The sequence below is a fragment of the Brachymonas moutaii (nom. illeg.) genome, assembly GCF_049977365.1.
Taxonomy (GTDB): domain Bacteria; phylum Pseudomonadota; class Gammaproteobacteria; order Burkholderiales; family Burkholderiaceae_C; genus Brachymonas.
This window is the reverse complement of sequence record NZ_JBNGEN010000001.1, coordinates 341224-397674: the sequence shown is the minus strand read 5'-3', so window position 1 is coordinate 397674 and position 56451 is coordinate 341224. Positions and strand designations below refer to the sequence as shown.

Annotated in this window: 51 protein-coding genes and 1 riboswitch (1 of these 52 only partly in view); of the genes, 37 read left to right on the top strand and 14 right to left on the bottom strand. The window is 64.0% G+C overall.

Going from position 1 to position 56451, the window contains the following annotated elements; all coding sequences use genetic code 11:
* Nucleotides 1-136: 136 nt before the first annotated feature.
* The 3 genes from ACP2WS_RS01805 (at nt 137) to ACP2WS_RS01795 (ending at nt 4489) form a co-directional block, all read left to right on the top strand.
* Nucleotides 137-1594, top strand: coding sequence for a paraquat-inducible protein A (locus ACP2WS_RS01805; protein ID WP_426459231.1), 1458 nt, complete (start codon nt 137-139; stop codon nt 1592-1594).
* A 311-nt stretch (nt 1595-1905) separates the two neighbouring features.
* Nucleotides 1906-3771, top strand: a complete 1866-nt coding sequence (locus ACP2WS_RS01800) for a PqiB family protein (protein WP_426459230.1) — start codon at nt 1906-1908, stop codon at nt 3769-3771.
* A 145-nt stretch (nt 3772-3916) separates the two neighbouring features.
* Nucleotides 3917-4489, top strand: a complete 573-nt coding sequence (locus tag ACP2WS_RS01795) for a PqiC family protein (protein WP_426459229.1) — start codon at nt 3917-3919, stop codon at nt 4487-4489.
* Nucleotides 4490-4579: 90 nt separating this feature from the next.
* On the opposite strand, the gene ACP2WS_RS01790 is transcribed toward ACP2WS_RS01795, so the two are convergent.
* On the bottom strand, nt 4580-5404 hold the full coding sequence (locus ACP2WS_RS01790; RefSeq protein WP_426459228.1) for a YdcF family protein: 825 nt from the start codon (nt 5402-5404) through the stop codon (nt 4580-4582).
* Nucleotides 5405-5437: 33 nt separating this feature from the next.
* Nucleotides 5438-6547 (bottom strand): ferrochelatase, encoded by a 1110-nt coding sequence (gene hemH / locus ACP2WS_RS01785; protein WP_426459227.1) that lies wholly within the window; start codon nt 6545-6547, stop codon nt 5438-5440.
* A gap of 210 nt (nt 6548-6757) precedes the next feature.
* Here hemH and hfq point away from each other — a divergent pair, with 210 nt between their 5' ends.
* From hfq to ACP2WS_RS01735, 10 genes are all read left to right on the top strand, one after another.
* Complete coding sequence (gene hfq, locus ACP2WS_RS01780) at nt 6758-7018, top strand: RNA chaperone Hfq (RefSeq protein WP_426459225.1); 261 nt, start codon at nt 6758-6760, stop codon at nt 7016-7018.
* Nucleotides 7019-7154: 136 nt separating this feature from the next.
* Nucleotides 7155-8303, top strand: coding sequence for a GTPase HflX (gene hflX / locus ACP2WS_RS01775; protein ID WP_426459569.1), 1149 nt, complete (start codon nt 7155-7157; stop codon nt 8301-8303).
* A gap of 206 nt (nt 8304-8509) precedes the next feature.
* On the top strand, nt 8510-9931 hold the full coding sequence (hflK, locus tag ACP2WS_RS01770) for an FtsH protease activity modulator HflK (protein ID WP_426459224.1): 1422 nt from the start codon (nt 8510-8512) through the stop codon (nt 9929-9931).
* 60 nt (nt 9932-9991) lie between these two features.
* On the top strand, nt 9992-10888 hold the full coding sequence (gene hflC, locus ACP2WS_RS01765; RefSeq protein ID WP_374490898.1) for a protease modulator HflC: 897 nt from the start codon (nt 9992-9994) through the stop codon (nt 10886-10888).
* A gap of 8 nt (nt 10889-10896) precedes the next feature.
* Nucleotides 10897-11085 carry a DUF2065 domain-containing protein gene (locus ACP2WS_RS01760; protein WP_374490896.1) on the top strand — a complete coding sequence of 63 codons (189 nt, stop codon included), beginning with the start codon at nt 10897-10899 and terminating at the stop codon, nt 11083-11085.
* A gap of 113 nt (nt 11086-11198) precedes the next feature.
* On the top strand, nt 11199-12383 hold the full coding sequence (locus tag ACP2WS_RS01755) for an ATP phosphoribosyltransferase regulatory subunit (protein ID WP_426459223.1): 1185 nt from the start codon (nt 11199-11201) through the stop codon (nt 12381-12383).
* A 44-nt stretch (nt 12384-12427) separates the two neighbouring features.
* On the top strand, nt 12428-13828 hold the full coding sequence (locus ACP2WS_RS01750) for an adenylosuccinate synthase (RefSeq protein ID WP_374490892.1): 1401 nt from the start codon (nt 12428-12430) through the stop codon (nt 13826-13828).
* 26 nt (nt 13829-13854) lie between these two features.
* Nucleotides 13855-14391 (top strand): phosphoribosyltransferase, encoded by a 537-nt coding sequence (locus tag ACP2WS_RS01745; protein WP_426459222.1) that lies wholly within the window; start codon nt 13855-13857, stop codon nt 14389-14391.
* Between the two features lie 10 nt (nt 14392-14401).
* Nucleotides 14402-14962 carry a DUF2062 domain-containing protein gene (locus ACP2WS_RS01740; RefSeq protein WP_374490888.1) on the top strand — a complete coding sequence of 187 codons (561 nt, stop codon included), beginning with the start codon at nt 14402-14404 and terminating at the stop codon, nt 14960-14962.
* 66 nt (nt 14963-15028) lie between these two features.
* Nucleotides 15029-16258 (top strand): PLP-dependent transferase, encoded by a 1230-nt coding sequence (locus ACP2WS_RS01735; protein ID WP_426459221.1) that lies wholly within the window; start codon nt 15029-15031, stop codon nt 16256-16258.
* Between the two features lie 52 nt (nt 16259-16310).
* Here the strand turns inward: ACP2WS_RS01735 and ACP2WS_RS01730 are convergent, their stop codons facing one another.
* Complete coding sequence (locus tag ACP2WS_RS01730; RefSeq protein WP_426459219.1) at nt 16311-17021, bottom strand: arylesterase; 711 nt, start codon at nt 17019-17021, stop codon at nt 16311-16313.
* Between the two features lie 165 nt (nt 17022-17186).
* Between ACP2WS_RS01730 and ACP2WS_RS01725 the strand changes: the two genes are divergently transcribed.
* The 3 genes from ACP2WS_RS01725 (at nt 17187) to mepK (ending at nt 20503) form a co-directional block, all read left to right on the top strand.
* Nucleotides 17187-17912, top strand: coding sequence for an ABC transporter ATP-binding protein (locus ACP2WS_RS01725; RefSeq protein ID WP_374490882.1), 726 nt, complete (start codon nt 17187-17189; stop codon nt 17910-17912).
* Between the two features lie 183 nt (nt 17913-18095).
* Nucleotides 18096-19706 carry a L,D-transpeptidase family protein gene (locus ACP2WS_RS01720; protein WP_374490880.1) on the top strand — a complete coding sequence of 537 codons (1611 nt, stop codon included), beginning with the start codon at nt 18096-18098 and terminating at the stop codon, nt 19704-19706.
* A gap of 203 nt (nt 19707-19909) precedes the next feature.
* Nucleotides 19910-20503, top strand: coding sequence for a peptidoglycan L,D-endopeptidase MepK (gene mepK / locus ACP2WS_RS01715; protein ID WP_374490878.1), 594 nt, complete (start codon nt 19910-19912; stop codon nt 20501-20503).
* 86 nt (nt 20504-20589) lie between these two features.
* Here mepK and moaC read toward each other — a convergent pair whose 3' ends face one another.
* Nucleotides 20590-21081 carry a cyclic pyranopterin monophosphate synthase MoaC gene (moaC, locus tag ACP2WS_RS01710; RefSeq protein WP_426459216.1) on the bottom strand — a complete coding sequence of 164 codons (492 nt, stop codon included), beginning with the start codon at nt 21079-21081 and terminating at the stop codon, nt 20590-20592.
* 29 nt (nt 21082-21110) lie between these two features.
* Here moaC and mobB point away from each other — a divergent pair, with 29 nt between their 5' ends.
* From mobB to mog, 6 genes are read left to right on the top strand one after another with little or no spacing between them, the layout of a single operon-like run.
* Entirely contained in the window at nt 21111-21722 is a 612-nt protein-coding gene (gene mobB / locus ACP2WS_RS01705) for a molybdopterin-guanine dinucleotide biosynthesis protein B (RefSeq protein ID WP_426459214.1), read from the top strand.
* Nucleotides 21719-21970 carry a MoaD/ThiS family protein gene (locus ACP2WS_RS01700; protein ID WP_426459212.1) on the top strand — a complete coding sequence of 84 codons (252 nt, stop codon included), beginning with the start codon at nt 21719-21721 and terminating at the stop codon, nt 21968-21970. Before mobB ends, ACP2WS_RS01700 begins: the two co-directional genes overlap by 4 nt.
* A gap of 4 nt (nt 21971-21974) precedes the next feature.
* Nucleotides 21975-22439, top strand: coding sequence for a molybdenum cofactor biosynthesis protein MoaE (locus tag ACP2WS_RS01695; RefSeq protein WP_426459210.1), 465 nt, complete (start codon nt 21975-21977; stop codon nt 22437-22439).
* Nucleotides 22436-23077, top strand: coding sequence for a molybdenum cofactor guanylyltransferase MobA (mobA, locus tag ACP2WS_RS01690; protein ID WP_426459208.1), 642 nt, complete (start codon nt 22436-22438; stop codon nt 23075-23077). The genes ACP2WS_RS01695 and mobA overlap by 4 nt, the downstream gene beginning before the upstream one ends.
* Nucleotides 23070-24293 (top strand): molybdopterin molybdotransferase MoeA, encoded by a 1224-nt coding sequence (locus ACP2WS_RS01685; protein WP_426459206.1) that lies wholly within the window; start codon nt 23070-23072, stop codon nt 24291-24293. The genes mobA and ACP2WS_RS01685 overlap by 8 nt, the downstream gene beginning before the upstream one ends.
* Complete coding sequence (gene mog, locus ACP2WS_RS01680) at nt 24286-24882, top strand: molybdopterin adenylyltransferase (protein WP_426459204.1); 597 nt, start codon at nt 24286-24288, stop codon at nt 24880-24882. The genes ACP2WS_RS01685 and mog overlap by 8 nt, the downstream gene beginning before the upstream one ends.
* Nucleotides 24883-24924: 42 nt before the next feature.
* Here the strand turns inward: mog and moaA are convergent, their stop codons facing one another.
* Complete coding sequence (gene moaA / locus ACP2WS_RS01675; RefSeq protein WP_426459202.1) at nt 24925-25953, bottom strand: GTP 3',8-cyclase MoaA; 1029 nt, start codon at nt 25951-25953, stop codon at nt 24925-24927.
* Between the two features lie 36 nt (nt 25954-25989).
* Complete coding sequence (locus ACP2WS_RS01670; RefSeq protein ID WP_426459200.1) at nt 25990-26739, bottom strand: RluA family pseudouridine synthase; 750 nt, start codon at nt 26737-26739, stop codon at nt 25990-25992.
* A 223-nt stretch (nt 26740-26962) separates the two neighbouring features.
* On the opposite strand from ACP2WS_RS01670, the gene ACP2WS_RS01665 reads away from it, so the two are divergent.
* The 5 genes from ACP2WS_RS01665 to trmD all read left to right on the top strand — a co-directional run bounded on the left by ACP2WS_RS01665 (nt 26963) and on the right by trmD (nt 30789).
* A complete protein-coding gene (locus ACP2WS_RS01665) occupies nt 26963-27610 on the top strand; it encodes a DUF47 domain-containing protein (protein WP_374490857.1) in 648 nt (215 codons plus the stop codon).
* Between the two features lie 121 nt (nt 27611-27731).
* Nucleotides 27732-28751, top strand: a complete 1020-nt coding sequence (locus ACP2WS_RS01660; RefSeq protein ID WP_374490855.1) for an inorganic phosphate transporter — start codon at nt 27732-27734, stop codon at nt 28749-28751.
* Nucleotides 28752-28959: 208 nt separating this feature from the next.
* Nucleotides 28960-29217, top strand: a complete 258-nt coding sequence (gene rpsP, locus ACP2WS_RS01655) for a 30S ribosomal protein S16 (protein WP_426459197.1) — start codon at nt 28960-28962, stop codon at nt 29215-29217.
* A 168-nt stretch (nt 29218-29385) separates the two neighbouring features.
* Nucleotides 29386-29973, top strand: coding sequence for a ribosome maturation factor RimM (rimM, locus tag ACP2WS_RS01650; RefSeq protein WP_426459195.1), 588 nt, complete (start codon nt 29386-29388; stop codon nt 29971-29973).
* Between the two features lie 21 nt (nt 29974-29994).
* Complete coding sequence (trmD, locus tag ACP2WS_RS01645) at nt 29995-30789, top strand: tRNA (guanosine(37)-N1)-methyltransferase TrmD (protein WP_426459193.1); 795 nt, start codon at nt 29995-29997, stop codon at nt 30787-30789.
* 90 nt (nt 30790-30879) lie between these two features.
* Here trmD and ACP2WS_RS01640 read toward each other — a convergent pair whose 3' ends face one another.
* The 3 genes from ACP2WS_RS01640 to ACP2WS_RS01630 all read right to left on the bottom strand — a co-directional run bounded on the left by ACP2WS_RS01640 (nt 30880) and on the right by ACP2WS_RS01630 (nt 33161).
* Nucleotides 30880-31698, bottom strand: coding sequence for a BPSS1780 family membrane protein (locus ACP2WS_RS01640; protein WP_426459191.1), 819 nt, complete (start codon nt 31696-31698; stop codon nt 30880-30882).
* Complete coding sequence (locus tag ACP2WS_RS01635) at nt 31689-32666, bottom strand: homoserine kinase (RefSeq protein WP_426459189.1); 978 nt, start codon at nt 32664-32666, stop codon at nt 31689-31691. Before ACP2WS_RS01635 ends, ACP2WS_RS01640 begins: the two co-directional genes overlap by 10 nt.
* A gap of 117 nt (nt 32667-32783) precedes the next feature.
* A complete protein-coding gene (locus ACP2WS_RS01630) occupies nt 32784-33161 on the bottom strand; it encodes a hypothetical protein (RefSeq protein ID WP_426459187.1) in 378 nt (125 codons plus the stop codon).
* A 187-nt stretch (nt 33162-33348) separates the two neighbouring features.
* Between ACP2WS_RS01630 and polA the strand changes: the two genes are divergently transcribed.
* The gene (polA, locus tag ACP2WS_RS01625) at nt 33349-36201 is read left to right on the top strand and encodes a DNA polymerase I (protein ID WP_426459185.1); all 2853 of its coding nucleotides are present in this window, start codon (nt 33349-33351) and stop codon (nt 36199-36201) included.
* A 54-nt stretch (nt 36202-36255) separates the two neighbouring features.
* Here polA and ACP2WS_RS01620 read toward each other — a convergent pair whose 3' ends face one another.
* From ACP2WS_RS01620 to ACP2WS_RS01610, 3 genes are all read right to left on the bottom strand, one after another.
* Nucleotides 36256-37131, bottom strand: a complete 876-nt coding sequence (locus ACP2WS_RS01620) for a sulfurtransferase (RefSeq protein ID WP_426459183.1) — start codon at nt 37129-37131, stop codon at nt 36256-36258.
* A gap of 112 nt (nt 37132-37243) precedes the next feature.
* The gene (locus ACP2WS_RS01615) at nt 37244-38125 is read right to left on the bottom strand and encodes a DMT family transporter (protein WP_426459181.1); all 882 of its coding nucleotides are present in this window, start codon (nt 38123-38125) and stop codon (nt 37244-37246) included.
* An 87-nt stretch (nt 38126-38212) separates the two neighbouring features.
* On the bottom strand, nt 38213-39355 hold the full coding sequence (locus ACP2WS_RS01610; protein WP_426459179.1) for an aromatic ring-hydroxylating oxygenase subunit alpha: 1143 nt from the start codon (nt 39353-39355) through the stop codon (nt 38213-38215).
* 322 nt (nt 39356-39677) lie between these two features.
* Between ACP2WS_RS01610 and xseB the strand changes: the two genes are divergently transcribed.
* The 4 genes from xseB to ACP2WS_RS01590 all read left to right on the top strand — a co-directional run bounded on the left by xseB (nt 39678) and on the right by ACP2WS_RS01590 (nt 44166).
* Nucleotides 39678-39944, top strand: a complete 267-nt coding sequence (xseB, locus tag ACP2WS_RS01605) for an exodeoxyribonuclease VII small subunit (RefSeq protein ID WP_426459177.1) — start codon at nt 39678-39680, stop codon at nt 39942-39944.
* A complete protein-coding gene (locus tag ACP2WS_RS01600) occupies nt 39937-40881 on the top strand; it encodes a polyprenyl synthetase family protein (RefSeq protein ID WP_426459175.1) in 945 nt (314 codons plus the stop codon). Before xseB ends, ACP2WS_RS01600 begins: the two co-directional genes overlap by 8 nt.
* A 120-nt stretch (nt 40882-41001) precedes the next feature.
* Nucleotides 41002-42858, top strand: coding sequence for a 1-deoxy-D-xylulose-5-phosphate synthase (gene dxs, locus ACP2WS_RS01595; protein WP_426459173.1), 1857 nt, complete (start codon nt 41002-41004; stop codon nt 42856-42858).
* A 162-nt stretch (nt 42859-43020) separates the two neighbouring features.
* Nucleotides 43021-44166 (top strand): TRAP transporter substrate-binding protein, encoded by a 1146-nt coding sequence (locus ACP2WS_RS01590; RefSeq protein ID WP_426459171.1) that lies wholly within the window; start codon nt 43021-43023, stop codon nt 44164-44166.
* A 180-nt stretch (nt 44167-44346) separates the two neighbouring features.
* On the opposite strand, the gene glnD is transcribed toward ACP2WS_RS01590, so the two are convergent.
* Nucleotides 44347-47178 (bottom strand): [protein-PII] uridylyltransferase, encoded by a 2832-nt coding sequence (glnD, locus tag ACP2WS_RS01585; RefSeq protein WP_374490820.1) that lies wholly within the window; start codon nt 47176-47178, stop codon nt 44347-44349.
* A 168-nt stretch (nt 47179-47346) separates the two neighbouring features.
* A complete protein-coding gene (gene map, locus ACP2WS_RS01580) occupies nt 47347-48165 on the bottom strand; it encodes a type I methionyl aminopeptidase (protein ID WP_374490818.1) in 819 nt (272 codons plus the stop codon).
* A 137-nt stretch (nt 48166-48302) separates the two neighbouring features.
* Nucleotides 48303-48562: riboswitch (cobalamin riboswitch) on the top strand.
* A 235-nt stretch (nt 48563-48797) separates the two neighbouring features.
* On the opposite strand from map, the gene ACP2WS_RS01575 reads away from it, so the two are divergent.
* The 5 genes from ACP2WS_RS01575 to purL all read left to right on the top strand — a co-directional run.
* Nucleotides 48798-50837, top strand: coding sequence for a TonB-dependent receptor plug domain-containing protein (locus ACP2WS_RS01575; protein WP_426459169.1), 2040 nt, complete (start codon nt 48798-48800; stop codon nt 50835-50837).
* Between the two features lie 97 nt (nt 50838-50934).
* A complete protein-coding gene (locus tag ACP2WS_RS01570; protein WP_426459167.1) occupies nt 50935-51834 on the top strand; it encodes an ABC transporter substrate-binding protein in 900 nt (299 codons plus the stop codon).
* Nucleotides 51831-52871: a FecCD family ABC transporter permease gene (locus ACP2WS_RS01565; protein ID WP_426459165.1), complete on the top strand. Its 1041-nt coding sequence runs from the start codon at nt 51831-51833 to the stop codon at nt 52869-52871. Before ACP2WS_RS01570 ends, ACP2WS_RS01565 begins: the two co-directional genes overlap by 4 nt.
* Nucleotides 52868-53674 carry an ABC transporter ATP-binding protein gene (locus ACP2WS_RS01560; protein ID WP_426459163.1) on the top strand — a complete coding sequence of 269 codons (807 nt, stop codon included), beginning with the start codon at nt 52868-52870 and terminating at the stop codon, nt 53672-53674. The genes ACP2WS_RS01565 and ACP2WS_RS01560 overlap by 4 nt, the downstream gene beginning before the upstream one ends.
* Nucleotides 53675-53961: 287 nt before the next feature.
* Nucleotides 53962-56451, top strand: the 5' portion of a protein-coding gene (gene purL, locus ACP2WS_RS01555) for a phosphoribosylformylglycinamidine synthase (protein ID WP_374490808.1). It continues 1560 nt past the right edge of the window; 2490 of the gene's 4050 nt are visible here — the first part of the coding sequence; the start codon lies at nt 53962-53964; its stop codon lies beyond the right edge, outside the window.

The following is a 56451-nucleotide window of genomic DNA, read 5'->3' as shown; positions in this document are numbered from 1 at the left end:
CAGGCGTTCTGCGGGACAATGGTGCCATTGTAGAAGTCCGTACATGCCCCGGACACAGGGCCTCGTTCTGCCGCGTGTCCAGGAGAGCGGGTATGCGGATCCATCCCCCTTTCACCGCTTCGTTCCATCCCGCTGCATGTCGTCCAAGCTGTTTTCTTCCCTGCTGTGTGCCAATGGGGCACCGCAGGAAGCAGGTGCTCCGCTGTCGTGCCATACCCGGCTTGAGGTGTGCCCGCACTGTGACAGCGTGGTGGCTGTGGGCCCCCTCCGGCGCGGGGAGGTGGCCTCATGCAGCCGGTGCGGGCATGCGCTCGCGCGCTTCCAGGGCTGGACTCCACGGCAGCTGCTCGCCATCTGCCTCACCGCCTGGATCATGCTGGTGCATGTGCTGGTCTACCCATTGGTGACCCTGGATGTACAGGGCAACCTTCAGTCCACTTCCATCTGGGAGAGCATCCGTTTCGCCTGGCATGCAGGCAACTGGGTGGTGGGCTGGATGACTTTCTTCACTGCCGTGCTGCTGCCGGTGGCCGAGCTGGCAGTCCTCACCAGCGCCCTGTGGTGCCTTGCGGCCCGCGCCATGCCGCGCATGCTGGTGCGCATGCTGCGCGCAGTGGACATGACCCGGAACTGGAACATGCTGGCCGTGTTTCTGCTCGGGGTGCTGGTGGCGCTCATCAAGCTCGCCAGCATCGGACGCCTGCAGATTGACCTGGGCCTCGTGGCTCTTGGGCTGCTGGTCACGCTGCTGGCCGTGCTGGCACGGCTCGATACTCCCACCCTGTGGCGCATGGCCGAGGAGTCTGGGCTGGTGCCTGCAAGCCACCTCACGCCCCAGGCTCTGGCGCAGGCGGGGCCGGACTGGCGTCGTGCCTTTCTGGTCTGTCATCGCTGCGGCATGGTGCATCGTCGACTGCCGGAGGCGGGATCGTACCCAGCCGCAGGACAACGGAACGTGCAGCCCTGCTGCATGCGCTGTGGAGCGGCTCTGCACCATCGCCAGGAAGCCGGGCTCGCGCGGTGCACCGCCTACCTGCTTACCGCCCTGACGTTCTATGTACCGGCCAACCTCATGCCCATCATGTCGACCAGCACCCTGCACAACGTGCCGGCCGAGCACACCATCCTGTCCGGTGTGATCGATCTGTATCAGAACGGCTCGGTCGGCATTGCCATGGTGGTCTTCACGGCCAGTCTGGCCGTGCCGGTGCTCAAATTTGCGGTCATGGGCTGGCTCCTGCTGAGCCTGCGATGCAACTGGTTCGGTGAGGTCAGGAACAATACGCTGCTCTTCCGTGCCATGGAGTGGATAGGGCAATGGTCGATGCTGGATGTGTTTGTCGTGGTGCTGCTGGCTGCGCTGGTGCATTTCGACGGCCTCATGCAGGTCAAGATCGGACCGGCCGCCTGGTCGTTCGGCATGATGGTGGTGTTCACCATGCTGGCCGCACAGCATTTCGACCCCCGCCTGCTCTGGGATGCCTATTACCGTGCCCTGGAGCCGAACGCGGCACAGGAGCGCTCCTGGGCACGACGCAGCTGGGCAGCACGCCTCTGCCGGGGATTTTCCAAGGAGCGGTCTTCCCCGATCTGAGGAGATACCCCGTTCGACAACCCTGAGCAGGAGAGCAGCAAGGTCTGTCTCCGGGGCTCGGGCAGGAAATTTCCCGCAGAGGGGAGGGCGCACGGACGGCGGTTTCCCATGCGGCGAGCGCCAGGCTGCCGGAACATCCTTTTCCCATCCGACATGCCCGGGCCCCGGGAAGCCGCTAAGCTAGAGACCTTGCGCTTCGGCAGAGTGTGGATGGGACAGGTCTTGTCCCACGTTCTGCCGGTGTCAGCAGCTGCCATGCCTGTACCGGGTGTGGCGTGGCCCGCCTGTCCCTCTGCGATCTTCTTCATTCCATGCCGGAACCTATCTCCGAATCCGCTGCCAAGCCCCCCGAACGCGACGGAACTGCTTCTCCGTCCGCTTCTCCATTGGCCGAACAGCCCCGTGAGCCTGCCGCTGATCCCGGTACGGAGCCTGTGACCGATGATGCCCTTCCGCCATCGCCCGTGCTGCGCGCCACGGTGCGGCGGCCGCGCTTTTCTCTCATCTGGCTGCTGCCCATGGTGGCTGTACTCATCGCACTGTCCTTTGCCGTGCACAACTGGCTGCAGACAGGGCCCCGGCTGCAGCTGCATTTCAAGACCGCCGAAGGTCTCGTGGCCGGCAAGAGCCAGGTGCGCTACAAGGAAGTGGTGATTGGCACCGTGCAGCGCATCGAGCTGGAGGACAACGGCGAGGGCGTGGTCGTCTCGGTTCAACTCGAACGCTCTGCGGCCCGCATCGCCAATCGCGATTCCAAGTTCTGGATCGTGCGGCCGCAGCTGGGGCTGGGAGGGGTGTCGGGGCTCAATACCCTGCTCTCGGGGGCCTATGTGGGTGTGGATGCCGGGTCCTATGACAGTCCGAGTCAGCTCGAATTCGTCGGCCTGGAGCAGCCCCCTACCGTCATGCGCGACAGCAAGGGGCGACGCTTCCGACTGCTGGCACCGGCCATGGGATCGCTGGGCATCGGGTCTCCCGTGTATTACCGCCGCATGCAGGTAGGGCGCATGACATCGTTCACGCTCGATCCTTCCGGCAAGCAGGTCGCCATCGAGATCTTCGTCGATCATCCCTATGACGGTTTCGTCAATGGCCGAACCCGCTTCTGGAACGCATCGGGAGTGGATGTCTCCGTGAGTTCGGATGGATTCAAGGTCAACACCGAATCCCTGGCCTCCATCGTGGCAGGGGGCATCGCCTTCGGAGATCGTCCCCGCTCCGTGTCCTATGCGGCGGCCGCCGCCTCGGCACCTGCGCCGCAGGCAGCGCCCGAGAATGCGGTGTTCACCCTCTACGACAACCAGAAGCAGGCCTTCGCCACCCGCGAGGAGCCGCCTGTCATGATCCGCATGCGCTATGACCAGTCGATCCGTGGACTGGCGATCAATGCCCCCGTGGAGCTGCAGGGCAAGGCCATCGGCGAAGTGCTCGATACCTCCGTCGATTACGACGAGGCCCGCAAGAGCTTCTTCGTATGGGTCGATGCAGCGCTCTATCCGCGTCAGCTCGGAGCGGCCTACTGGCACTTCCAGCAGCAGGAAGGCGGCCGCCTGCGGACCGAGGCTGCCCGGCGCCAGCAGGACCTCGCCTTCGTCCGCTATCTGATCACCCATGGCTATCGCGCCCAACTCAAGAATGGCAACCTTCTGACCGGTCAGCTCTACGTGAGTCTGGAACATGGGGTCCGCACGGCGGCCTCTGCGGCGACCGTGGCCACCGCTGGCGGCGACACCCTGATCTTTCCCTCTCTTCCGGGCGGCATCGACCAGCTGCAGAACCAGCTGGCCAGCATTGCCAGTCGACTCGAAAAGGTGCGCTTCGACCAGATCGGCAGCGACCTGCAGCGCACCCTGCATTCGGCTACCGCCGCTCTGGATACGGCCAACCGCAGCCTGCAGACCCTGACGCCCGAAGCGCGCAAGGCCCTGGTCGACGCCCAGCATGCCCTGCAGTCAGCCGACGCCACCCTTCAGAAGACCCAGGGCACCCTGGCACCCGGCGGACTGACCGATCAGGCCAGCGATGCGCTGCAGGAGGTACGCAAGGCTGCCCGTTCGGTGCGCATGCTCAGCGACTCTCTGCAGGCCCAGCCCGATGCCCTGCTGCGCGGAAGAAGCGAGCAGATGTCTCCCATTCGCCCCGTGCCATCACCGTCCTCCCGTTCCCTCGGAGAATGAAGCCGTGTTCCAGTCGCATCTGCATCTGCCTTTTCCTCCGCGCTCCGCAATCCACCGCTGGACAGGTTTTTTCTGTATCTGCCTCGGCAGCGGGTTGCTGACGGCCTGCGGCTCCGGTCGGCTCCCGATGCTGCACACTCTGTCCATGCCCTCGCAGGCAGCGGGGAGGAGCAGCGATACCCACCGCGCCCAGGTTCTGATCACCACCGGAGAAGTCCATCTCCCGGATGGGCTGGACCGTCCCGAACTGCAGGTGCTCAGTGGCGGCGACGAGGTCGTGCCCCTGCCGCAGGACCAGTGGCGGGGCGGTCTGCCCGACGAAATCCGCAGTGCCGTCCTTGCCGGGGTGCTCGAACGACCCGAGTACGCGCAGATTCCTGCACCCGGAGCCGTGCGCTATGGGCTGCCTGTGTATGCGCTGCAACTGTCCGTGCAGCGCATGGACATGGCCCTGGGGCAATACGTGGACCTCGATGCCACCTGGTCCCTGCAGGCCCTTGCCCCCGTCTCTGCATCGGGAGAAGCGTCCAGGGCGCTCGTATGCCGGAGCAGCTGGCGCAGAGTGCCTGCCGGTCCTGCGGTGTCCGATGCCGTACAGGCCCAGCAGATCCTCATGCGGCAGTGGGGGAAACAGATCGGTCGCACGCTTGCCCGTCTGCGCAGCGGTTCTGCAGCCACGGCTGGCCGAAGCGCCACAGACGTGCTGTGTGTTCCCTGATCGCACGGGGCTCTTTGCGCTCCAGGTCATGCCATCTCGGCGATCTCTCGCCCACCCAGAGGGCGCAGGTATCGGGCATGACTGGCCCATTCATCCCTTGGTAAGCATCAGGCCCAGCCATTCACGCAGGATCTGCCGGGAGGCCATCATGCCGTGTCCGCTGGGCAGCGCATCGAGCCATCCTCTTTCATACGGGCCCGTGAAGCCCATCGGGGCCGGCACCACATCGAGTCCCGTGCGGGCAAATTCACGCTGCGCGCGCGGAAGATGCCATGCGCTGGTGACCAGGGCAATGCGGTGCAGGTTCTTCGCCTTCAGCAGCCGGGCCATCTGCACCGCGTTCTCATGCGTGTCGCGCGATGTGGCATCGGCCAGACTCAGCGGTACGCCAAAGGTACGGGGCGCGACTGAAGCTGCCAGGGTAGCCTCGGCAGGTACTCCCGAAGTTGCCGTGCCCGTGGCACCCGCATTGCCCCAACCCACCCCTCCGGCAAATCCCAGTGGCAGCCCCGTTTCCCGGGCGAGCCACGCGCCATAGCGCAGTCGCTCCATGCTGACAGGGCTGAGCTGGGGCGTGCCATATTCGGGAGCCAGCAGATCAATGCCACCCCCGAGCACCACGATCATGTCCACCTGCTTCTGCCGGAGCTCTGCAGGGGTCACTGGGGCAAAGACCGGCAGGGCATGCCGGGCCAGCCAGACAGCAGTCGATTGGCACGAAAAAATCCACAGCGCCGCAACCGAGACGCCCACCCACATCCGCCCCGGCCCACTTGCATGGGGGCGGGCACGCCACAACATCCCCAGACCGAGCAGCAGTCCCACCAGGGGGCCGAGTGGAGGCAGAACCAGGGCCGTGAGCACGGGCTTGGCCATGCCCAGACCCATGAGCCAGCCTGACAGCGTCTCCATCATGTGCATGGTCTTCCTGTGCGCAGGGCGCCGGACCTACTGGGGAGCACCCATCGCACGCGCCCGCGCCGCGCTCTCGGCACGGACCTGCTCTGCAAGCTGGGCCTCCTGGGGAGATGGCAGAGCCGTGGGCCATCCCTGCAGATGCTGCAGACCGATCTGACCCAGTGCCTCGATCCAGTGCGGAGCGTCGTTCAGGCAGGGAATATAGGCGTAGCGCTGCCCCCCCGCCTGCAGGAATGCCTGCCGCACTTCCATGTCGATTTCTTCGAGCGTTTCCAGACAGTCTGCCGTGAATCCGGGGCACATCACATCGATGGATTTCACGCCCTTTGCCGGCAGGCCTTCCACCGTGGCCTGCGTATAGGGTTCCAGCCAGCGGGCCCGCCCGAACCGGGACTGGAAGCTCACGATCACCCTTTCTGCAGGCAGCCTCAGCGCTTCGCGCAGCAGCCGTGCCGTCACCTGACACTGGCAGTGGTAGGGGTCGCCCAGGGCCAGCGAACGAGCCGGCACCCCATGAAAGCTCAGCAGCAGCAGCTCGCCCTGTCCCTCGCGTTCCCAGTGCGCCTGCACCTGTCGGGCCAGCGCCGCAATGTAGGCAGGGTGGTTGTGGTAGGCCGTCACCGTGCGCAGCTCGGGCACCCAGCGGGTCTGCTGCACCCAGCTTCCCAGCGCATCGAGCAGACTGGCCGTGGTCGATGCCGCATACTGGGGATAGGCGGGCAGAATCAGCACCCGCTCCACGCCTTCGGTCTTGAGGTGGTCCAGCACATCGTCGAGGGCAGGCTGTCCGTAGCGCATGGCATGGGTCACGATCACGTCGTGTCCCTGATGCCCCATCCACCCCTGCAGCAGCTGGGCCTGTCTGCGCGTCCAGATCAGCAGCGGCGAGCCTTCCTTCTGCCAGATAGAGGCGTATTTGGCGGCCGAACGTGCAGGCCGCGTGCGCAGGATCACTCCATGCAGCAGCGTGAGCCACAGCGCCCGGGGGAGTTCCACCACGCGGGGATCGCTCAGGAACTGGGCCAGATAGCGCCGCACCTCGGCAGGGCGGGGGGCCTCGGGCGTACCCAGGTTGCACAGCACCACGGCAACGCGGCTGCGCCGGCCATGCACATGGGCGGGTTCGGGGCGATAGACCATCTTTTTTCCTCGACGATTCGGACCGGTCATTCGGCCCGGATCGGAATTCTCGCACAGCGCTCCGACAGGCGATCGTGCAGAGACGTTTGCCGTTCCCGTGCCTTTGGACACAAAAAAACAGGGCTTTGCCTCTTGCAGCGGGCAGAACCTTCTCCAGCTATGTTATGGTCTGAGTTCACTCGATAATCACAAACAAACACGGAGAATATCGTGAGTAATAAAGGTCAATTGCTGCAAGATCCCTTTTTGAATACCTTGCGTCGCGAGCATGTGCCGGTGTCCATCTATCTGGTCAACGGCATCAAGCTCCAGGGACAGATCGAATCCTTCGATCAGTACGTGGTCCTCCTGCGCAATACGGTGACCCAGATGGTTTACAAGCATGCCATCTCCACCATCGTTCCTGGGCGCGCCGTCAACTTCTCGCTGACGGCCGAAGGGGCACAGGCAAGCCCTGACGCCGCAGCCTGATTTCACTCCCTTTCGCCCGGTTGTCCGGGGTTCCGTCGGCGCATGACAGCCTTCTCCTGGAAGGATGCATGCGCCGCATGATTTTTCACCTTCTGCCTTGAGTTCTTCCCATTCTCCCGACAAGTCCCGCCCGCGTGTGCTGCTCGTGGGGGTCGACTTCGGTCTCCCGCACTTCGATGCCGAGCTCGAAGAGCTGGGATTGCTGGCCCAGACGGCCGGACTGGATCCGGTCGCACACCTGACCTGCAAGCGCCGCGCGCCCGATCCAGCCCTGTTCGTCGGCAGCGGCAAGGCAGAAGAGATCGGTGCCCTGGCTGCCGAGCATGGCGCCACCGAGGTGCTCTTCGATCAGGCACTGAGCCCAGCCCAGCAGCGCAACCTGGAGCGCTCTCTCGACATGCCGGTCAACGATCGCACCATGCTCATCCTCGAAATCTTCGCCCAGCGGGCCCGCAGCCACGAGGGCAAGCTGCAGGTCGAATTGGCGCGTCTTCAGTACCTGAGCACGCGGCTCGTGCGGCGGTGGAGCCACCTCGAACGTCAGGCCGGCGGCATCGGCATGCGCGGAGGCCCCGGTGAAACGCAGATCGAGCTCGACCGCCGCATGATCGGTGAAGCCATCAAGCGCACCAAGGAGCGTCTCGAAAAGGTCAAGCGCCAGCGTACCACCCAGCGGCGGCAGCGGCGGCGCAACGACGCGTTTGCCGTTTCTCTCGTGGGCTATACCAATGCCGGCAAGTCCACCCTGTTCAATGCCCTCGTCAAGGCGAGGGCCTATGCGGCCGACCAGCTCTTTGCCACGCTCGACACCACCACGCGCCAGCTCTATCTGCCGCAGGTGGAGTGCAGCGTCTCGCTGTCGGACACGGTCGGTTTCATCCGTGAGCTGCCCCATGGTCTGGTCGAAGCCTTCGAGGCCACACTCCAGGAGGCTGTCGATGCCGATCTGCTGCTGCATGTGGTCGACGGTTCCAGTCCCGCATGGGTGGAGCAGATTGCAGAGGTGCAGCAGGTGCTGGCCGAGATCGGCGCCGATCACATTCCCCAGCTGCTGGTATTCAACAAGCTCGATGCCATTCCCCCTGAACGTCGCCCCCGGACGCTGGTGGACACCTATGAGGTGGACCATCGGCAGATTCCCCGCGTCCACGTGAGTGCGCGCGAGGGGCTGGGGCTCGATGCCGTGCGCGAGGCCATGGCCGATGCGGTGCGAACCCGTCGCGAGGCCGCGTCCCGCACGCTGGCCGACGATGCGCACGCGGATCCCCTGCGGCCGCTCGACTGAGCCGGTCCGGTCCGGTCGCGCCCGCTGCGCTGGTATAGTCTCTTTAACTTCGGCATTCCGGCAGCATCTGGCTTGGGTGCGTCCTGTTTCAGGATGGGCTTGATCCTTCCTGCATCTCCCTTCTGATCCGAACCTGCTGCCCCATTTCCATGCATTCCAACGATCCGTCCGTCCGTTTGCCCCTTGCTTCCCGAACCTCCGGTTTCATGAGGCGGCTGTCCCGTTCTCTGCGAGCAGGGACCACCCATGTATTCAATCTCAATGATCCCCGCTGGGGGCGGCAGGACGACGAGACGCCGCCGGCCCAGCCCGACAGGGATGTGCCTCCTCCTGCACAGGAGCCCCGTCCATCTGCTCCACGGCCAGGCTCCCAGCCCGGCCGCCAGGATGCTGGTGCAGCGCCGGATCTCGACGAACTCTGGCGGGACTTCAACCGCAAGATCGGGCGTCTGCTGGGCAACAGGCAAGGCGGTGGTGAAGGGCAGCCCCCAGGAGCAGGGCAGGGCGGTGGACGCATTCCGGATGGCAAGGGAGCCGGGCTGGGCATCGGTGCCATCGCCACCGGTGCACTGGTGCTGTGGCTGCTCAGTGGCTTCTTCATCGTGCAGGAAGGGCAGCAGGCCGTCGTGACCCGCTTCGGGCAGTACCGCACCACGGTGGGAGCAGGCATCAACTGGACACTCCCCTATCCCATCGAGCGCCATGAGACGGTCAATGTCACTCAGATCCGGTCGGTGGACATAGGCTCCGACGGCATCGTCAAGAGCACAGGGTTGCGCGATTCGGCCATGCTGACTGCCGACGAGAACATCGTCGAAATCAAGTTCGCCGTCCAGTATCGACTCAGCAATGCACGCGACTATCTCTTTGCCAGCCGCGATCCGCAGCAGGCCGTCGTGCAGGCTGCCGAGACCGCCATCCGCGAAGTGATCGGCGGCATGCGCATGGATGCGGCCCTGGCAGAGGAGCGTGACCAGATCGGCCCGCGTGTGCGCAAGCTCATGCAGGCCATTCTCGACCGCTACCAGATCGGCATCGACGTCGTGGGCGTCAACCTGCAGCAGGGCGGTGTGCGTCCCCCAGAGCAGGTGCAGGCCGCCTTCGACGATGTGCTCAAGGCCGGTCAGGAACGCGAGCGCGCCAAGAACGAAGCGCAGGCCTACGCCATGCGCGTGGTGCCCATGGCCACCGGTACGGCTGCGCGCCTCAAGTCGGAGGCCGACGCCTACAAGGCCAAGGTGGTGGCGCAGGCGCAGGGGGATGCCGAGCGCTTCAATGCCATCCTGCCGGAATACCGGCGTGCTCCCCAGGCCACCCGTGACCGCATGTACATCGACACCATGAAGCAGGTGTACTCCAGCGTCACCAAGATCCTGGTGGAAACCCGTCAGGGCAGCATGCTCTATCTCCCGCTCGACAAAATCCTGCAGAACACCTCTGCCGCAGCTGGCGCAGCCAAGCCGGCTGCCTCCGACACCGGGACGACGTCGACTGGTGCCGCGTCTTCTGCCGGAGCGGGGACCCAGTCTCCTGGCTCTGCAGCCCAGGCTGCCACCGGAGGTTCCAATGATCCCGTGGCAGATGCACGCAGCCGCGATCCGGACGTCGCGCGCAGCCGCAACCAATGACCCGTTTCCCTTGCAGCCTTTTTGTCCGCTTCCTGCACGCATACGAAAGAATTTCCGCTCATGAATAAAGTGATCGCCTTCGTCATAGGCCTGGTGGTGGCCCTGATGGCCTTGGCCTCGGTGCTCTTCGTCGTCGACCAGCGCCAGTTCGGCGTGGTCTACACCATGGGGCAGATCAACCGGGTCGTGACCCAGCCCGGCCTGTATGCCAAGTTTCCACCCCCCTTCCAGAACGTGCGCTTCCTCGACAAGCGTCTGCTCGTGCTTGACAGCCAGGACAACGAATCCATGCTCACGGCCGAAAAGCAGCGCGTGGTCGTCGACTGGTATGTGCGCTGGCGCATTGCCGATCCCCAGGCCTACATCCGCAACGTGGGCCTGGACGAGGCTGCCGGCAGTCTGCAGCTGGCCCGCGTGGTGCGCAATGCCTTCCAGCAGGAAATCAACAAGTACACCGTCACTGAAGTGCTGTCCACCAAGCGGGAGGCCCTCATGCAGAACGTGAAGGCCCAGGTGCTCGCGACCGTTCGCGGCAGCAAGCCCTGGGGGATTGACGTGGTCGACGTGCGCATCACCCGCGTGGATTACGCAGAGGCGATCACCGAATCCGTCTATCGGCGCATGCAGGCCGAACGTGAACGCGTAGCCAACGAGCTGCGTTCCACCGGCAGCGCCGAAGGAGAGAAGATTCGGGCCGATGCAGACCGGCAGCGCGACGTGGCGGTGGCCGAAGCCTACCGCGATGCCCAGCGCGTGAAGGGGGAGGGGGATGCCCAGGCCACCCGTCTCTATGCCGATTCGTTCGGCAAGGACCCCCGGTTCGCGCGTTTCTATCGCAATCTCGATGCCTATCGCAGCGTGATGGAGAAGAAGGGCGATGTGGTCGTGGTGGATCCTTCTTCCAATGACTTCTTCAAGCTCATGCACCAGGGCGGAGCCATGGCTGGTGGCAAGTGAGGTCAGCCATGCAGCAGGATGTTTTCTGGCTTGCGCTGGCTTTCATGTTCATGTTTGAAGGACTCATGCCGATGCTCCTGCCGGCGCGCTGGCGCGAGACCTTCCTGCGGCTCACCCGCATGACGGATCAGCAGATCAGACTGTTCGGATTCATGAGTGTCGTTGCCGGGCTCCTGCTGTACTGGTGGGTATCCTGAAGGGCTCTCGGGTGCGTGTGTCCAGGATGCGGCATGGCGTGCGGAGGCCATGTTTTCCTGCTGTGCCATGTGAAACCTTGTAGAATCCTGTTTTTAACAGCACTGCATCAGCCATGTCTGCCTGGGTACTCCCCGACCATATCGCCGACGTGCTTCCTTCCGAAGCGCGCTCCATTGAAGATACCCGGCGCAAGTTGCTGGACACGGCAGGCAGCTACGGTTACGAGCTCGTGATTCCCCCGCTGGTCGAGCATATCGAATCGCTCCTGACCGGCTCAGGCAAGACGCTCGCTCTCCAGACCTTCAAGCTTGTGGATTTGCTTTCTGGGCGCACTTTGGGCGTGCGGGCCGACATGACGCAGCAGGTTGCGCGCATCGATGCCCACATGCTGAACCGCCCTGGCGTCACTCGTCTGTGCTACTGCGGGCCGGTGCTGCATACCTTCCCCGATCAGCCCCATGCCACGCGCGAACCGCTTCAGTTCGGTGCCGAACTCTATGGATGCAGCGGCGTGCAGGCAGACTTCGAGGTGCTTTCGCTGGCCATTGACGCCTTGCGGGCCCTGGATGCGCAGCAGCCTGCAGCTGCGCTGCTGGTCGATCTCTCCGATGCGCGCATCGTTCCGGCACTGCTGGCACAGGCCCAGGGCATTGCCCATGATGTAGGGACCATCCAGAGCGCACTCATCACCAAGAATGCCAATGCCCTGTCCGAGGCTGCGGCTGCACTGCCCGATTCCGTGCGAGAAGCCCTGCAGGCGTTGCCCGCGCTCTACGGCGACCGCAGCGTGCTGGCTCGTGCCCGCAGCCTGCTGCCAGCGCTGCCGGCCGTGACCGAGGCACTTGACCAGCTCGACTGGATCGCCGACCAGATTGTCCGCACGCATCCTGGTGTCGAAGTGCTGTTCGATCTGGCCGATTCCCGTGGCTATTCCTATTACAGCGGCGTGCGCTTTGCACTCTATGGCCGTGGTTCCAACAACGCGCTCGTGCGTGGTGGGCGCTATGACGAAGTGGGTGCCGTCTATGGCCGCAATCGGCCTGCCGTGGGCTTCAGTCTCGATGTCAAGGCGCTCGCTGCCACGCTGCCGTCCCAAGAGGCTCCCGCCGCCGTACTGGCCCGCTGGAGCGACGATCCCGCATGGCGCGAGGTGGTCATGGCCTTGCGGCAGGAAGGACAGACCGTCGTAGTGACCTTGCCTGGCCAGCCCGCTGATGCCGAAGAGGGCTTTCGATGCGATCGCGAGCTGCTGTGCCAGTCCGGATCCTGGCAGCTCGTGCCTGTCGACCGGGCCTGAGGGCCCTCCAGCGTTTTTACCGATTTCTTGAGGATACATACACTATGAGCAACAATCTCTCGGGCGATGTGGCCAAGGGCCGCAATGTCGTCGTCGTCGGTACCCAGTGGGGAGACGAAGGCAAGGGCAAGCTGGTCGACTGGCTGACAGAGAGCGCGGACGGTGTGGTGCGCTTCCAGGGTGGCCACAATGCAGGTCACACACTGGTCATCAATGGCGTGCGCACGGCCCTGCACCTGATCCCGAGCGGCATCATGCGTGCGGGCGTCAAGTGCTATATCGGCAACGGAGTGGTTGTTTCCATCAGCAAGCTGCTCGAGGAAATCGAGGATCTTGAAAAAGCCGGGGTCGAAGTGCGCAGCCGCCTGCGCATCAGCGAGGCCTGTCCGCTCATCCTTCCCTTCCATGCCGCGCTCGACATCGCACGCGAAGCGGCCAAGACCCGCGCCGGAGCCGAGAAGATCGGCACTACCGGCCGAGGCATCGGCCCGGCCTACGAAGACAAGGTGGCACGCCGCGCGCTGCGCATGCAGGATCTGCGCTTCCCGGAGCGCTTTGCCTCCAAGCTGCAGGAGCTCGTGGCCCTCTACAACCACATTCTGACCACTTGGCTGCATTCCGCCGAAGTCGATTTCGGTGAAGCCCTCAAGCCCTACATGCAGGATGGCAAGGTGTCCTATGACGCCGTCTACGCTGAAGCCATGCGCCATGCCGAGGCCGTCAAGCCCATGATGGCCGATGTGTCCCGCGAACTCAACGAAGTGCACAAGGCCGGTGGCAACCTGCTGTTCGAGGGAGCCCAGGGTACCCTGCTCGACGTCGACCACGGCACCTATCCCTTTGTGACCTCCAGCAACTGCGTGGCTGGCAATGCGGCAGCCGGTTCCGGTGTGGGCCCCGGTCTGCTGCACTACATTCTCGGCATCACCAAGGCCTATTGCACCCGTGTCGGTGGCGGTCCCTTCCCCACCGAGCTGGAATGGGAAAAGGAAGGCACCCCGGGCTATCACATGGCCACCGTGGGAGCAGAGAAGGGCGTGACCACCGGTCGCAGTCGTCGCTGCGGCTGGTTCGATGCAGCCCTGCTCAAGCGCAGTGCCCAGGTGAACGGCCTGACCGGTCTGTGCATCACCAAGCTGGATGTGCTCGACGGCCTGCCGGAACTGAAGCTGTGCGTGGGCTATGAGCTCGATGGCACCACCACCGACATCCTTCCGATGGGCGCCGAGGAAATTGCCCGCTGCAAGCCGATCTACGAGACGCTGCCTGGCTGGTCCCAATCCACGGTGGGCGTGACCGACTACAACCGGCTCCCGGACGCCGCTCGTCACTATCTGCGCCGCATCGAGGAAACCACGGGAGTGCCCGTGCATGTCATCTCGACCAGCCCCGATCGCAACCATACGATCATGATGCAGCATCCCTTTGCGGCTCCCAAGGCCTGAGGCCAATTCCAGCCAGGAGACCCTGCATGTTGACCGAAGATGGCAAACACCTCTATGTCAGCCATGACGAATACCGTCGGCTGATCGAGCGCCTCGCGCTCAGCGTGCATGAATCCGGCTGGAAGTTCGATACCGTGCTGTGCCTGGCGCGCGGGGGCATGCGTCCAGGCGATGTCCTGAGCCGCATCTTCGATGTGCCGCTGGCCATCATGTCCACCAGCTCCTATCGCGAGCAGGCAGGCAAGGTACGGGGGCACCTCGACATCGCGCGCTACATCACCACGCCCAGAGGTGAGATTGCCGGGCGTGTGCTGCTGGTCGACGATCTGGCCGACTCCGGCAAGACACTGGAAGCCGTGATCCGCATGCTGCGCAATGACTATCCTCCCATCACGGAGCTGCGCAGCGCAGTCATCTGGACCAAGGGGGTATCGCAGTTTCAGCCGGACTACTCGGTGGAACATCTCCCCAGCAGTCCCTGGATCCACCAGCCGTTCGAGATCTACGATACCCTGCGCCCCGAAACCCTGGCCGCCCGTCTCCAGGATTCCCTGCTGCCCTGATGACCGAGACATGAGCTGGCAAGAGCGCTGGATTCCCACGCAGGAAAAACTCGAAAAGAGCCGCTGGCTGGGCTGGCTTGCACCATGGCTGGGGCGTCCTTCCCTGTGGCAGTGGTCCCGGCACGGGGTGGCACTTGGGGTGGCCATCGGCATCTTTTTTGGTCTTCTGGTGCCCATCGCCCAGATCCCCGCATCCGCCATTGCAGCGATCGTGCTGCGCGCCAACCTGCCTGCCGCAGCGGCGAGCACCATGGTGAGCAACCCCGTGACCTTTGCGCCTGTGTACTACCTCGCGTATGAACTGGGCAGTACCGTACTGGGAACGTCCGGTCCAGCTCCAGCTCTTCCCCGGGCGGCCACTGCAACGCCGGCGTCGGGAGGTGCTTCCCAGATGTCCTTGGGAAACTGGGAAAAAATCAAATCCATGGGCAAGCCGCTGATGGTGGGGCTTCTGATTCTGGCCGTCGCCGGAGGGCTGGGAAGCTATCTGATCATCAGCCTGGTGTGGTGGGTGCATCAGTACTGGACGGCAAGAGCAGGGCGGAGAACTGGCCCTCCTGGCAAAAGCTGATATCCGCAACAGGCACTCACTCGGAGCGGGCCAGAGGAGCAAGGGCTCGCGCGCTATCATGCGTGCATGACATTCCAGCCCGATACTGCCCTGATCCATCATTCCTATCAGCCGCCAGCGGATTTCGAAGCGCCGCAGGTACCGGTCTGCAAGGCATCCACCGTATTCTTCCCTTCCGTGGCGGCCATGCGTGAACGGACCTGGCTCGACAAGAGTGCCTATACCTACGGACTGCACGGCACTCCTACCAGCTATGTGCTCGAGGAGCGTCTCTGCGCGCTTGAAGGGGGAAGGTATGCCGTGCTGGTGCCCAGCGGTCTGGCAGCCATTGCCTGTGTGAATCTGGCCTTGCTGCGCATGGGCGATGAGATGCTCATTCCCGACAATGCCTATGGCCCCAGCAAGACGCTGGCAGAGGGTGAACTGGCTGCGTGGGGCATCACGCACCGGTACTACGATCCCATGGATCTGTCCGATCTCGAATCCAAGCTCAGTCCACGCACACGGCTGGTATGGCTGGAGGCGGCTGGCTCGGTGACGCTGGAATTCCCGGATCTTGCCGCACAGGTGCGATTGTGCCGATCCAGGGGGGTATTGACGGCACTGGACGATACCTGGGGAGCAGGGCTTGCGCTGCGCCCCTTCGATCTGCTGCGAGCGCATGATCCCTCTGTGGCTCTGGGCGTCGATATTGCCGTGCATGCGCTCACCAAATACCCGAGTGGCGGGGGCGATGTCCTGATGGGCAGCGTCATGACGCGACGGGAGGATGTGCGTCGCCTGATCATGCTGAGCCACATGCGCCTGGGATTCGGGGTTGGCATGAACGACGTGGAGGCCGTGCTGCGCAGTCTGCCCAGTCTGGATCTGCGGTACCGTGCGGCCGATCGTGCCGCACGCGAGGTGGCGCACTGGTGCGAGGCGCAGGCCCCCTTTGTGCAGGTGCTGCATCCGGCATTGCCGGACTCTCCGGGGCATGCGCATTGGCGTGCCCTGTGCTGCACTGCACAGCACCCAGACGGTCTGGCTGCGGGGCTGCTCAGTCTGGTGGTGGACCCCGGCTGCACACAGGCGCAGGTGGATGCCTTCTGCGATCGGCTGAGCCTGTTCCGCATCGGCTACAGCTGGGGAGGCCCCATCAGTCTGGTCATGCCCTATGACCTCATGGACATGCGCAGCACATGGCCACACCACATTGCGCAGGGTACTGTGGTGCGTCTGTGCATCGGCCTGGAGTCTCCTGGCGATCTCATCGCCGACCTGCAACAGGCGCTCGTTGCCTTGCAGCCTGCCTGACAGGGGGCTCTGCTGCGAGTCCAGCCGTGCGCAAGGCCTCCTCGCGCGGTGCTCAGCGTCTGGCCACTCCACGTGAGGAATGGGGTGCAGCCCGGAGCAAGGGGGCCAGCGAGGGCCATACATTGGCTTCCATGCGGCCCTGCGCCCGTTCGTTTGGATGCAGCCTGTCGGCCTGGAACCACTGCAGTGGCTGCGGAGCATCTGCCACCCCGGCCAGCAGGAAGGGCACGAGTCCCGTCTTCTGTTGCCTGCTCACGGCCTGAAACACCTGTGCGAACTGGCGCGTGTAGGCAGGGCCGTAGTTGGGAGGCACCTGCATGCCCACCAGGAGCACTCGGGCACCGGCAGCCTGTGCCATTCGCACCATGGCAGACAGGTGGGCCTCGGTCTGACCGATCGGCAGTCCGCGCAGGGCATCGTTGGCTCCCAGCTCCAGCACCACCACGGCAGGATGGTGACGCTGCAGCAGCGCCGGAAGCCGGGCCCGTCCACCTGCGGTCGTGTCGCCGCTGATGCTGGCGTTTACCACCTGCCAGGGAGCATGCATGCGTGCCAGGCGCTGTGTCAACAAAGCCACCCAGCCGCTTCCGCGCCGCAGGCCATATTCGGCACTCAGAGAATCACCCAGCACCAGAATCGATGCTGAAGGCGGAGGGGTATTCGTCGTGGCAGCAGCCTGGGCAGGGAGCCGTGCGGCGAGACCGCCAAGCACCAGCGCGGAGGCCAGTCGCCTTCTGCGGATGGAAAAACAAAACGTGTGCATATGGAACCTGTTTTTTGACAAAAAACAGCAGAGAAGGCCGAGAGCCGGGAAATGCCCTGCGCCGATCGCCGGGCGGACGAAAGGCAGCGACACCGTGACGCTGGTACAGTCGAGCCTGCTGGCATCGTGTGCCACCGCCTGTCCTGTTGCCTCATTTTCTTTCACATGACACCCGTTCTTCCGGAATCAAGCGTCACCCCTTTCTCCGATCCTGCTTCTGCTGCAGCGGTGGCCGTGCAACATGTGAGCAAAACCGTGCGGGATCCAGGCGGAGATCTGGAAATTCTCCATGACATCGATTTTTCCGTGGCTGCAGGGAGCATCACGGCCATCGTCGGAGCCTCTGGATCGGGCAAGAGTACGCTGTTGTCCATCATTGCCGGGCTAGATACGCCCACCCGTGGAACGGTCCGGGTGGAGGGAGAGGATCTGTTCGATCGCGACGAGGATGCCCGTGCCCTGCTGCGTGCACGCAAAATGGGATTCGTGTTCCAGAACTTCCAGCTGCTGCCCAACCTGACGGCGCTGGAGAACGTGATGCTTCCCCTGGAGCTGTTGGGCAGTGCATCGGCACATGACGAGGCGGCCCGCATGCTCGAACGGGTGGGACTGGGGCAGCGCATGCGCCATTTCCCGAGGGTCATGTCCGGAGGCGAACAGCAGCGGGTCGCTCTGGCGCGTGCCTTTGTGGTGGGGCCTCGGGTGCTGCTGGCCGATGAACCCACGGGAAGTCTGGACTTCGCGACCGGCGAGGCCGTGATGAATCTCATGTTCGACATGAACCGAGAGCAGGGCACCACCCTGATGCTCGTCACCCATGACCGCACCCTGGCAGCGCGCTGCCAGCAGCGCATCACCATTGCCCATGGACAGGTCACCGACATCTCCTGAAGCGTTGGTCTGATACCAAATTCCGACACTTTGGCCCAGCCCCGGGCAAAACCCGAACGCCCTCTCGGAAATGCATGCAGACGTGCTAAATTGCCTCACATGACACCACTTTCGCTGCATGGCGCATTGCCGCAATTTTCCCGTAGGCCCCTGACTCTGGCGTGCTGGAGTCTGGCCTGTCTCATGACCCCTCTCGGAGCCTGGGCGGACAGCCTGTGGTTCGATGCGCAGAACGCGCCCCGCCCAGTGGCCCGGCAGGCTGTGCAGCGCCTTTCCGCCGCGCGTGAAGATGGGCTGTTGCCGTCTGACTACGCGGCAGAGACGCTGGCTCAGCTGGTGCGCAACGCCGGAACCCGGCCATTGCAGGCAGCCGAGGTGCCTGCCGCCGATGGGCAGTTGACCCGGCAGGTCGAGCACTACCTGCATGACCTGCATGCCGGTCGCGTCAATCCCCGCACCCTGGGAGCGCGCTACTCGTCCGCCGATGGAGCCGTGCCTTTCGATGCCTCTGCCGTGCTGCGTGATGCGCTGCAGGCCCAGAACCTGGATCAGGCCTGGCGTGCCGCGACGCCCCGCACGCCCATGTACGATGACCTTCATGCTGCACTCAGGCGTTACCTGCGCCTGGAGCGTGGCAGCCTCTGGAAACGCAGCGCAGGAGCCGATGGGCAGGTGGTCACAGATGCAGAGGGGTCTGCCTCCATGCCAGTCGCTCCCCAGCGCAAGGCGAACAAAAAACATCCGGCAGCACAGACGACGGCGGGGTCTTCTCTGGCCGAGCAGCGCCTGGTCGCTCTGGGCGATCTGTCGGCAGCCGATCTGGAGGGCAGTTCCGCTTCCGGCAAGAAGGCGTTTCAGGCCGGGGTGCGTTCCTTCCAGCAGCGACATGGGCTGGCTGCCACGGGAGTGCTGGATGCAGCCACACGGGCGCAGCTGGAGGTGCCACCTTCCTCTCGGGCAGAGCAGATTGCACTCACCATGGAACGCATGCGCTGGACTCCTGTGCTCAAGGGGCGGCGCAGCATCGTGGTCAACGTTCCCGAGTTCTATCTGAGAGCCTATGACAACGCCAGTGGGCAGGCCGAGGAAAAACTCGGCATGCGGGTGATCGTCGGCAAGTCACTGGACACTCGTACCCCCCTGTTCGACGAGGACATGCGCTACATCGAGTTCAGCCCCTACTGGAACGTGCCGCCCTCGATCGAACGCAAGGAGCTGGTTCCCCATCTGCGGCGCGATCCTGGTTACCTCAAGCGGGGGGGATTCGAGATCGTGACGGCTGGAGGCGGCGTTACCACCAGCGCTTCTGCCGGGGTGCTGAATGCCGTGCTGGCAGGCAAGGCGCGCATCCGCCAGCGTCCTGGGCCCAAGAATGCCCTGGGCGACGTGAAGTTCGTCTTCCCCAACAATTCCAACATCTACCTGCACCACACATCGAGTCCGGGACTGTTCTCGCGCACCCGACGTGATCTGAGTCACGGCTGCATTCGTGTCGAAGAACCCGTGCAGCTTGCCGAGTTCGTGCTCCAGGACGATCCGGCATGGACGGAAGAACGCATCCGCAAGGCCATGGATCGGGGACAGCCCACCACAGCACGCCTCAAGGAGCCGCTGCCCGTGGTCATCACCTACAACACCGCTGTGGTACGTGATGGAAAGGTCTATTTCTTGGGCGATCTGTACGGCCAAGACCGTGTATTGGCGCAGGCCCTCTCTCACCAGGGAACTGCAGGAAAGGCCCCTAAGTCCGCGAAGGCGTTACAAAAAAATGATAGCCCCAGAAAGGGGCGATGACTACAATGAGCAGGCTGTCTTCAGCAAATCCATTCCTGTAGGGTCCGTTCTCCAGGAATGCGGGGAGAGTTTTCTCCCCGCGCTTCGATGCCGGAAAGCAGAGTGCTCAGGCGGCGTGTCCGCAGGACATCGATATATTTCCCGTGGTCATGCCATGCAGCGGGAGTCATGGGGAACGGGCTGGTTGTTCAGGCATTGAACGTATGACATCTCAGCACAATTCCCATCGACGTCGTTTTCTCGGGGGGGCCATGCGGGCCGCCCAGGTATCTGCCGCAGCAGGTCTGCTCATGAACGGAGGGCGGGCCCTGGCGTTCAGCTCGCCGGTGCTGGCCCCGTTGTCCGGCTCCCGCAGTCTTTCATTTGACAATCTGCACACGCAGGAAAGTCTGCGGCTGGTGTATGCCGTGGGGAGCGATTTCGTGCCCCAGTCCCTCAATCGGCTCAACGTGTTCCTGCGAGACCATTACAGCGGCACGGTGGGCCACATGGATCCCCAGTTGTTCGACGTGCTGTTCCGGCTGCGGCAGGTCATCGGGTCTCGAGAGTCCTTTCAGGTCATTTCGGGCTATCGCAGTCCAGCCACCAATGAAAATCTGCGAGAAACGCGTGCAGGGGGAGTGGCCAAGCACAGTCTGCACATGGATGGCAAGGCCATCGACATTCGTCTTCCGGGCACTTCGCTGTCAGATCTGCATGGTGCGGCACTGTCCCTGCAGGCTGGGGGCGTGGGCTTCTATCCCCGCGAGAACTTTGTCCATATCGACACCGGGCGCGTGCGCCGCTGGGGTGGCTGAGAACCTCTCCATTCCGAATCGTTCGGTTGGCTCCTTGTCCGAATGACTGATGCAGCCCACGGGCTTGGCTCAGGAGCTGACCGCGCTCAGTTTTCCATCTCGGCAGGTGCCGTCCAGGTGCCGCTCTTGCCGCCGCTCTTGGCCAGCAGGCGGATGCCGTCGATGTGCATGCCGCGGTCCACAGCCTTGAGCATGTCATAGACGGTCAGCAGGCCAGCCATGACTCCGGACAGGGCTTCCATTTCCACCCCTGTGCGTCCCACAGTCTCGGTGGTGACCTGAATGTGTACCTGGTGGTGCGCGTCGCTCTGCGTGAATTCCACATGCACATGGGTCAGTGCCAGAGGGTGACACAGCGGAATCAGGGAAGCCGTCTGCTTGGTTCCCTGAATGGCCGCCAGGCGTGCCACGCCAATCACATCCCCTTTCTTGGCGCTGCCTTCCTGCAGCAGGGCAAAGGTGGCCGGCTGCATGGAAATATGCCCGGTGGCGGTGGCCACGCGCCGGGTCATTTCCTTGTGGCCCACATCGACCATGTGGGCCTGTCCGCTGGTGTCAAAATGCGTGAGGGAGGACATGCTGTGCAATCCGAAACAAGAGGTGTGCGATGGGCGATAGTGTAGTGGCTGAGGAGGGGAGGGCCGCTGCAGCGTCCTGCAAGCCCGCACGGCAACAGGCGGTGCTGGGGATTGTGGGGTGGTCCGGCAGCGGCAAGACCACGCTGATCGAGCGGCTGCTGCCTGCCTTGTGCCTGAGCGGGATGCGGGTGTCCACCATCAAGCACAGCCATCATGACATCGTGCTTGACGCGGAAGGCAAGGACAGTGCCCGGCACCGATTGGCTGGAGCTGCCGAGGTGATGGTGGTGAGTCCGCATCGGTGGGGTCTGTTTGTCGAGACCGCACAATCTCCCGACCTGACCGCGCAGCTGGCGCGGATGGCACCGGTCGATCTGGTGCTGATCGAAGGGCAGAAGCATCTGCAGATTCCCAAGATCGAGGTATGGCGTCCTGCGCTTGGCCGGACTCCGCGGTACGGGGAAGATCCCTGCGTGATCGCAGTGGCCACCGATGCCATGGAAGACCTTGCCGGTGCATGTTCCTTGCCTGTTCTCAATCTTGATGCCGTCGAGTCTGTGGCAGACTTCGTGCTTGCGCAATGGAGGCAGGGGTGCCTGTATCCATTGCTTTCATCAGTTCAATCAAGTTCACAGAGATGATCAGAATTCTGTATTTCGGTGCCCTCAGGGAGCGCCTGGGCACCGAGGCCGAGGAACTCGCCTGGACGGCTGGCTGCACCAGCGACACGCTGCTCGCCCAGCTGCGCAGCCGGGATGCCCATTGGGCCGAGGTGCTGGCTCCAGGGCAGGTCTTCAGGGTCGCCGTGAACCGGCAGATCGCTCACGGCGATACGCCCGTGCCGGATGGGGCCGAGGTCGGCATTCTGCCTCCGGTCACGGGGGGATGACACCATGTGGCTCAAGGTGGATGTAGGGCCCGAGCCCTTTGAGATGGCAACCGAGGAGCGGCTGCTGCGCGAGCAGGCGGGAGATGCAGGAGCGCTGGTGGCTTTTCAGGGCATGGTGCGGGCTTGTGACCATGCCCATCCGCTGGCAGCGCTGCATCTGGAGCATTATCCCGGACTCACCGAGTCGGAGATCGCACGCATCGCCCAGGAAGCCGGCCGCCGGTGGCCGATCACTGCGTGCCGTGTGGTCCATCGCGTGGGGCGTCTGGAGCCTGGAGAAGGCATCGTGCTCGTGCTGACGGCTTCGCCACACCGGCGTGCGTCGTTTGCCGCTGCGGAATACCTGATGGACTACCTCAAGACCGAGGCCCCGTTCTGGAAACGCGAGGAATTTGCCGATGGCAGCCATCAATGGGTCGAGGCACGGCACAGCGACAGCGAGGCACGGCAGCGCTGGGAATCGGCATGACCGACCGCACCAGGATCCTTGGACTCGTGCTGGCAGGCGGAGAGGGACGACGCATGGGGGGGCGCGACAAGGGACTGCTGCCGCTCGGCAATCGACCCATGGTGGCCCATGTGCTGGAACGGCTCATGCCCCAGGTGGCCTGTGCATGCATCAGCGCCAACAGACACCTGACGGCTTATGCCGAGCTGGGTGTTCCTGTCTGGGGCGATGCGCCGGCATGGCAGGGCATGGGGCCGCTCGCCGCACTGGCCAGCCTGCAGGCACTGCATGCCACTGCATCTCCAGGGGCGGTGCTGTACCGTGGGGCATGGGTTCAGCTCGCACCCTGCGACACGCCTGAATTTCCCTCGACACTGGTGGCCAGGCTGGCGGCCGCCTGGGAGAAAAATCCCGGTCTGGAGGTGGCCTATCCCTGCACGGAAGCAGGGCCTCAGCCCGCCATGCTCCTGGCGACCTGGGCAGCCCTTGCCTCTGTGGCGGAATATCTGGAAGAAGGTGGCAGAAGTCTGCGTGGCTGGATTGCCCGCCGCCATTCCATCGCAGTCGACTGCGAGGATCTTGCTGCCGGTTTTGTCAATGCGAATACGCCGGGGGCATTGCTCCGGCTCGAACAGAAATGGAAGGAATCCCATGCTTGATTACCACGAGGCACTGACACAGTTGCTCGATGCCCTGCCGGGGCCTGTCGGGGGACATGATCTGCCGCTTGCCCAATGCGTAGGGCGGGTGCTGGCGAATTCAGTGGTGGCGTGTCAGGACACGCCCCTGTTCGACAACAGTGCCATGGATGGCTATGTCGTAGCCGACACCTCCGGGCATCTCACAACATTCACGGTGGTCGACCGGATCGCTGCGGGCGATGCAGCCAGCTCCCCGCTGCGCGAAGGGGAGGCCGCACGCATCTTCACCGGAGCACCAGTTCCGGCTGGGGCCACGGCCGTGGTTCCGCAGGAACAGACCCAGCGCGACGGCACCCTGGTCCACATGGAGCAGGCGCCCCGGGCAGGCAGCAACATCCGCAGGCGGGCAGAGGAATACGCAGCCGGCGCCGTGCTGCTGGCACCCGGCACGGTGCTGGACGCAGCGGCCATCGCACTGGCGGCCAGCCAGGGACATGCCTGTCTGTCCGTGACCAGGCCTCTGCGGGTCATGGTGTTTTCGAGCGGCAACGAGCTGCGGCAGCCTGGTGAAACGCTGGCCTCTGGGCAGATCTGGGACGCCAACCGCTATCAGCTGCTGGCATGGCTGGCCGGGCTGTCTGTCGAAGTCATCGATGGGGGCATCCTGCCTGATGAGGCCAGCGTGACCCGCATGCGCCTGCAGGAGGCGGTGGAACAGGCCGATGTGGTTCTGACCAGCGGCGGCGTCTCTGTCGGAGAGGAAGACCATGTACGGGCTGCGCTGGAGGCGATCGGGCACCTGGAAGTCTGGAAGCTTGCCATCAAGCCCGGCAAGCCCTTTGCCTGGGGAACGGCCGGCAGAGCCCACGTCTTCATGCTCCCGGGCAATCCAGTGGCCACATTCGTCACCTTCCATCAGATGGTGGCTCCCGCACTGCGCCGGTTGCAGGGACAGCCTGCTTCGGCAGTCCGACCTGCTTCCTTCCAGGCAGTGTCTTCCTTTGCACGGAGCAAGCGCGAACCGCGTCGTGAATTCCTGCGCGCCGTGATGACCCCCTGCGAGGATGGCCGTTGGGCAGTGCGTGCCCTGCAGGGACAGGGCTCCGCCATGCTGTCGGCCTGTGTGGAGGCCAATGCCCTTATGGAAGTCCCGCCGGATACGCCAGTACGAGAAGGCGATCTCCTCACCGTGTATCCCCTGCCCCTGAAATCCTGGAGTGTTTCCCATGTCTGATGCTGATGCTTCTGTTTCCCTGCCTTCCGTGCGGATCGGCCTCGTATCGGTGAGCGATCGTGCCAGCACTGGGGTGTACCGGGATGAGGGATTGCCGGCCCTGCGCGCCTGGCTGACCTCGGCGCTCGACAATCCTGTGGAGTGGGTGGAGCGACTCATTCCGGACGAGCAGCCCGTCATCGAGCAAACTCTTCGCGCACTGGTGGATGACGAAGCGTGCAGCCTGGTGCTGACGACCGGGGGAACAGGGCCTGCACCGCGCGATGTGACTCCGGATGCCACGCTGGCTGTGGCCGACAGGGTCATGCCCGGCTTTGGCGAGCAGATGCGGCAGATCAGTCTGTACTACGTGCCCACAGCCATTCTGTCGCGGCAGGTGGGTGTCATTCGTGGCCAAAGTCTGATTCTGAATCTTCCTGGCCGTCCCAAGTCGATTCAGGAAACGCTCGGAGGCGTGCGCGATGCGGAGGGCAGGGTGGTGGTCCACGGCATCTTTGCCTCAGTGCCCTATTGCATCGAACTGATGGGGGGACCGTATCTGACCACCCGACCTGAAATCGTCACTGCCTTTCGGCCGAAGAAAAAGTAGCATCGGCGTGCTCCAGAGCTGGAGCCTTCTGACGCTGGAAGGTCAGCCCCCGGTCATGGACATGAAGCGAACCGTCTGCTCGGGCTTTTCGTTGAATTCATGGCGTTCGGGCTTGAGCTCGATGGCCTGCCGGAGCGCCTCTTCCAGATCGGTTTCGCTGCAACCGCTGCGCAGCCGCTCGCGCAGCGCAAAATCGTCGTTCTGGCCCAGACACATGTACAGAGTGCCATCCACAGCCAGTCGCACGCGGTTGCAGCTGGCGCAGAAGTGCTGCGACATGGGCGTGATCAGGCCCAGGGTGAAGCCAGTGGCAGGACTGCTCCAGTAGCGGGCAGGGCCGCCCCCCAGGGGGGCAGTGTCGGGAACCAGACCGTGTCGTGCCTGCAGGCGCTCCATGACCTGCTCGAAGGGCATGCCCTGGGTTTGTTGCCCGGTATGTCCCATGGGCATGGCCTCGATGAGGCGCAGCACGAAGCCGCGTTCGATGCAGAAGGCCACCATGTCGTCGACATCCGAATCATTCACCCCCACCATGGGCACCATGTTGATCTTGATGCGCCGGAAGCCGGCCTGCTGGGCGGCCTCCAGACCGGCCAGTACCCGGGGCAGACTGTCGCTGCCGGTGATGGCCTGTACGCAATCTCCGCGCAGCGAGTCCAGGCTGACGTTGAGGCGGTGCAGGCCGGCATCGCGCAGCGCCTGTGCATGGCGTGCCAGCTGTGTGCCGTTGGTGGTGAGCGACAGATCCTCCACCTGTGGCAGCTGTGCGAGCCGCGCGATCAGCTCAGGCAGATTGCGCCGGAGCAGAGGCTCGCCCCCCGTCAGCCGGAATCTCCGGGTGCCCAATCGCGCAAAGGCCGCTGCCACTCGCACGATTTCGTCAAAAGTCAGCCAATGGGCAGGCTCCTCGAAGTCGCGGAATCCCTTGGGAATGCAGTAGCTGCAGCGCAGGTCGCAGCGATCCGTCACCGAAATGCGAACGTAGTCGATGCTTCGCCCGAATCGGTCACGCAGACTGTCGGATGCCGGTGGCAGGGCCGCGTCGGTAGGCTGAGAGGAAGGGGAGAACATGCGGCCATTGTCCCGGCAACGGGTGATACGAGCGGATCAAGGGAAAATTTCCCCTTCGGACGGGCATGGATTGCGGGTGGGAACCGCGAAATTCGTTGGGCAATCCCAGCGCATGTGCGCGCCGGTGCAGGGGTGAACCAGTTCAAGCATGCAGGCATGCAGCAGCAGGCGGGGGGCCATGGCCTGGTTTTCGGGCGAGCCGTACAGGGTGTCTCCGGCAATGGGGTGTCCCAGCGACTGCAGATGCACCCGCAGCTGGTGGGAGCGTCCGGTCACAGGCGCCAGCTCCAGCACCGTGTGGGCGTCGTCGGGGCGATGCCAGTCCGGGGTCAGCATGCCCGAATGTGCCGCAGCATCGGCAGGCAGAACCCTCCAGCGCGTGAGGCTGGGCTTGCCCAGCACTGGATCGATCTTGCTGCGCGGACGATGAGGCCAGTCGACGATCAGCGGGGCATCGATGGTGGACCAGCCTTCCGCATCGAGAGCGGTCTGCGGCAGCACGCCCTCCACCACGGCGACATAGCGCTTGTGCACCTGCCGCGCAGCAAAAGCCATGCTCAGACTCCGGTGCACGGCAGCACTCCGGGCCATGACCAGCAGGCCGCTGGTGGCCATGTCCAGGCGATGCACGATCAGTGCCTCGGGCCAGATTGTCTGCACGCGGCGGGCCAGACAATCCTGGCGATCTGCGCCGCGTCCCGGAACACTCAGCAGATCGGCCGGCTTGTCCAGCACCAGCAGATGTGCATCCTCGTGGATCACCGAAAAGTGTGCATGGGAAGTCATGAATGGGAATAAAGGGCTGTATATGCACGAAAAATGGTCACGTGCGATGGCCAGAGCAGGCCATGCACGCACGAAATTGGGCCCTGCGGTCTGCGGGAGCTGCAGTCCGCTCGGGTAAACTCTAGGGTGTCATGATTTTGTCAAATCGCACGAGAGTTCGCTTCCGTGCGAACAGGAATGGCACTGGCCATTGCCTGCATCGGTATCGTCTTCAGGTATACGCATGTTCCTCAGCAAGCTTCTTCCGCACGACCAGAATTTCTACGAGCTGCTCGATCAGCATGCGGCCTGCATTGTCACTGCCGCACGGGCCTTTTCCCAAATGGTGGCCAACTATGCGGATCCCGTGGCGCGCGAGAAATTCAACCGCGAAGTCGACGAGGCCGAGCAGCAGGCCGATGGCATCAACCAGCATGTCAGCGTGGCCTTGCGCAAGACCTTCATCACGCCCATTGACCGGGACCAGATCCACCAGCTGATCGACACCATGGATGACGTGGTCGACCTGATCCAGGACTGCACCGAGACCATGTCGCTCTACGACATCCATGCGATGACGCCCGACATCGTCAACCTCACTGAAATCACCCTGCGCTGCTGCGAGGCACTGCAGGGCGCCATCGAAGGTCTGCCCCGGCTGCAGAAGCAGGAAACTGCTGCTCAGGTGGTACGCCAGTGCGCGCGCATCGACGAGCTTGAATCCGAAGCCGATCAGGTGCAGCGCGAAGCCATGAGCCGTCTGTTCCGCCAGGAGACGGATGTGCGTGAGCTCATCAAGCTCAAGGCGGTCTACGAAGTGCTCGAAAGCGTCAGCGACCGCTGCGAGGACGTCGCCAAGATCGTCGAGGGCGTGGTGCTCGAAAACTCCTGAGCATCCGCGCGGCGCCTCGGGCACCGGACTCTCCTGCACTGTGTTTTCTGCCCGCGGGCAGAACGGTGCAGGCACCGGATGCGCCTCAAGGGCGCCATTTCACAGACCAACAGGGAATACCATGCAGGCCGCTTCAAGCGCATTGTGGATCGTCATCATTCTGGTCATGCTTGCCGTGATCTTCGACTTCATGAACGGCTTCCATGATGCCGCCAACTCCATCGCCACGGTGGTGTCCACCGGAGTGCTCAAGCCGGTGCAGGCGGTGGTGTTCGCGGCCTTCTTCAATTTTCTGGCCGTGTTCATCTTCCATCTGAGCGTGGCGGCAACCGTGGGCAAGGGCATTGTGTCGCCCGGCATGGTCGACATCCATGTCGTGTTCGGCGCGCTCACGGGAGCCATTGTCTGGAATGTCATCACCTGGTTCTTCGGCATTCCCAGCAGCTCTTCCCATGCCCTGATCGGCGGCATCGTGGGGGCTGTGGTGGCCAAGGGGGGAGCCGCATCCCTGCTGTGGGGCGGTATCGGCAAGACGGTGCTGTTCATCGTGCTGTCGCCACTGCTGGGATTCGTGCTCGGATCGCTCATGATGGTGCTGGTGTCCTGGGTCTTCCGCCATACCCGGCCCGGGGCCGTCGATCGCTATTTCCGCCGGCTGCAGCTGCTTTCCGCCGGCGCCTACAGCCTTGGGCATGGAGGCAACGATGCACAGAAGACCATCGGCATCATCTGGATGCTGCTGATCGCCACCGGCTTTGCCAAGGCAGGCGAGAGCAGTCCACCCACTTGGACGATTCTGCTGTGCTACACCGCCATTTCCATGGGAACGGTGTTCGGTGGCTGGCGCATTGTGCGCACCATGGGGCAGAAGCTCACCAAGCTCAAGCCGGTAGGGGGGTTCTGTGCAGAGACTGGCGGGGCCATGACCCTGTTCCTGGCCACGGCACTCGGGGTGCCGGTGTCTACCACACACACCATCACCGGTGCCATCGTCGGAGTCGGGTCGACCCAGCGGGCCAGCGCCGTACGCTGGGGTGTCGCTGGGAACATCGTCTGGGCGTGGATTCTCACCATTCCGGCAAGCGCTCTGGTGGCGGGCCTGGGGTATTACCTGAGTCTGGTGCTGTTCGCACACGCCTGACTGCGCCGGCACGACCGGGCTTGAGGCCATAGGGCATGGTCATGCCATGCCCTGTTTCTGCCACACAGGGTCTGTTTCTGCGACTTTCAGGGTAGATGAAACAGGCATTTTCCCTTTATAATCACACGTTTTCAGTGTTGTCGCTGGCCGGGTGGCCAGTTGCGTGTCTCAAGCACTGGAAGAATTTTTCCACCCGAAGGATTTGATCATGGTCGTTATTCGACTCTCCCGTGGCGGCGCCAAGGCCCGTCCGTTTTTCAATGTGGTCGTGGCCGACAAGCGCGTGCGTCGTGATGGCAGCTTCATCGAGCGCCTGGGTTTCTACAATCCCAGCGCCAAGGATGGTGAAGAAGGCTTGCGTATCGCTCTGGACCGCCTGAACTACTGGAAGAGCGTGGGTGCACAGGCATCTCCCACCGTGGATCGCCTGGTCAAGCAGCTGTCCAAGCAAGTGGCAGCAGCCTGATCGGTCGGCCCAGTGCCGGTATCCGGGCAAAGCCCAGTGGTTTCCACTGGGCTTTGCTTTTTCTGAAAAGCCCCTATGGTGCAGGTGCAGACCTGCAATGGCGCACGGCTGGGTTGGCCTTGCGCTTCCCTGCCTCATCTTTTATTCGTTCTCTCTTCTTCGCGCATCATGACTCCAGACCTCGCCACCTTGCTCGCTCCATCCTCTCTTCCGGAGGATGCCGTGGAGGTTGCACGCATCGGTGAGCCGTGGGGTGTGCGTGGCTGGTTCAAGATCATTCCCTACAGCACGGCTCCAGATGCCCTGCAGAAGGCCAAGATCTGGCATCTGCTGCCGGCAGAGCGGGGGGCGCGCCACTTCGGTGGTGTGCTGGATCTGGCGGTGCGTCAGGTGCGTGCGCATGGCGATGGGCTGGTCGCCCAGTCGGCTGCCATCGAAACCCGGGACAGCGCAGAGCTGCTGAAGGGCGCGCGCATCTTTCTGCCTCGGTCGGCGTTCCCTGCTCCGGCCGAAGGAGAATATTACTGGGTCGATCTGATCGGCTGTGTCGTGCGCAACCGTGAGGGTGTGGAGCTGGGTGTGGTGAAGGATCTGCTGTCCATGGGGCCCCAGACCACCCTGGTGCTGGAGGCCGCCGCACCGGAAGGCGAGGATGCCCGCCCGGTCGAACGTCTGATTCCTTTTGTCGATGCCTTTGTGGATGAGGTGGATACGGCAGGGCACCACATTCTGGTGGACTGGCAGCCGGATTACTGAGCTGCAAGCGAGTGAATCTTCATGCGTTTTGACGTCATTACCCTTTTCCCGGAGCTCATTGCCCCCTACCTGGAAACAGGCGTGACTCGTCGAGCCTATGCCTCCGGCCAGATGCAGGTGCGTCTGTGGCAGCTGCGCGATTTTGCCGAAGGACACTATCGGCGCGTCGACGACCGTCCCTTCGGAGGTGGCCCTGGCATGGTCATGCAGGCCGAGCCACTGGCCAAGTGTCTGGCAGCGATCTGGCAGGAGCGGGGAGTCGATCCTGCCACTTCTGCTGCTTTGCCTCCCGTGGTGCTGTTCTCTCCGGTGGGGCGGACTCTGCGCCATTCCGCTGTGCAGCAATGGGCGGATGGCGAAGGGGCAGTGCTGGTCTGTGGGCGCTACGAGGGGGTGGATCAACGGTTCATCGATGCCAGTGTGACGCATCAGATCAGCCTGGGGGATTTTGTGCTCTCAGGGGGGGAGATTGCCGCCGTGGCACTGCTGGATGCCGTGGCCAGGCTGCAGCCGGGGGTGCTGCATGACGAGGCCAGTCATGTGGAAGACAGCTTCAATCCTGCTCTCGATGGCCTGCTCGACTGCCCGCATTACACACGGCCGGAAGAGTGGCAGGGTCGCAGGGTGCCCGACGTGCTGCTCGGCGGGAACCATGCTGCCATTGCGCGCTGGCGACGGGCACAGAGCGTGTCGCTCACCCATATGCACCGGCCGGATCTGCTGCAGGAGGCAAGGCGCCTTCCCACCTGGAGCGCGGCCGACGAACGTCAGCTCGAAGCACTGCACCGTCCGCCCAGGGACACGTCCGGGAACTGAGCAGATACGCCCCTTGCCAGCGGCTGCAGGCGCAGGCAAAGGCACGTGCCATCATGCATCTGGACTCTCCCGCTCCAGGAGTATGCGCATTCAGTGGGCTTCGGCGGTATCTGCAGTATCTGCAGAGGGAGCTGGATCGTCGAGGAAGCAGTCGCGGAAGCTGTAATATTGCGAGGCGAAGAACATGGCTCCCATGACCACCGCGACGACCTGTTCGGCAATCAGCATGAGGCCCATGCTTCCGATGGCGCTCATCACCAGCGACACCACGAGCATCGTGAGCATGACAATGCCCACCCATGCCATGGCGTACAGGAAAAAAGCCTTGAAGTTGCGCAGGCATGCCACCACGCTGAAGAACAGGCTCTTGAGTGCCGGCACTTCATGCCAGTACACCAGTGCGGGCGCATGCCAGAAAAACATGGACAAAAGGGTCGTCAGCACGCCAGCGGTGAACGTGGACAGGAGCAGCCCGGGCGATTGAATGCGCTGGATCATCTCCTGCTGGTTGAGTTTTTCACCCTCGATGAACAGACGGATGAATTCCCCGCCATCGATCAGCCAGGTCACTCCCACCACCATGCCGAAGCCCAGCGCATAGATCGCACCGAGCTGCAGCATGGCGCTGCGACGGGAATCTGCCTGCCTGAAGGCCAGGAACAGGATCGTGGGCATGGGGTACAGCCCGGCACGGACCTTGCGCGTGGCGGCCATGTAGCCGAGCGTGCATGCGGGGAGCACGAGCAGGGCCAGGACGGGCCCGACCATGGGGAGCATTCCGAGCAGGCTCACGACCATCAGGAACATCAGGTACAGCCCCAGCAGCGCGATGGGCTTGCGCCGGAAGGTGGCCATGCCTTCGCGTACCCACTGGATGCCCTGTCCTGCAGGAACGATGTTCAGGCGCATGGGCAATCCCCGGAGTTGGCCACCGTGACCGGATGGGCGATGCGTTCGCGCAGCACCCGTTCGAAATGCACGGGATCATGGGGGGTGAGCATCTGTGCCTCGCGGGGCAGAAAATAATCCCACAGCCGCGAGATCCAGAATCGCAGGGCAGCGGCACGCAGCAGGGCGGGCATGAGTGCACGTTCGGCTGCTTCCAGGGGGCGCACGTCTTGGTAGGCTTCGAGCATGGCATCCGCTCGACGAGGTTCGAGTGCTCCGGTGGCATGGTCGATGCACCAGTCGTTGAGGCAGACGCCCAGATCGAACAGCCAGGTGTCGACACCGGCAAAGTAGAAGTCGAAGCACCCGGTAAGGATGTCGCCGTCGAACATGACATTGTCACGGAACAGGTCTGCGTGGACCGGCCCCCGTGGCAGCGCGGCATAGGAGGCCCCTGCGGCGATGTGGTTCTGGTAGGCCAGTTCGCTGCGCAGGAGCGTGGCCTGCTCTGCATCGAGATGGGGGAGCACCTGGGGAGCGGTTTCGTTCCACCATGCCAGACCGCGCAGATTGGGCTGCTGGCGCGGGTAGTCACGGGCGGCGAGGTGCATGCGCGCCAGGGTCTGGCCCACGGCTGCGCAATGCACGGGCAGGGGCTGCAGCTGGCTGCGTCCGGCAAGCCGGTTCACCACGGCGGCAGGTTTGCCGCACAGAGTGAACAGGATATCGCCCTCCTGGTTGCCGGCAGGCTGGGGGACGGGGATGCCACGCAGTGCCAGGTGCTGCATCAGGTACAGGTAAAACGGGAGCTGTTCAGCCGTCAGGCGCTCGAAGAGGGTGAGGACATATTCTCCCTGGTCGGTGGTGGCGAAGTAGTTGGTGTTCTCTATGCCGCCGGAGATGCCTTGCAGCGCCTGGAGCTTGCCGATGCGCAAAGTGTCGAACAGGGAAGTGGCAGCCTCCAGAGAGACTTCGGTGAATACAGCCATGGGATCAGTGGACAGGACGAACCGGACTTCGGAGAGCCGGCCATAGGGAAAAGGGGACCAGGCGATGCATTCCGGTCTGGGGGCGACCGGAACCATGCCCAAGAGGGGCAAGGGGACTCAGAATTTGAGCACGTTCCAGACCCGCTGGCCGCTCAGCGGGTTGGGTGTGGTGCGCTCCGGCACGATGTCGTAGGCGGGGGTATGGCCGTAGTGCGGCTGCACGCTGATGCTGCGGGCTTCGCCGCCTTCGCGGACTTCATCGATGGTGCTGCCGCTGTCGCTGTGATGGAGGTGCTCGATCTTCTGGTCATGCGTGCGAGGTGCAGCATCCGCAGGGGCGATGTCGGAGGTGCGCTGGGCCGGCTGGGGTCTTTCCCGGGAACCGGAGGCCGCTGGGGAAGAGGGCACACCGATCTGAGCATCGGACTGGGCCAGCGCACTGCCGGTCGGGCATCCGATTGCAAGGATCAGGGAAAGAAGAAGGCGAGAGTTCATGAAGGACACAAAAAATGGGCAGAAAATCAGCCCACTGTCGATGGGGCCGAAGGGGCGGGGCACATCCTTTTCCCCCTGTCGGTGAGACAGGCAAGGAATGGCCAGGCGATGTCATTGCAGGTTTCCATTTTAGAGCCTCCGGCCGTGCGCCATGCCACGCTGGCTTTGCAGGCACAATCACGGCATCATGCAAGATTCGGTACTTTCTTCGTCTTCCACGTCCTCCCCGGCCTCGACTGAGAGCGGGGAGCCTTCGGCTTCTTCCGACAACACGCTGCTGCTGGTGGATGGCTCCAGCTACGTGTATCGTGCCTTTCATGCGGGGGGCAACTGGAGCGTGACCCTGCCTGACGGCACGCACCAGCCTACCGGCGCGTTGCGCATCATGGTGAACATGATGCAGTCGCTGGCCCGCGAGTATCCCACCCGCTATGCCGTGTGTGTGTTCGATGCCAAGGGCAAGACCTTCCGCAACGATCTGTACCCGGACTACAAGGCTAACCGTCCCCCCATGCCGGACGATCTGCGCAGCCAGCTGGCCCTGATTCACGAGGTGGTGGAACTGCTGGGCTGGCATGTGCTGGCCATCGAAGGGGTGGAAGCCGATGACGTCATCGGCACGCTGAGCCGCATCGCTTCCGATCGGGGCATGCATGTGGTGGTGTCGAGCGGGGACAAGGACCTGAGCCAGCTGGTGGATGCGCGTGTCACCATCATCGACACCATGAACGGCAAGCGTCGGGACGTGGCGGGGGTGGAGGCCGAGTTCGGGGTACCGCCTTCCCGCATGATCGATTTCCAGACGCTGGTGGGAGATCCGGTGGACAACGTCCCGGGCGTCTACAAGGTGGGGCCCAAGACGGCAGCCAAGTGGCTGCAGGCCTATGGCTCAGTCGATGCCGTGATGGCCCATGCCGACGACATCAAGGGGGCGGCCGGCGAGCATCTGCGCAAGGCGCTGCCCTGGCTGCCCACGGCCCGCACCCTGGTGACCATCAAGACGGACTGCGACCTGCGGGACCGGATCGAGGGATTTCCGTCCTTCGATGCGCTGGCCAAGCATCCGCCCCGGGTGGAGGATCTGCGCAGTTTCTATCTGCGCTATCAGTTCAACAGCCTGCTCAAGACTTTGCCGCGCGTCTCCGAGGCCCATCAGAATGGCGTCCCGACGGGGCATACGGAGGACCTGTTCGCAGAGGGGATCACTCCCGAGCAGGGACAGGCGCCGGGCGAACAGGAAGTGCGGTATGACACCATCCGCACGCAGGCGCAGTTCGAGGAATGGCTGCGTCGCATCGATGCGGCGGAACTCACTGCCATCGACACCGAAACCACTTCGCTCGATGCCATGCAGGCCCGTATTGTAGGGATCAGCCTGTGCGTACATCCCGGTGAAGCGGCCTACATTCCTTTGGCCCACGAAGGCCCCGATGCAGGCGAGCAGCTCGCCCTGCAGGAAGTGCTCGACCAGTTGCGCCCGTGGCTGGAAGATGCGGCACGGCCCAAGCTCGGCCAGCACATCAAGTATGACCGGCACGTGCTGGCCAACCATGGCATCGAGGTTCGGGGCTATGCGCATGACACCATGCTGCAGAGCTATGTGCTGGAGGCGCATCGTCCACACAGCCTGGAGAGTCTGGCGCTGCGGTTCCTGGGGCGCACCGGACTGAGCTACGAGGATCTGTGCGGCAAGGGGGCAGGGCAGAAGCCCTTTGCCCAGGTGCCGGTGCAGGATGCCACGGTGTATTCCTGCGAGGATGCCGACTTCACGCTGCAGGTGCATCGCAGGCTGTGGCCGGAGTTGCAGCTTCATGAGCCGCTGGCGCACATCTATGCGCTGGAAATGGCCACGAGCGAGGCGCTTTTCCGTGTCGAACGCAACGGTGTGCTCATCGATGCCGGCGAACTCGCGCGGCAGAGCAACGAGTTGGGGCTGCGCATGCATGCGCTCGAACAGCAGGCCCATGAGATGGCTGGACAGCGCTTCAATCTGGGCTCTCCCAAGCAGATCGGCGAAGTGCTGTTCACACAGCTGGGACTGCCTGTGGTCAAGAAGACGGCTTCCGGTGCTCCCAGTACCGACGAGGAGGTGCTGGAAAAGCTTGCCGAGGATTTTCCGCTGCCTCGTGCGCTGCTGGAGTTTCGCAGTCTGTCCAAGCTCAAGAACACCTATACAGACAAGCTGGCCGCCATGGCTGATCCGGTCACAGGCAGGGTGCATACCCACTATGCGCAGGCCGTGGCGGTCACCGGCCGCCTGTCGAGCAACGAGCCGAACCTGCAGAACATTCCGGTGCGCACGCCCGAAGGGCGCCGCATCCGTGAAGCCTTTGTCGCAGGTCCCGGCAACCTGATTGCCAGCGCGGACTACAGCCAGATCGAGCTGCGCATCATGGCGCACATCAGCGGGGATGCAGCCCTGATCCGCGCTTTTGAGACAGGGGTGGACATCCATCGTGCCACTGCCTCGGAGGTGTTCGGAGTGTCGCCGGAGGCAGTCAGCACAGAACAGCGCCGATATGCCAAGGTCATCAATTTCGGTCTTATCTACGGCATGAGCAGCTATGGACTTGCCAAGTCCCTGGGCATCGACAACGGCGCGGCACGCAACTACATCGAGCGGTATTTCGACCGCTATCCGGCTGTGCGTGCCTATATGGAGCGCACGCGCGAACAGGCGCGCGAACAGGGCTATGTCGAGACGGTCTTCGGACGACGCCTCTATCTGCCGGATATCCGCAGTCCCAACGGTCCCCGCAGGGCTGGGGCCGAGCGGGCTGCCATCAATGCGCCCATGCAGGGCACCGCGGCCGATCTCATCAAGAAAAGCATGGTGGCCGTGCAGAAGGCGATCGACGACCGGCACATGGCCACCCGCATGATCATGCAGGTGCACGATGAACTGGTGTTCGAGCTGCCCGAATCCGAGGCCGACTGGGTGCGCGAGCAGGTCCCGTCGCTCATGGCAGGCGTCGCACGGCTGCATGTTCCCCTGATCGCAGAGATTGGCATCGGGCCGAACTGGGAGCGTGCCCACTGAGGGGCAGCCTCTGCCTCACCGCCGAACGGGGAGAAAAAAGGGGAAATGCCCTTCTCAGCCCCTGGCCACGGGAAGCGGTGGCTGGTGCGTGCACCAGGCGCTCCAGCTTCCTGCGTACAGCGTGGGAGTCGGGCGGCCGCTCAGCGCCAGTGCGAGCACGTTGGGGGTTGCGCTCACACCGCTGCCGCAATAGACCGTCACCGGCAGGGCTGTATCGGTACCCAGAAGCGCATCGAACTCCTCCCGCAGCTGGGCAGGGGACTTGAATCGTCCGTCGGGTCCCAGGTTGTCCGAGAAGGGGCGGTTGAGAGCCCCCGGGATATGGCCTGCCACAGGGTCCATGGGTTCCACGTCGCCCCGGTAGCGCGGTGCGCCGCGCGAATCGACCAGCCTGCGGTCAGGGGCGTTCAGGTGTGCCAGCACTTCTTCCGTGGAGGCCAGAATCACCAACGCCGGCTGCATGACGAAGTCGGAAGACGTTGCAGGAGCGGCAGAGGCTTCCCCGGAGGCAAGGGGGAGGCCCTGTGCCTCCCACCCCTGCAGACCGCCGTCGAGCACCGCGACGGCAGCATGCCCCATCCATTGGAGCATCCACCAGAGCCGGCCGCAGTAGTTGCAGCCGTTGCGGTCGTACACCACCGCCTGCATCCCGTTGTGGAAACCGATGTGCCTCAGCCAGGCGGCAAAGGTTTCGCGGTCGGGCAGCGGGTGGCGACCAGCGCTCACAGCGTGGACAGGGTCATGGGTGCTCAGGGCATGGTCCAGATCGGCATAGACGGCCCCCGGAATATGGCTTGCAGCGAACATCCGGGGACCGGCTGCCGGATCTGACAGCTCGAAGCTGCAATCGAACACCATGACAGGAGCGCCGGCAGCACGCAGCTGCTGCAGCTCTTCAGGGGAGATCAGAAGGGAATGAAAAGATGGCATGACGAAGATTCTCGGGACCGAAAAATGGAGGAGCGATTCTGGTCAGCGATCCGCATGCCCCTGAGCGATGCCGGGTGGAAGTGGAGGAATGCGCCTGCAGTGTTCCCGTGCATCAGGAAGTGCGGTGCGCCGCTGCGCCAGACCCATGCTGCCGCAGCCAGGTGGCAGCCACTCCACTGAGCACGATGATGCCCATGCCCCACCATGCCCACGGATGCAGATGCTCCTTGAACAGCAGAATGCTGAAGAGAGAAGCATATACCAGCCCCAGGTATTGCAGTGTGGCAACCACCAGCGTCGATCCCCGGGTATAGGCCCGTGTCAGGCACAGCTGACCGAGTGAGGCAAATATTCCGGTGGCTGGCAGCAGCCAGGCTGTCTGCCAGTGCAGGGGCGTGAATCCCCCGAAGACCAGGGTGCCGACCAGGCCCACGAGCGTGGTGCCGAGCGAAAAGTAGAACACGGTACGCAATTCGGGCTCCCCTGCCTTGCCCAGTGCACTGACCTGCATGTAGGCCATGGCCGACAGCATGCCGGAGCATACACCCAGCACGCTGGGCAGAGGCGCGTTGCCCTCGAACCGCGGATCCAGCAGCAGCACGACGCCGACGAATCCCGCCACCACGGCCACGAAGAGCCAAGGGTAGGCCATTCTGCGGGTTTTCCACCAGGCACCGGCAATCAGGATCGTGCCGATCCACACGCTGCTCATGTTGTTGAGCGTCATGGCCGTGGCGAAGGGCAGGTGTCCGATGGCGTAGAACCACAGCGACATGGCCGCAATGCCGGCAGCATTGCGCTGCACATGCAGCCGGGGTACGGGCGTGGCCAGCGACAGCCCGCTCATGCGCAGCATCACCGCGAACATCACGATGCCCGTGAGCCCCCGGTACATCACGATCTCCATGGTCTGGTAGGAACTGGATGCGAGCTTGATGCAGACCCCCATCATGGCAAAGAACAGGGCGCCGAGCGCCATCCAGAGGGCTTGCATGCGATGTCAGATACGGGAGCGGTTAAAAAAGGCCCGTCCAGCAGGGTGGACGGGCCTCGGATTCAGAGAGGAGACGAGCGCACCGCATTACCGGGGCAGGGCATCCTGGGCGAGGTCTTCGGGGGATCCCACCTTGCGGCGGTACCACTCATGGAAATGCTGCATGCCATCTTCCATGGGACTTTGGTAGGGGCCCACTTCGTTGTCGCCACGCTCCAGCAGAGCCTTGCGGCCGGCATCCATGCGCTCGGCGATTTCGTCGTCCTCGATGCAGGTCTCCATGTAGGCTGCGCGCTGCGCTTCCATGAATTCGGGCTCGAAGGCCGCGATCTCCTCGGGGTAGAAGAATTCCACCAGATTGAGCGTGCGATCCACGGCAAGCGGATGCAGTGTGGACACCGTCAGCACGTTGGGATACCACTCCACCATGATGTGAGGGTAATACGTCAGCCAGATGGCACCATGCTCTGGCAGTTCGCCATGGCGGTATTTCATCAGCACATCCTGCCAGTGCTTATAGACCGGGCTGCCGGATTTCTTGAGCTGGTTGGCGATGCCGACGGTCTGGACGGAATACTCGGGCTTGAATTCCCAGCGCAGGTCATCGCAGGTCACGAAGTTGCCCAGTCCGGGATGGAAGGGGCCGACGTGGTAATCCTCCAGATAGACCTCGATGAAGGTCTTCCAGTTGTAGTTGCAGACATGCGATTCGACATGCCCCAGCACATACCCGTCGAAAGTCAGCGAGCTTGCCGGGCCCATGTCGGCGAGATCGGCATGGATGTCGCGGCCGTTGTCCTCGAACAGCATGCCGTGCCATTCGTGCAGGCGGTAGTTGTGGAGATCCAGACACGGATCATGGCTGAAATAGGGGGCGCCCAGCAGCTTGCCCCCGGCACTGTAGGTCCAGCGATGGAGGGGGCAGACGATGTGACCACCGGATTTCTCGGCCAGGTTGCCGCGTCCCTTGAGCATGACGGCCTGACGGTGCCGGCAGACATTGGAGACGAGCTGGATGCCTTCAGGGGTGTGCACGAGCGCACGCCCCTCGTTTTCCTGGGGCAGGGCGTAGTAATCCCCCACATTCGGTACGGACGCCACATGGCCGACGTAGCGCGGCCCCTGGGCAAAAATGGTGTCGAGCTCGCGCCGGAAAAGCGCTTCGCTGAAATAGCTGCTGACGGGGAACTGGCTTTTGGCCTGCTGTAATTGAAGACTTAAATCAGACATCTTGTCCTGACCTAGAGACTCCCCCTATGAAGGGGCAGGTGCGCAAGGTGCGCGAAAAGGTGAAGCATGTCGAAACATTGCGGGAAGCACATGCCACCATGCCCCCACCGGCGAATCTTCAATTGTACCTTACACCCCCTGTTTGCAGAAATGTCCCTGTTCCCGGCCAAGGGAAGACGCATCCATGCCCGAGGTCTGGGCACCGGCAACAGGGGGAATGGCGGGAGCAGCAGCCCAACGCCGGATGCCGCACAGGAAAAGAGGCCGCCATGTTCATGGCCGGCCCTTACAATTCGAGGCATATTCACGGTAAAACCGAACGATGACCAGTAAGAAACAATCTGCCGGCGACAGAATGCCGGCCACCTACGAGGCCGCCCTGGCGGAACTGGAGTCTCTGGTGCAGACGCTGGAATCGGGACAGACGCCGCTCGACCAGCTGCTCGAAAGCTATCGCAGGGGATCGGCACTGCTCGAATTCTGCAAGGAACGCCTGGCCTCCGTGGAGCAGCAGATCCGCGTGCTCGATGCTTCCGGACAGCAGACCGGCGACGCCGTCGGAATCCGCGAGGAGACTTCTCATGACTGAGCATATGCATACGCCGGAAATCCAGGGCGATGCTCCCTGGGCCGCGCAGCCCTTTGCAGCCTGGAATCGCCATGTGCTGGAAACCGTCGAATCCGGGCTTGATCGATGGGTGGGGCGGGATGCCCCTTCTCCGCTCAAGGAAGCCATGCGCTATGCCGTGCTCGATGGAGGCAAGCGTCTGCGGCCTCTCCTGGTGTATGCCGCAGGAGAAGCGGTGCAGGGCCATGCAGGGGCCATGCTGCGGGCGGCCTGCGCCGTGGAGCTGATCCATGCCTACTCGCTCGTGCACGATGACATGCCCTGCATGGACAACGATGTGCTGCGGCGGGGCAAGCCCACCGTGCATGTCCAGTTCGGGGAGGCGGGGGCACTGCTGGCCGGGGATGCCCTGCAGGCACTGGCCTTCGAGCTTCTCGCGCCTCCCCCGTCAGAGGACGACATGCCCGTCGAGATGCAGGCCCAGCTCTGCAGGCAGCTTGCCCGTGCTGCGGGAGTGACCGGCATGGCCGGGGGACAGGCGATTGACCTGGCCAGTGTGGGCAAGCGCCTGTCGGCACCGGAGCTTCAGCACATGCATGAACTCAAGACAGGGGCTCTTCTCAGGGCCTGTGTGCGCATGGGAGCGGCTTGCGGAGCGGAAGTGGAAGACAGGGCGCAGGAGGCGCTGGCCGAATATGGTTCGGCCATGGGTCTGGCTTTCCAGGTGGTCGACGACATTCTGGATGTGGTGGCGGATTCGCAGACCCTGGGCAAGACGGCCGGCAAGGATGCGGCGCAGGACAAGCCCACCTATGTGTCCCTGATTGGGCTGGATGCCTCCCGGGCCTTTGCACGCGATCTGCATGACCATGCCCTGACTGCGCTGCAGTCTTCCGGACTGTCCAATACCGCACGGTTGAAGGCCCTGGCCGACCTCATGATCGATCGCGCCTTCTGAGTTCTGTCCGGCTCATTACAATCGTGAGCAGACAGGCACGCCCAGAAACCGTGCATCTCCCCCATCACCGGCAGAGGCATGTCGCCTTGGCATGCTCCTGCCCTTCAGGACGTGTCCTTCATGTCATCCTTGTTAGACAGCATTCACAATCCCCAGGAACTGCGGCGACTGCCCCGTCAGCAACTCGTGGCGCTGGCCGATGAACTGCGCGGTTTTCTTCTCGACAGCGTTTCAAAGACAGGGGGACACCTCAGCTCCAATCTGGGGACCGTGGAGCTGACGATTGCTCTGCACTATGTGTTCAATACGCCCGATGATCGCATCGTGTGGGATGTGGGGCACCAGACCTATCCCCACAAGATCCTCACCGGACGCAAGGCCCGCATGCCCACGCTGCGGCAATGGCAGGGACTGAGCGGTTTTCCCAAGCGCGACGAGAGCGATTACGACACCTTCGGCACCGCACATTCGAGCACCAGCATCTCGGCGGCGCTGGGCATGGCCGTGGCAGCACGCCAGCAGGGACTGACCGACCGCCAGCACATCGCCGTCATCGGGGATGGCGCCATGACGGCCGGCATGGCCTTCGAGGCCCTCAACAATGCAGGAGTCGAGGACGACATCAATCTGCTCGTCATTCTCAACGACAACGACATGAGCATCAGCCCTCCTGTCGGAGCGCTCAACCGCTATCTGGCGCAGCTCATGAGTGGCCGTTTCTATGCGCAGGCACGCCATGTGGGCAAGAGCGTGCTCAGGAACGCCCCTCCGCTTCTCCACCTGGCCAAGCGGCTGGAGGAGCAGGCCAAGGGCATGGTGGTGCCGGCCACGCTGTTCGAGAAGTTCGGCTTCAACTACATCGGCCCCATCGACGGGCATGATCTCGAATCGCTCATTCCCACCCTGGAAAACATCCGCAAGCTCAAGGGCCCCCAGTTCCTGCATGTGGTGACCAAGAAGGGACACGGCTACGAGCTCGCAGAGGCCGACCCCGTGGCCTACCATGGCCCCGGGAAGTTCGATCCTGCCGTGGGGCTGCAAAAGCCTGCAGGCACGCCCAGGACTACCTTCACCCAGGTGTTCGGAAAATGGCTGTGCGACATGGCTGCGCACGACAAGCGTCTGGTCGGCATCACGCCGGCCATGCGCGAGGGGTCTGGCATGGTGGAGTTCCATCGCCGCTTCCCCGACAGCTATTACGACGTGGGCATTGCCGAGCAGCATGCCGTGACCTTTGCGGCCGGTCTGGCCTGCGAAGGGCTCAAGCCGGTGGTGGCCATCTATTCCACCTTTCTGCAGCGTGCCTATGACCAGCTGATCCATGACGTGGCGTTGCAGAATCTGCCGGTCGTGTTCGCACTGGACCGGGCCGGACTGGTCGGAGCCGATGGTCCGACCCATGCCGGCAACTACGACATCGCCTTCACGCGCTGCATTCCCAACATGAGTGTGGCCTGCCCAGCCGATGAGGCCGAATGTCGGCAGCTCCTGTCGACCGCCTATGCCCAGAACAGCCCGGTGACGGTGCGGTACCCCCGTGGAGCAGGTGTGGGGCATCCCCCCCGTGAAGGACTGGAAGAGCTTCCCTATGGCAAGGCCGAGCTGCGCCGGCAGGGCAGGCGCATCGCCATCCTCGCTTTCGGCACGCTGCTGTATCCGGCGCTGGAAGCCGCCGAGCGGCTTGATGCCACGGTGGTCAACATGCGTTGGGCCAAGCCGCTCGACCATCAGATGCTCATGCAGGTGGCAGAGGGGCACGAGGCACTTGTCACCATCGAGGACGGCTGCATCATGGGAGGGGCAGGCAGTGCCGTCATGGAGCATCTGCAGGCACATGGGCTGAGTCGACCGGTGCTGCAGCTGGGATTCCCGGATGTGTTCATCGAACACGGAGACCCGGTGCGCCTGCTGCAGATGCAGGGACTCGATGGCGCAGGGATCGAGGCCTCCATCCGCCAGCGCTTCGGGGCATCCTGAAACAAGCGCATGCAGCCGGTCTCGGACAGACGAGTGCCGGTGGATGCTTTGGCAGTCGTGCATGTTCCACACCAGGCATGGGAAAGTGCGGACGCAGGTCCTGCAGGGGAGCGTCCTATAATTCGGCGATTTTCCAAGTTGGATGACTTCAAGGGAGTAGAGATGGATCGACGTTCACTGGTCAAGAACCTCGGGATCGCCGGGGCTACGGTGGCTGCAGGCGCGCTGGCGGCGTGCGGCAAGAAGGAGGGTGCCGATGCCGGTGCCTCCGGTGCTGTGAAGGGGGCGCCTGCCGTGCAAAGTGGCGAGACTGTGCGCTGGCGTCTGGCTTCGAGCTTTCCCAAGTCGACCGACACCATCTACGGCAGCGCAGAGCGGTTCGCGGAAACCGTCAAGCAGCTCTCGGGCGGTAAGTTCGAGGTGACCGTGCATGCAGCCGGTGAGCTCATGCCGGCCTTCGGCGTGGTGGATGCCCTGCAGAACAACACCATCGAGATGGCAGAAACCGCGTCCTACTACTTCACTGGCAAGGATCCGATCTTTGCCTTTGGCTGTGCAGTGCCTTTCGGGCTCACCACGCTCCAGATGGATGCCTGGATGGACCAGGGCAATGGCCGCAAGCTCATGGACGAGTTCTACGCCAAGTACAACATCAAGAGCGCCAGCGCCGGCAACACCGGTACGCAGATGGGGGGGTGGTACCGCAAGGAAATCAACACCCCCGAGGACCTCAAGGGGCTGAAGATGCGCATGGGCGGCGGCGTGTTCGGCGAAGCCATGCAGAAGCTGGGCGTGGTGTCCCAGAACATGCCGGCCGGCGACATCTACCAGGCGCTGGAGAAGGGCACGCTCGATGCCGTGGAATTCGTCGGCCCCTATGACGACGAAAAGCTCGGCTTCAACAAGGTGGCCCCCTATTACTACTATCCCGGCTGGTGGGAAGGCAGCGCCGAGCTGGAATTCTTCATCAATGCCAAGGCCTACAACGCTCTGTCGGCCACCAACAAGGCCATTGTCGATGCAGCTACCCGCGTGGCTGCTGCCGAGACCACAGCCAAGTACAACGCGCGCAACCCCGGCGCCCTCAAGCGTCTGGTGGCTGCCGGCACCCAGCTCAAGCCTTTCTCCAAGGAAGTGATGGACGCCGGGTTCAAGGCCTCGATGGAGGTGTTCGCCGAGCACGAAGCCAAGTCGCCCGAGTTCAAGAAGATCCACCAGTCGATGCGTGAATTCCAGCGCGACCAGATCCTCTGGAACCGCTTCTCGCAGTTCCGCTTCGACAGCTACATGGCGACGGTCAAGGTCTGATCCTGGCTGCGGCGCAGCTGGTGCGCCGTCTGTCTGTGCGTTCCGAGGCGGGGATGTACCGACAGCAGGTCACAGGCAGCGCCCGCAGGCTGCCCTTCTCAGGCTCCCTGTGCCCTTTTGGGCAGGGAGCCTTTGTTCTGGGCGGAGGCTTCACGAAGAGAGCGCAGCCTCCGCCTCCCTTCATGCGGCCGAGATGGCGTCGAGCAGGTCCGATTCGAGCCGGGCCTGCACCGGGCCGGATGACAGGCCCTTGCCCTTGACGAGGAAGGTGTCCTCCACCCGGTCGCCCATGGTGGAGATGTGCGCGAGCTGCAGGTGGATATGGTCGTGCGCCAGCACGCGGGTGATGCGGTAAAGCAGTCCCATGCGGTCGCTGGCGTTGATGGTGATGAGCCAGTGCTCGACCTTTTCATCCGGGGTGAACTGGACCGTCGGCGTCATGGGGAAACTCTTGGCCCGGCGCGAGAGTCGACCATGCGAAGGTTCGGGCAGGGCGCCCGGATGCTCAAGGACGTGGGTGAGCGAGCTCTCTACCATGGTCATGAATTCGCGGTAGTGCTCGGGCATGATGGAGGTGACCACCTGGAAGGTGTCGAGCGCGTAGCCGTCGGTGGTGGTGTGGACCTTGGCATCCAGGATGCTGAACGAGGCGCTGTCGAAGTAGCCGCAGATGCGGGCGAACAGCTCGGGCTGGTCGGGGGTGTAGACCAGCACCTGCAGTCCCTCGCCGTGCGGCGAGAGCCGGGCGCGAACGATGGTTCTGCCCTGTCCGGCATGGCGGGCGATGTGACGCGTGTGCCATGCGATTTCGTTGGCGTCATGCCGCATGAAATAGCTCACGTCCAGGGCGTTCCAGAGCTTGAGGTGGCCTTCGAAGGGCATCGAGTAGCGCGCCAGTTCGACCTGGGCATCGCGCTTGCGTGCTTCCACCAGCGCATCCAGATCGGGCACGTGGCCACCGAGCACGCGCAGCGTGGCCTTGTAGAGGTCTTCGAGCAGCTTGCCCTTCCAGCCGTTCCAGACCTTGGGGCTGGTGCCGCGTATGTCGGCCACGGTGAGCAGGTAGAGGGCGGTGAGGTAGCGCTCGTTGCCCACGGTCTTCGCAAAGGCGGTGATGACATCGGGGTCGCTGATGTCCTGCTTCTGGGCCACCATGCTCATGGTCAGGTGCTGGCGCACCAGAAAGGCGATCAGGTCGGTGTCTTCCTGGGAGATGCCATGGATCTTGGCGAACTTGCGCACTTCCTGCTCGCCGAGCTGGGAGTGGTCGCCTCCGCGGCCCTTGGCGATGTCGTGGAACAGGGCTGCGGTGGAGAGGATCCAGGGGGCATCCCAGCCGGCGGCGAGCTGGGAGCAGAAAGGGTATTCGTGCGCGTGCTCGGGGATGAAGAAGCGCCGCACGTTGCGCACGACCATGAGAATGTGCTGATCGACCGTGTAGACGTGGAACAGGTCGTGCTGCATCTGGCCCACGATCTTGCGGAACACCCAGAGGTAGCGGCCCAGCACGGAGGTCTGGTTCATCAGGCGCAGGGCATGGGTGACGCCCGAAGGGGCCTGCAGGATCTCCATGAACTGGCGATGGTGGACCGGATCGCGCCGGAAGGCACTGTCCATGATCACCCGGGCGTTGTAGAGCGCACGCAGGGTGCGGGCAGACAGACCGCTGATGCCGATTTCCCGCTGGGCCAGGATGAAGGTTTCCAGGATGGCGTGCGGTTCACGGAAATACAGGTCGTCGGTGGCGACTTCGAGCAGGCCGTTGTTGTCGAGGAAGCGCTCGTTGATGGAGGGCAGGTGCCGGGGTTCCTGGGTCTGCTGTTCGTAGTCGATGTCCGTCACGGCCGTGCTGGCAACCGGGTTGACGGTTTCCTGCAGGGCCAGGGCGGAGTTGCCCGATTCCTCGGCCTGGATGGCGGCCCTGGCCTGCTGGGCTCTGGCGCTGTCCTGCAGGCGCTTCATGGCTTCGGTGACCGGAGCGGGATCGTCCTCGCGCGTGTGGCCGCTGGCCTGCAGCCGCTCGGCAATGTTGAGCAGCAAGATCTGGGTGAGCTGGGTGACGGCCTTGGCGGTCCAGTAGTAGTGCTTCATCAGCGCTTCGCTGGGGCGCAGCGGACTGGTCTTGCCGGCTCGGGAGGAGGGGGTTTCCAGCGCATAGCCGAAGAGCTTGGCGACGGGGTCCTGCAGATCGAAGATGAGGCGGTCCTCGCGGCGGCGCGCGACCATGTGGAGGCGGGTGCGGACGAGGCTCAGCATGACGTAGCTGCGCCGCACATGGCGTGCTTCATAGGGTGTCATGAGCCCGCTGCGCATGAGCGCGCTCCAGGAGTCTCCGTAGCCGGCTGCCTTGGCTACCCAGAGCACGACTTGCAGGTCGCGCAGGCCACCGGGAGATTCCTTGCAGTTGGGTTCGAGCGAGTAGGGCGTGTTCTCGTACTTGCCGTGGCGCTGACGCATCTCGAGCGTCTTGGCCAGATAGAACCCGTAGGGGTGCATGGCACTGTCATAGGCGGCGCTCAGCGCGTCGTAGAGGTCGGCGGGGCCTGTGATGAGGCGGCGTTCGAGCAGGGCGGTCTGGACGGTGATGTCCTTTTCGGCTTCGGCCACGCATTCCTGCACCGAACGCACGCTGGAGCCGATTTCGAGGCCCATGTCCCAGCAGCTGCCCACGAAAGCCTCGATGCGCTGGCGCAGGTCGGCCCCCGCTTCCTGCATGGGCATGGGCAGGAGGATGAGCACATCGACGTCCGAGTAGGGGTACAGCTCGCCTCTGCCGAAGCCCCCCACTGCCGCCAGCGCAACCCGTTCGCGGTCGAGCCCGTGCTGCTGCCACAGGGCCGTGAGCGAGTGATCGGTGAGTTGCGCCAGCCGGTGCAGGATGCCCATGATGCTGCGCATGGCGCGCACGCTGCCGGATTCATCGGCCAGCGGCGCGAGCAGGGCCTGCTTGGCGGCCTGGTAGTCCTGGCGCGTGAGCGGGGCAGGGGCGGAGAAGGGAGACGGAGTGCTCATGGGAAAGGGGAAAAGGCAGATTTCTCGGAGGACCGGAAAGGAGTGGCACCGGCAGGTTGACCAGGCACTCCGGAGAGGTGCAACTCCGTGGCAAGCAAGAAGCGCACCAGGGCACTGCCTCCCCGGACAAGGCCACAGCGTCTGCCGGCCGAGCACCGGGAATGGGCATCAGGTCGCAGTGGCGTGCACAAAGTCGGGCAGCGCGGGCATGCCGGGCGACAGGGTGAGCACCTCATAGCCCGTGGGCGTGACGACCACGGCATGTTCCCATTGGGCCGAGAGGGATCGGTCCTTGGTGACGATGGCCCAGCCATCGGGACCTTCCTTGATCTCGCGGCGGCCTGCATTGACCATGGGCTCGATGGTGAAGATCATGCCTGGAACCAGTTCCTCCATGGTGCCTGGCCGGCCGTAGTGCAGCACCTGCGGATCGGTGTGGAAGTCGCGGCCCACTCCGTGTCCACAGAATTCGCGTACCACGCTGTAGCCGTGGCTCTCGACGTATTTCTGGATGGCGTGGCCCACGTCTCCCAGATGGGCTCCGGGCCTGACTTCGAGAATACCCTTCCACATGGATTCGTAGGTGACGCGGCACAGCCGGCTGACGTAGGGGGGCGCGGCATCCTCACCGCCCACGATGTACATGCGGCTCGAATCGCCATGCCAGCCGTTGAGGCGGGGAGTGACGTCGATGTTCACGATGTCGCCCTTCTTGAGCGGCTTGTCGTTGGGAATGCCGTGACAGACCTGGTGGTTGACCGAGGTGCACATCGATTTGGGATAGGGGCGGTGGCCGGGAGGCGCGTAGTTGAGGGGCGCGGAGACGGCACCGTGGCTGGTGGTGTATTCCTCGCAGAGGCGGTCCAGCTCGTTGGTGGTGATGCCGGGGACGACATGGGGACCGAGAAAGTCCAGCAGTTCGCCCGCAAAGCGGCATGCCTTGCGCATTTCCTCGATTTCTTCAGGGGTATGGATGATGATGCTCATGCAGGAGATTATCCGCGCATTGCCCGTGCATTGCATGACGAAGGTTGCCGTTTCCATGCACTTGGAGAGGGATGGGAGCGCATCGCCGATACAATGGAGAGTTCCTGCACCGAACCCTCACCGCTGTGAGGCGGGGCAGGAACGAGAGAATGCCAGGTGCCCCGCAAGGGTTGAACGGGAACCGGGTGCGCGCCTGCAGGGCGCCATGCCCGGACTGCCCCCGCAACGGTGGGTGAGTGTGGGCGTTTCATGCTGCGCGACATGGTCCATGCCGCGCGGCAGCCACTGTCTGGGTCGTGGAGTCCGTGCAATGCGGTTCTCTTGGATCGACATCGGATGGGAAGGCGAAACGTCAAGACTCACGAGTCCGGATACCGGCCTGGCATGCAGCGTGCTGCCGCTTCAGGGTGCGGCAGCCAGTATCTTGACCGTTTGCGGGGAGCAGACCGGGAGTCCGTCTTCGGGGTGCGGCATGGCATGAAGCCATGCACGTCCGTGCAGAGGGTGTCCGTGCGTTTCAGTTCAGGAAGCGCGCGGGGGCCGGCATGGGGGTGCAAGGCAAGGCAGTGCGGGGCACTCCGGCTGGCGTGTTTTTCCGGATGCGTGCAATGCGGTCATACACCGTATCGACAATGACACATTCCATTTCTATGTTCCGGCTGGCAGGGCTGCTGTTCTGCCTCAGTCCGGTGGCGGCTGCCGTGGCGCAGACTTCGGGCACTGCGGCGGCACAGGCATCGGCAGGGGAGGCACCGCGCGATTCCGCCGACGGGGGCGATGCCCCGGAGTACAACGTGGTGATCACCGGCTCGCGTGCCGAAATGTCCGTGAAGGACACGCCCCAGCGCATCGAGGTGGTGACGCGCAGACAGATCGAGGCGACGCCCCATGCGGAGCTGGCCGATCTGCTGGGCAAGACCACGAGCGTGGACATCAAGCAGTATCCGGGGCTGTCCTCGGCCGTGGGCATGCGCGGATTCACGCCCTATAGCCCGATGGTGGGCGAATCGCTGCAGACGCTGGTGCTGCAGGATGGCATTCCGGCCATCGTCAACGAGCTGAGCATGATGCCCACCGCTGGCGTGTCCCGCATCGAGGTGCTGCAGGGGCCTGCGTCGTCCCTTTATGGCTCGCAGGCCATGGCAGGCGTGATCAACCTGATTCCGGTGCGCCGCACGGGTGCGCTGCAGGGTGGTGTGGAGGTGTCTGCCGGCACTATGGGCCAGCGCGAGGTGCAGGGAGACATTGGCGGTGCACTGACACCCTGGCTCAATTTCGACTATTTCGGCGGATGGCACCGTCAGGGCGATTACAGCTACCCGGGAGGAACGGCGCATCCGAGCGGCTATGACACCTACCACCATGACCTGCGACTGGGATTCAGGCTGGCGCCGCAGTGGCAGCTCGACGTGCGCGCGGATCTGTTCAAGGGCAACGATGTGGAGAATCCTGGAGCGTTGCCTGGCTATTCGGGCACGCCGACGGTCAAGGACATGACCCATCGGCTCTACAGCGCCGTGCTCAGGGGGGATGTGGGCAACCATGCACTCAGCATCACGGGCTACAGGGGTGAGGAACATACGTCCATGGACGACGTGGCCACCGATGGCTCCAGGACTCCCTCGTTCCAGTCGGCACTGGACTGGCATGGGGTGCAGCTCAAGGACGAATGGCAGTGGCACCCCGGTGCGGAGCTGGTCTACGGGTTCGACTACCAGGTACAGAAGGCGCGCTCGGTGAGCTACTGGTATGGTTCCCCGTCGGTCTACCAGCCAGACAGCCGACAGGAAAACGCTGCGCTCTATGCCCAGCAGAACGTCCGCTTCAACGACGGACGCACGTCGGCCTATGTGGGGGGACGATACGACCATTTTCGTCTGTCCACCCTGGACACGGATGACTTCCCGGACAACGCTCCGCAGAGCCGCAACTTCCACCAGTTCAGCCCGAGTGCCGGCATCCGCCATGCCCTCACGCCTGCACTGGCGCTGCATGCGACCATCGGCCGGGGCTATGCGGCTCCGAGCGCCTGGAAACTTGCGGGCAAGTATTCGAGCTACGGCATGGACTACCAGGGCAATCCGGCGCTCAAGCCGGAGAGCAGCGTCAGCGCCGACATCGGCCTCTCGGCAGAGCAGGACAACTGGAACGCGGATGTGACCCTTCATGACACGCGCGTGCACGACAAGATCGTGGCGGTGACGCTGCCGGGCAATGTGTCCTCGTGGACCAATGCCGACAGAGCCCGGATGCAGGGCATGGAGCTGAGTGGCCGCTGGCGCATCACCCCGGCGCTGGATCTGGGGGTGGGCTACAGCTACAGTTTCCGCGCGGAGCAGAACAACGGCTCGGGCTGGACGGATCTGGAATACGTGCCGCGCCAGACGCTGCGGGCCTCGCTCGATGGCCACTGGGGCAATGTGGGAGCCCATCTGGGAGCCCGGTATGTCGGCCGCACGCTCAAGACTGCCTACTGGGCGGACTGGACGAGCACGCTGGGCCAGCAGGGTGGATATACCCTGTGGGATGCCAGCATGAGCTGGAAGCCGGCAGCTCACCAGACGGTGCGGGTGGCGGTGGACAACCTGTTCAACCGCGCCTACCAGGTGGTGCCGGGCTACCCCATGCCGGGGCGTGAGGTCAAGCTGACCTATCGTTGGGACTTCCTGTAAGGCAGGGCGGACGATGCGCAGGCCAGGGCGACTCGGCAGGGCGGCAGGAGCGGTGCGCTCCATGGGGCGCAGGGGGCGGTGCCTGCCGGCGGTGCTCATGCTGGCAGCTGCACTGGCCGGATGCCGTGACGCGGCTGCGCCTGTGGTCCCCGGGCCGCAGGCCAGTTCGCAAGGGAAATCTGCCTCCTCTTCTGCGGCGCCGGCTGCAGCCCGGCCGCAGCGCATCGTATCGCTCAATCTGTGCGCCGATCAGCTGGTGCTGCAGCTTGCCGATCGCCATCAGGTGGTGGCGGTGAGCGAGCTGGCCCATGACCCGCGCATGTCCATGCTGGCCGAGCGTGCCCGCGGCATTCCCGGCGTGCGAGGCGATGCGGAGAGCATCCTGCGGCTGCGGCCCGATCTGGTGCTGGTGGGCCGGTACACCACACGCTACACGGCTCAGATGCTGCGCCAGCTCGGTGTGCGCGTCGTGGAAGTGCCGCTGGCGAATTCGCTGCACGAAGTGGCCATCCAGACCATGGTGGTGGCCGAGGCTGTGGCGCGACCCGAGCGGGGGCGTGCGCTGGTGGCGCGCATGCAGCAGGAGGTACAGGCTCTGCGCGCAGCACGTGCACAAGAGTCCGCCACCCTGCAGCCTGTGGCAGCAGAGCGCAGCTGGATGGGCTATGGCAGTGGCACGGGCACCATGTTCGATGAGCTGCTGCAACTCGCTGGATACCGGAATGCCGCAGCCATGGCCGGATTGCGCGGATACGGGTATCTGCCCATGGAACGGCTGGTGGCCACCCAGCCGGATCTGCTGCTGACGCCGGACTATGGTCGGGACGAGCCCAGCATCGAGTTCCGGGACCGGCTGCCGGTGGCGCTGGCCCACCTGAGGCTGGGAGAGATGGTGGTTCCCACGCGCATGACCATTTGCGGAGGCCCCTGGAGTCTGGATGTGGTGCGCATGCTGGAGGCCCGCAGACATCTGGTGCGCAAGGAGAAGTCGGCATGATGGAGCGTGATGTATCTGCCGGAAAAACCTGCTTCGGTGGCACCGCAGCAGCCAGCCGGATGAAGCTGGCGGGCGCGGGAGCAATGCTGGGGGGGCTCATTTTGCTGTCGCTCGCGATCGGGTATGTCAATCTCTCGCCCTGGCGGCTGCTGAGTGGAGTCTGGGCGGGGGAGTGGGTGCCCACGCGCATTCTGATTGATCTGCGTTTGCCGCGCACCGTGTTATGTGTGGCCGTGGGGGCGGCACTCGGCATGTCGGGCGCGGCGCTGCAGGGGCTGTTGCGCAATCCGCTGGCCGAGCCGGGCCTGCTCGGCATCACGAGCGGGGCTGCGCTGGGAGCTGTGGTGGCCCTGTATACCGGCCTCGCCCAGCTCGCCATTCTGGCCCTGCCGCTTGCCGGCATGGCAGGCACCCTGCTGGCGGTGCTGCTGGTACTGGCCCTGGCGCGGCGGGGCGAAGACACGACCACGCTGCTCCTCGCCGGCGTGGCCATCTCCTCTCTGGCAGGAGCGCTGATCGCCCTGGTCATGAACTGGTCGCGCAATGCCTTTGCGCTGCAGGAAATCGTGTTCTGGATGATGGGGTCGCTCGCTGATCGGAGCATGCGGGAGGTCTGGCTGGCAGTGCCGGCGATCGTTGTCGGCCTGCTGGTGCTGGCCGGTACACGACAGGGACTGCAGGCACTGAGCCTGGGCGAGGAAACGGCGCATTCGCTCGGCATCGACCTGCGCCGGCTGCGGCTGCGTGTGCTTCTGGGTACGGCTCTCAGCGTCGGGGCGGCCGTATCCGTGGCTGGCAGCATCGGCTTTGTGGGACTGGTGGCGCCCCATCTGATGCGCCCGTGGGTCAAGGCAGATCCGGGGCGGCTGCTGGGAGTCTCGGCCTGGTCGGGAGCGGTGCTGCTCCTGGTGGCCGACATGGGCGTGCGCCTGATGTACACCCAGGGCCAGGAGCTCAAGCTGGGGGTGCTCACGGCGCTGATCGGGGCGCCTTTCTTCCTGCGGCTCATCCTGCGTCGCGACAGGAGTGCAGCATGAATGCCAGTGCGTTCACGGCAGCCGTGCTGGAGGCACACAACCTGGTGGTGCGGGCCGGAACGACCACGCTCGTCGACGGAGTGAGCCTGACCCTGCGCCCGGGCGAGCTGGTGGGCATTGTCGGGCCCAACGGCGCTGGCAAGACCACGCTGCTGCGTGCCATCATGGGATATGCCACTCTGCAGACAGGCACTGTGCACCTGGAGCAGCGTGCATGGCAGGACTGGAGTGCCCGGGAACGGGCCGTGCGGCTGGCCTACCTGGCCCAGGGGCAGCAGGTGCACTGGCCCTTGCCGGTGCGCCAGGTCGTGGCGCTGGGGCGACTCCCTCATGGAGATGCCGCCACCACAGGCGGCAAGGTTCGGGTCGAGCAAGCCATGGTCCAGACCCATTGTCAGACGCTGGCAGAGCGCAATGTGCAGACCCTCTCCGGTGGCGAGCGGGCACGGGTGCTGCTGGCGCGGGCGCTGGCCACGCACAGCCGGGTGCTGCTGGCCGATGAACCCCTGGCCGCACTCGACCCAGCACACCAGATCCAGATCATGGAGCTGCTGCTGCACATGGCACGGCAGGGACAGGCCGTGGCCGTGGTGCTGCACGATCTGACCCTGGCGGCCCGGTTCTGCCAGCGTGTCTGCGTGCTCGACCGCGGGCATCTGGTGGCCGATGGGGCGCCCGACACCGTATTGGACGATGCCCTGCTTGAAGCCGTCTTTGGCCTGGAGGTGCGGCGCTGGGGGCAGGGGGAGGCGGCCTGTCTGGTGCCATGGGCGGTGGCTGCTGCGCATGACCATTCCCGGTAGGAGGGGGCGGAATCACAGCTGCCGGCGACTGGAGCATTCCCGTCTGTCGTACCCAGAGAACTCTGCGCACCGCCGCTTTTTGGGGCGCCCGCACAAAGGGGGAGGGCATGCATGCTCATGGAACCCAGCCCCAGGGACCCCGATTACAATAGAAAGATTCCTCATCGCCCCTGCAACGGACGCCTCTGCCCGATCTGCCGTCGGCATGACCTGCCGGCTGCATTGGGGCAGACCGGTGCTTCTCTCCCCGTTTTCCAGCGGCCTCGATGCCTCCTGCGTCCTCCCCTATGCAAACCTTCATCACTTCCTTCGAGGGCGGCAACGCCCTGACTGCCTTCCGGGCCCAGCAGCTCCTGCCCCGCATTCAGGCCGTTGCTCCCGGCGTGCACGGCATTGCCGCCCGCTTCCTGCACTGGATCGACAGCAGCACGGCTCTGGATGCCGGCAGCCGCAAGGCACTGCAGCAGCTGCTGACCTACGGGGAGCCGTATGTCGAACAGGCTCCGGCAGCCGTGAGCCTGATCGTGGTGCCGCGCATCGGCACCGTTTCTCCCTGGGCATCCAAGGCAACCGATATTGCCCGCAACTGCGGCCTGACCGAGGCCTGCGGCGTGCGCCGCATCGAACGTGGCACGCAATACTTCCTGCTGGGGGCTACGCCGACGGCCGAACAGCTCGAAGCCGTGGCAGCCCTGCTGCACGACCGCATGACGGAAAGCGTGCTGCCCTCGGCCGACGCAGCCGAGCGCCTCTTTACCCATCTTGCTCCCGCACCGCTCGAACAGGTCGATGTGCTTGCAGGAGGGCGTGCTGCCCTGGTGCAGGCCAATGCCGACTGGGGGCTGGCACTGGCCGAGGACGAAATCGACTATCTGGTGGAAGCCTTCCGTGGCCTCGGCCGGAACCCCACCGATGTCGAGCTCATGATGTTCGCCCAGGCCAACAGCGAACACTGCCGCCACAAGATCTTCAACGCCGAATTCACCATCGACGGGCAGGCACAGGACAAGACCCTGTTCGGCATGATCCGCAACACCGAGCAGGTGGCTCACCAGCACACGGTGGTGGCCTACTCCGACAATGCGGCCGTCATGGACGGACACGTCAGCCAGCGCTTCATGGCCGACACGGCCACCTCGCATGGCATGGTCTATCAGGCTCGGGAAAAGCTCCAGCACGTGCTCATGAAGGTGGAAACCCACAACCACCCCACCGCCATCTCTCCCTTCCCCGGAGCCTCCACCGGAGCAGGCGGTGAAATCCGCGACGAGGGCGCCACCGGACGAGGCAGCCGCCCCAAGGCAGGCCTCACGGGCTTTACCGTATCGCGGCTCTGGGACGGCATGAGCGACCAGCCCGGCGGCAAGCCGGCCCATATCGCCAGCCCGCTGCAGATCATGACCGAAGGCCCCCTCGGCGGGGCCGCCTTCAACAACGAGTTCGGCCGTCCCAATCTGGCCGGATACTTCCGCGAGTACGAACAGACCATCGTCACCACCACAGGGGAGGGCGTGCAGGTGCGCCAGATGGGCTACCACAAGCCCATCATGATCGCGGGCGGGCTGGGCAGCATCGATGCCACGCTCACGCACAAGATTCCGTTTCCGCCCGGCACGCTGCTCGTGCAGCTCGGCGGTCCGGGCATGCGCATCGGCATGGGCGGCGGCGCAGCCAGCTCCATGAGCAGCGGGGCCAATGCAGCCCACCTCGACTTCGACTCCGTGCAGCGCGGCAACCCCGAGATCGAGCGGCGAGCCCAGGAAGTCATCAACCACTGCTGGGCCATGGGTGAGCACAACCCGATTCTGGCCATCCACGACGTGGGCGCCGGCGGACTCTCCAATGCCTTCCCCGAGTTGGTCAACGATGCCGGACGCGGCGCACGCTTCGACCTGCGGCAGGTGCCTCTGGAGGAATCGGGCCTTGCACCCAAGGAAATCTGGTGCAATGAGAGCCAGGAACGCTACGTGCTGGCCATTTCGCCCGAGACGCTCGACGCCTTCCGTGCGCTGTGCGAGCGCGAGCGCTGCCCCTTTGCGGTGGTCGGTGTGACCACCGAGACGCGCGACCTGGTCGTGGGCGATGTCGACCTCGCCGCCGCAGGAGCCGCTCCGACAGACGGCATTGCCGTGGACATGCCCATGGACGTGCTGCTCGGCAAGCCGCCCCGCATGCAGCGCGATGTGCACACGATCACCCATCAGGGCATGCCGCTCGATGTGAGTGACATGTCCCTGCAGGATGCTGTCATCGGTGTCCTGAGCCACCCGACCGTGGCCAGCAAGCGCTTTCTGGTCACCATCGGGGATCGTGCCGTCGGCGGGCTGACCCACCGCGACCAGATGGTGGGCCCCTGGCAGCTGCCCGTGGCCGATGTGGCCGTGACCCTGGCCGACTACACCGGCACTGCAGGTGAAGCCATGGCCATGGGCGAGCGCACCCCGCTCGCCGTGCTCGATGCCCCGGCCTCGGGCCGCATGGCCGTGGCAGAAGCCATCACCAACCTGCTGGCCGCTCCCGTCGAGCTCTCCCGCGTCAAGCTCAGCGCCAACTGGATGGCCGCCTGCGGCGAACCCGGCGAGGACGCCGCGCTGTACCGCACCGTGCAGGCCGTGGGCATGGAGCTGTGCCCGCAGCTGGGCATCTCGATCCCGGTCGGCAAGGACTCGCTGTCCATGCGCACGCAGTGGGAAGACGCCACCGCCGAAGGCGCGGCGCAGAAGCGCAAGGTAGTCTCCCCCGTCAGTCTCATCATCACCGCCTTCGCCAGCATCGAT

Coding starts and splice junctions, on each gene's coding strand:
- ACP2WS_RS01805 (WP_426459231.1), top strand. CDS start 137: ATGTCGTCCAAGCTGTTTTCTTCCCTGCTGTGTGCCAATGGGGCACCG.
- ACP2WS_RS01800 (WP_426459230.1), top strand. CDS start 1,906: ATGCCGGAACCTATCTCCGAATCCGCTGCCAAGCCCCCCGAACGCGAC.
- ACP2WS_RS01795 (WP_426459229.1), top strand. CDS start 3,917: ATGCCCTCGCAGGCAGCGGGGAGGAGCAGCGATACCCACCGCGCCCAG.
- ACP2WS_RS01790 (WP_426459228.1), bottom strand. CDS start 5,404: ATGATGGAGACGCTGTCAGGCTGGCTCATGGGTCTGGGCATGGCCAAG.
- hemH (WP_426459227.1), bottom strand. CDS start 6,547: ATGGTCTATCGCCCCGAACCCGCCCATGTGCATGGCCGGCGCAGCCGC.
- hflK (WP_426459224.1), top strand. CDS start 8,510: ATGAGGCGGCTGTCCCGTTCTCTGCGAGCAGGGACCACCCATGTATTC.
- hflC (WP_374490898.1), top strand. CDS start 9,992: ATGAATAAAGTGATCGCCTTCGTCATAGGCCTGGTGGTGGCCCTGATG.
- ACP2WS_RS01760 (WP_374490896.1), top strand. CDS start 10,897: ATGCAGCAGGATGTTTTCTGGCTTGCGCTGGCTTTCATGTTCATGTTT.
- ACP2WS_RS01755 (WP_426459223.1), top strand. CDS start 11,199: ATGTCTGCCTGGGTACTCCCCGACCATATCGCCGACGTGCTTCCTTCC.
- ACP2WS_RS01750 (WP_374490892.1), top strand. CDS start 12,428: ATGAGCAACAATCTCTCGGGCGATGTGGCCAAGGGCCGCAATGTCGTC.
- ACP2WS_RS01745 (WP_426459222.1), top strand. CDS start 13,855: ATGTTGACCGAAGATGGCAAACACCTCTATGTCAGCCATGACGAATAC.
- ACP2WS_RS01740 (WP_374490888.1), top strand. CDS start 14,402: ATGAGCTGGCAAGAGCGCTGGATTCCCACGCAGGAAAAACTCGAAAAG.
- ACP2WS_RS01735 (WP_426459221.1), top strand. CDS start 15,029: ATGACATTCCAGCCCGATACTGCCCTGATCCATCATTCCTATCAGCCG.
- ACP2WS_RS01730 (WP_426459219.1), bottom strand. CDS start 17,021: ATGCACACGTTTTGTTTTTCCATCCGCAGAAGGCGACTGGCCTCCGCG.
- ACP2WS_RS01725 (WP_374490882.1), top strand. CDS start 17,187: ATGACACCCGTTCTTCCGGAATCAAGCGTCACCCCTTTCTCCGATCCT.
- ACP2WS_RS01720 (WP_374490880.1), top strand. CDS start 18,096: ATGACCCCTCTCGGAGCCTGGGCGGACAGCCTGTGGTTCGATGCGCAG.
- mepK (WP_374490878.1), top strand. CDS start 19,910: ATGACATCTCAGCACAATTCCCATCGACGTCGTTTTCTCGGGGGGGCC.
- moaC (WP_426459216.1), bottom strand. CDS start 21,081: ATGTCCTCCCTCACGCATTTTGACACCAGCGGACAGGCCCACATGGTC.
- mobB (WP_426459214.1), top strand. CDS start 21,111: ATGGGCGATAGTGTAGTGGCTGAGGAGGGGAGGGCCGCTGCAGCGTCC.
- ACP2WS_RS01700 (WP_426459212.1), top strand. CDS start 21,719: ATGATCAGAATTCTGTATTTCGGTGCCCTCAGGGAGCGCCTGGGCACC.
- ACP2WS_RS01695 (WP_426459210.1), top strand. CDS start 21,975: ATGTGGCTCAAGGTGGATGTAGGGCCCGAGCCCTTTGAGATGGCAACC.
- mobA (WP_426459208.1), top strand. CDS start 22,436: ATGACCGACCGCACCAGGATCCTTGGACTCGTGCTGGCAGGCGGAGAG.
- ACP2WS_RS01685 (WP_426459206.1), top strand. CDS start 23,070: ATGCTTGATTACCACGAGGCACTGACACAGTTGCTCGATGCCCTGCCG.
- mog (WP_426459204.1), top strand. CDS start 24,286: ATGTCTGATGCTGATGCTTCTGTTTCCCTGCCTTCCGTGCGGATCGGC.
- moaA (WP_426459202.1), bottom strand. CDS start 25,953: ATGTTCTCCCCTTCCTCTCAGCCTACCGACGCGGCCCTGCCACCGGCA.
- ACP2WS_RS01670 (WP_426459200.1), bottom strand. CDS start 26,739: ATGACTTCCCATGCACACTTTTCGGTGATCCACGAGGATGCACATCTG.
- ACP2WS_RS01665 (WP_374490857.1), top strand. CDS start 26,963: ATGTTCCTCAGCAAGCTTCTTCCGCACGACCAGAATTTCTACGAGCTG.
- ACP2WS_RS01660 (WP_374490855.1), top strand. CDS start 27,732: ATGCAGGCCGCTTCAAGCGCATTGTGGATCGTCATCATTCTGGTCATG.
- rpsP (WP_426459197.1), top strand. CDS start 28,960: ATGGTCGTTATTCGACTCTCCCGTGGCGGCGCCAAGGCCCGTCCGTTT.
- rimM (WP_426459195.1), top strand. CDS start 29,386: ATGACTCCAGACCTCGCCACCTTGCTCGCTCCATCCTCTCTTCCGGAG.
- trmD (WP_426459193.1), top strand. CDS start 29,995: ATGCGTTTTGACGTCATTACCCTTTTCCCGGAGCTCATTGCCCCCTAC.
- ACP2WS_RS01640 (WP_426459191.1), bottom strand. CDS start 31,698: ATGCGCCTGAACATCGTTCCTGCAGGACAGGGCATCCAGTGGGTACGC.
- ACP2WS_RS01635 (WP_426459189.1), bottom strand. CDS start 32,666: ATGGCTGTATTCACCGAAGTCTCTCTGGAGGCTGCCACTTCCCTGTTC.
- ACP2WS_RS01630 (WP_426459187.1), bottom strand. CDS start 33,161: ATGAACTCTCGCCTTCTTCTTTCCCTGATCCTTGCAATCGGATGCCCG.
- polA (WP_426459185.1), top strand. CDS start 33,349: ATGCAAGATTCGGTACTTTCTTCGTCTTCCACGTCCTCCCCGGCCTCG.
- ACP2WS_RS01620 (WP_426459183.1), bottom strand. CDS start 37,131: ATGCCATCTTTTCATTCCCTTCTGATCTCCCCTGAAGAGCTGCAGCAG.
- ACP2WS_RS01615 (WP_426459181.1), bottom strand. CDS start 38,125: ATGCAAGCCCTCTGGATGGCGCTCGGCGCCCTGTTCTTTGCCATGATG.
- ACP2WS_RS01610 (WP_426459179.1), bottom strand. CDS start 39,355: ATGTCTGATTTAAGTCTTCAATTACAGCAGGCCAAAAGCCAGTTCCCC.
- xseB (WP_426459177.1), top strand. CDS start 39,678: ATGACCAGTAAGAAACAATCTGCCGGCGACAGAATGCCGGCCACCTAC.
- ACP2WS_RS01600 (WP_426459175.1), top strand. CDS start 39,937: ATGACTGAGCATATGCATACGCCGGAAATCCAGGGCGATGCTCCCTGG.
- dxs (WP_426459173.1), top strand. CDS start 41,002: ATGTCATCCTTGTTAGACAGCATTCACAATCCCCAGGAACTGCGGCGA.
- ACP2WS_RS01590 (WP_426459171.1), top strand. CDS start 43,021: ATGGATCGACGTTCACTGGTCAAGAACCTCGGGATCGCCGGGGCTACG.
- glnD (WP_374490820.1), bottom strand. CDS start 47,178: ATGAGCACTCCGTCTCCCTTCTCCGCCCCTGCCCCGCTCACGCGCCAG.
- map (WP_374490818.1), bottom strand. CDS start 48,165: ATGAGCATCATCATCCATACCCCTGAAGAAATCGAGGAAATGCGCAAG.
- ACP2WS_RS01575 (WP_426459169.1), top strand. CDS start 48,798: ATGACACATTCCATTTCTATGTTCCGGCTGGCAGGGCTGCTGTTCTGC.
- ACP2WS_RS01570 (WP_426459167.1), top strand. CDS start 50,935: ATGCTGGCAGCTGCACTGGCCGGATGCCGTGACGCGGCTGCGCCTGTG.
- ACP2WS_RS01565 (WP_426459165.1), top strand. CDS start 51,831: ATGATGGAGCGTGATGTATCTGCCGGAAAAACCTGCTTCGGTGGCACC.
- ACP2WS_RS01560 (WP_426459163.1), top strand. CDS start 52,868: ATGAATGCCAGTGCGTTCACGGCAGCCGTGCTGGAGGCACACAACCTG.